Below are 53,450 nucleotides of genomic sequence, written 5' to 3'. Positions count from 1 at the left end.
CAGGGCGCCTGCGATGCGCTCCAGTTATCGATCGTTCCCACGCTCTGCGTGGGAATGCAGCCATCGACGCTCAGCGTCCGCTTTGGGCCATGACGCAGAGCGTCACCAGATGCATTCCCACGCGGAGCGTGGGAACGATCAGGGCGCCTGCGATGCGCTCCAGTTATCGATCGTTCCCACGCTCTGCGTGGGAACGCAGCCATCGACGCTCAGCGTCCGTTTTGAGGCGTGACGCAGAGCGTCACCAGATGCGTTCCCACGCGGAGCGTGGGAACGATCAGTGCGCCTGCGTGGGAACGATCAATGAGTCAAGCCAGGCTCTTGCTCACCACCTCGAACACATCACTGGACAGCGCGCCGGACGCCAGGATGCGCTCCAGCTCGGCTTTCATCAACGCCTGGCGGGCGCTGTCGTATTTGCGCCAGCGGGTCAGCGGCGCCAGTTGTCGCGAGGCGATCTGCGGGTTGAAGCCGTTGAGCTGGATGACCAGATCCGCCAGGAAGCGGTAACCCGAACCGTCGGCGGCGTGGAAGTTGATCAGGTTCTGCCCGGCGAACGCACCGATCAGCGCCCGCACCTTGTTCGGGTTCTTGATGTTGAACGCCGGGTGCTCCATCAGCGCCTTGACCCGCGCCAGGCCCCCCGGCAGCGGGCTGCCGGCCTGGACGCTGAACCATTGGTCCATGACCAGCGGGTTGCCCTTGAAGTTTTCCGCGAACACTTGCAGCGCCCGGGCCTTCTCGGTTTCGAACGGAGAATTGACCAGCACCGCCAGCGCCGTGAGGCGTTCGGTCATGTTGTCGGCGCTGTCGAACTGCTCCAGGGTGGCACTCAGCACCTCGGGCTTGTCCGTCAGCATCAGGTACGACAAGGCGATGTTCTGCAAGGCACGGCGGGCAAAATGCTCGGCTTCGGCCACATAAGGCGTGCGCTTCGACAGGTCGCGGTTGGCCTCGTAGCGCAACCACAAGGCTTCGAACAGGTTGTCGGCCAGTTGCTGGCGAGCGAACTCACGGGCGGCATGGATCGCCTCGACGTCGGCCACTTCGCTGATTTCCGTCAGATAGGCTTCGCTTGGCAGCGAGAGCATTTCCGCGACCATGGCCTGATCCAGGGACTCGTCCGACAGCACCGTGCGCAAGGCAGTTATCAGACGCGGGTCCAGCACCAGGCTCTCGCCCTTCTGATGCTGGGCAATCAGTTCCTGCAACACCTGCACCGACAATTGCTGGCCGGCATCCCAGCGGTTGAAGCCGTCGCTGTCGTGCTGCATCAGGAACATCAATTGGTCGCGGTCATACGGGAAGCTCAGCTTCACCGGCGCCGAGAAGCCTCGCAACAAGGACGGCAGCGGTTTTTCGGCGATGTCGACGAAGGTGAAGGTCTGTTCGGCTTCGGTCACCGAGATCACTCGGGACGTGCCGTTTGCCGCTGCCTCGCCGCTCAGGCGCAACGGGATCTCGGCGCCCTGGCTGTCCAGCAGGCCCAGCTCGACGGGAATCACGAACGGCAGTTTTTCCGCCTTGTCCGGGGTCGGCGGGCAGCTCTGGCGGAAGGTCAGGCTATAGGTCTTGGCGGCGGCATCGTAGGACTCGCTGACCGCCAGTCGTGGCGTACCGGCCTGGCTGTACCAGCGCTTGAACTGGGTCAGGTCGACGCCGTTGGCATCTTCCATGGCCTTGACGAAATCGTCGCAGGTCACGGCCTGGCCGTCGTGGCGCTGGAAATAGAGATCGCTGCCCTTGCGGAAGCCTTCAGGGCCCAACAGGGTGTGGATCATACCGACCACTTCCGAGCCCTTTTCGTACACGGTCAGGGTGTAGAAGTTGGAAATCTCGATGAAGCTGTCCGGGCGCACCGGATGGGCCATGGGGCCGGCATCTTCGGCGAACTGATGGGTACGCAGGTAGGCCACGTCCTGGATGCGCTTGACGGTGGCGGAATTCATGTCGGCCGAGAACCCGGCGTCGCGGAACACCGTGAAGCCTTCCTTGAGCGACAGCTGGAACCAGTCGCGGCAGGTCACGCGGTTGCCCGACCAGTTATGGAAATACTCGTGGGCGACGATGGCCTCGACCCGCTGGTGCGCGGCATCGGTAGCGGTTTCGGCACGGGCCAGCACCGCGCTGGAGTTGAAGATATTGAGGCCCTTGTTCTCCATGGCGCCCATGTTGAAGTCGTTGACCGCGACAATCATGAAGATGTCCAGGTCGTATTCGCGGCCATACACCTCCTCGTCCCAGCGCATGGACTTCTTCAGGCTGGTCATGGCGTGCTGGCATTTGTCGATGTTTTCCGGCTCGACATAGATGCGCAGCGCCACGGTGCGTTCGGTCATGGTGGTGAAGGTGTCTTCGACGCACCACAGGTCACCGGCCACCAGGGCGAACAGGTAGGCGGGTTTCTTGAACGGGTCTTCCCAGGTCACCCAATGCCGGCCGTCTTCGCCGGGACCACTGGCAATCGGGTTGCCGTTGGACAGCAGCACCGGATAGCTGTGCTGCTCGGCCACCACGGTGGTGGTGAACTTGCTCATGACGTCCGGGCGGTCGAGGTAGTAGGTAATCTTGCGGAAACCTTCGGCCTCGCACTGGGTGCAGAACATGCCGCCGGATTTGTACAGGCCCTCCAGGGCCGTATTGGTTTCCGGGTGGATCCGCACAGTGGTGTCGACCGTGAACGCCTGGGCCTTGGGCTGCAAGGTCAGGTGGCTGTCGTCCAACTGGTAATCGCCCGACGCCAGGTCGGTGTCGTCGAGCTTGATGGAGACCAGTTCCAGATGCTGCCCGTCGAGCACCAGCGGCGGCAGCCCGGCACCGCGCTCGGGGTTGCGACGCATCACCAGTTGCGCATGGACCAGGCTGTGGTCCTCGAACAACTCGAAGGTCAGGTGTGTCTCATCGATCAGGTACTCGGGGGCCTGATAGTCCTTCAGGTAGATCATCTTCGGTTGTTCGGTGCGCATGGGTCGAATCCTTCTACTGATGCACGGCGAGCTGGTAAGCCGTGTATTTACGAATGTTGATCACGCCGGTGTCGAAAATCAGGTACTGGCCCTTGATCCCCAGCAGCGTGCCTTCGGCAATCGGGTCCTTGTCCAGGTTGAAGCTGACGATCTTGGCCGGGTATTGCTCCACCGGGTAACGGATCTCCAGCGGTTCAACGTCCGCTATGGTCTGGATCGCCTGCAGGCCGAATCGTTCCTGCAAGCCCTGCAGTCCCTGGGCGCAACTTTCAAACAACGAATCGCGGATCCGCGGCAAGTCCACCGCGACCGCATCGCCCTTGAGCAAGGCGCGCCAGTTGGTCTTGTCCGCCACCTGGCTGCGGAACAGGTCTTCGACGAACCCCGACTGCTGACGCGTGGCCACCCGCAGGATCGGCAACGCCTGGCTCGCGCCCTGGTCCAGCCAGCGGGTCGGCAGTTGCGTGGCGCGGGTAATCCCGACCTTCACGCCCGAGGAGTTGGCCAGGTACACCACATGATCGGTCATGCAGAACTGCTCGCCCCACGCCGGCTCTCGGCAGGTGCCCGCGTCGAAATGGCAGCGCTCGGGGCTCATGATGCACACATCGCATTGCGCCAGCTTGGTCATGCAGGGGTAGCAATAACCCTGGCTGAAACTGGTCTTGGTCCGGCGCCCGCAGTGGCTGCAGTGGATCGCACCAAGAAACTCCAGGCGCACCGTGCTGCCGATCAACGGGTTGACCGGCACCTCGACATCGCCCAGGCGAAAGGCATATTGAACGGTCGGCCCGTCCAGGCGCGCCGACATCTTGCTGATTGCACCGCGGCCAATCTCGATCAATGGATGGCATCCGATTTGAACAGGATGTTCGGCACCTCGATCGACTTCGACTGGCACTCCTGCGGGCCCATGTAACCGGTGCGCTCTTCTTCGGGCAGGTTCTGGATTTCCCAGGCGATCATTGCCTGCAACGACAACTCGCGCTGTTCGGCGGTGAGCTTGTTGCCATCGGCCCATTTACCGATTTCCACGGCCAGCTTCAGGCTTTTGTAGATGTCCGGGGTGATGTTCTGGATCATTTCGTTGAACGAGGACATGGGGTCTCCGCGCGTTCGTTTAAGTGCCAATAATAAAAAAAGGTAAAGCTGACTATTGGGGCATTCGTATCATTGCCGGGGCATCTTACGGCGGGCGAAGAGCCCACCCAACAAGCCCGTGAAGCAGCCGACGAGCAGGCCGCCGACGTGGGCCCCGTTGGCGATTTCTCCGAAACCGATCATCGAGACCAGCCCGGACAGGCACAGCGCCAGCCACACCAGCATCATCACCAGGACCCCACGGGGCAAGTGATAAGTCGGGTTCGGCGACAGCAGTTGATAGATCCAGCAGTGTCCCAGCAGGCCGTACAACACACCGGACAAACCGCCGAACAGCGTCGCACCGCTGAACAAATACTGGACGAAATTGGACACGAAGCTGAACAGCAGCGTCAGCCCGAGCAGGTTGATACTGCCCTGGCGCGCTTCGATCCGTCGCCCCAGCTCCCAGTACCACATGCCATTCATGGCGATGTGCAGGAAACCGAAGTGAATCAGCATCGGTGTCACCAGGCGCCACCACTGCCCCGCCGCCAGGCTGTCGGCCAGGGGCGAGAACTGGATGTAGTCACCGACGACACGAAACTCCAGGAAGGTCAGCCACCGCAGGGCCTGGAGATTGTCCCCCAGCAAAGTCACGGCGCTGACAATCAGGCTCAGCAACAGCACCAGGGTGGTGACGGGGCTTCGGGTCAGTTGCTCGACGATCCCGGGCCGCCGCGAGCCAGTGCCCATGGTCGGGAGTTCCAACAGTTGCTCCGGATCGCCCACCGGAAAGCGCGCGTACAGGGAGCGCACATCTTCACCGATCTCGTCCGGCACCCAAAGCACCTGCTCGCCCGCTTCTTCGCTGACGCGATGGGGCACTTGCATGCGCTGCAACAGCTTGACGAAGCCGCTCAGGTCCACGGTCAAAGGCAGGCGCAACACCGCAACGAGGCTCATTTGACCATCTCCGGACGTTCCACATCGACCCAGACGAACTTGTGCGGGTCCAGATGGGTTTCCTGGTCCAGGCGATAGGCGGCCAACTTGCCGTAGAGCACTGCGCTGTAGTCCAGGCATGCCAGGTTCGCGCGGATCGGCGCGGGTTTGCCGCTGCGCCAGTAATGACCGACAAACAGCAGTGGCTCATCGGCGCCGTAGCGCAGCAGGTTGTTCTTTTCATCCGGGGACAGTGGCCTGCGTGCCACCGGCTCGGGCAAGGCATCGGGTTGGAACACGATGTCCCCGTAGGTTTTCGGATCGTCCTCCCAGAACTTGGTGCGGAAGAACGAACGGGTCAGGCCATCGCCCCCGGTCAGGGTCATGCCGTGGGGCAGGCGCATGTCGGTGCCACGCAGCAGGCGGTCGAACACCGTGCAGGCGAAACTGCCCGTCTGCGCCGAGGCCTGGAGAAAGTGTTCGTCGATCCGGGCGTCCGGGAACAGACCACGCAACGGTTCGATCAGGCCGGCGTCCCAGCAGGCGTGCACCACCCGGAAGCGACCGGCATCGATCAACAGCGGCAGTTCATAGAACCACTGGAGGAAATCGTGCCATTCGTCGGGGTACTGCTCGAACTGGGTCAGGGTTTCGTTGAGCAGGCGGGCATGGCGCGGCGTGTGTTCACGCACATACCGCTGGCCGCTGCCGGGCAGTGCCGGTGTGCTCCAGCCCAGGGCGTTGAACTCGTGGTTGCCCATGATGCACAACGCCTGGCCGGCCACGACCATGTCGCGGACGATATGCAACGCCTCGCGGATCCGCGGCCCACGGTCGATGATATCGCCCAGGAACACGGCCATGCGCGACGGATGGCGCCAGACCCCGCCCTGCTTGTGGTAACCGAGTCGGTCCAGCAGGTGTTCCAGGGTCAGGGCGCATCCGTGCACGTCACCGATCAGATCGTAACTGCGCGCAGGATCGAGCATCAGTCGCCTCTACCTCCCAATCGACTGCCCCAGCCGAGCTTGGTCCGGCAGACTTCGTAGTAATTGTGATCCAGCGGATGGATCAGGCGCAGCTTCTGCGCCTTCTTGCTGACGGTGATGGTGTCGCCCGGCGCGCAGGTGAAATGGTTCTGGCCATCGCAGGACACTTGCGGGTAGATCTGCATATCCTTGGACACGACGATTTTCAGCTCACTGTTGCCATCGACCACGATGGGTCGCCCAGACAAGGTATGGGGGTACATGGGCACAATCACAATAGCGTCGAGCTTGGGGTGCATGATCGGGCCACCGGCGGACAGCGCGTAGGCAGTGGAACCGGTGGGCGTGGCGACGATCAGGCCGTCAGCCTTCTGGCTGCAGACGAACTGGCCATCGATGTACAACTCGAATTCGATCATGCGCGTGGATTTGCCGGGGTGCAGCACCACGTCATTGAGGGCGTCGCCCTGGCCGATGGCCTCGGCGTGACGGCGAACCTCGGCTTGCAGCAGGAAGCGGTTTTCCACCAGGTAATGGCCGTCGAGCACCTCGGCCACTTTGGTTTCCAGCTCATCGGGGCGGATATCGGTGAGGAAACCGAGGCTGCCGCGGTTGATCCCCAGCACCGGAATGTTGTGCCGCGCCAGGGCTCGTGCGGCCCCCAGCAGGCTGCCGTCACCGCCAACCACGATCACCATGTCGCAGACTTCGCCGAGCATCTTGCGCGACGACGTCTGCAGGCCATGGCCCGGCAGCACTTCGGCGATGGTATCTTCGAGGATCACATGCAGGTGTCGCTCCAGGAGAAAACGTTTGAGGCGGCGAACGGTGTCCAGGACCTGCGAACTGCCCAGGCGACCGATGATGCCGATATTGCGAAATTGCTCCATGGGGCTCCTGCGAGGGTCTGCGGCGGGCGAAAAACCCGATTATGGGCGAAAGCGGCCCATAGACAAAATTCTTTAAGCCTTCTCTACAGGCTATGCTCGCAAAATGATCCTGTTTCCCGAATTGCTGGACCTGCCCCGCCGCTTGCGCCATCCCGAGGTGCGCGATCTTGCGTGGGTGATACTCGCCCCGCCGATGCTCATCGACACGCCCTGGCCCCAACGTCATCCCCTGACCGGCAGCGATTGGGTGCAACACCCCCACCGACTGGAACATTGGCTGCAGCAGCTGGACCGCGACAGCTACCCGCTGCTGCACTGGTTGTCCCAGGGACGAACCCAGCGCCTGGGCCTCTATTACGAACGGCTATGGCAATTTGCTGTGCAGCATGCGCCGGGCATCGAGCTGATCGCCGCGAACCTGCCGATCCGCCGCGAAGGCCAGACCCTGGGTGAACTCGACCTGCTGCTGCGCGATAAGGACGGCATCCATCACCTGGAACTGGCGATCAAGCTGTACCTCGGACCGCAACAGGGCGATGGCCGGGACACCGCGCAGTGGCTCGGCCCGGGCTGCCATGACCGGCTCGACCGTAAACTGACTCATCTGCGGGAGCACCAACTGCCGATCTCGGCGCGCCCGGAAAGCCGGGAAGCCCTGGGGGCACTGGGCATTGAACCGTCGGGGCTCGAGTTGTTTCGCTCCGAGCTCTGGCTGGGGGGCTACCTGCTCTATCCCTGGCCCGGACAGGCCGAACCGCCAAGCGGCGCGCATCCCAGGCACCTGCGGGGCAGTTGGCTGCGCCAACGGGACTGGCCGGCGTTCATTGCCCAGCGCCCGCCGGGCCGCTGGCAACCCCTGCCCCGCGCCGCCTGGCTGGCGCCGGCCCACTATCCGGCGGAGCAGACCTGGAGCATTGCTCAACTGGACGCTTGGCGAATGGCCCTGGACCCAATGGCGCCCGCACAACTGATGGTGCGCCTGAGTGAAAACGCCGAAGGTGAGTGGGAAGAGGCCGAGCGGGTGTTCCTGGTGGCGGATCTTTGGCCGGATGTGCCGGGCAATGGTTGAGTTTTGTGCTGCTGGGCGGCCCCCATCGCGAGCAGGCTCGCTCCCACAATGGATCTTCAGTGAACACAAGTTTTGTGTTTGTCATACTCCCCTGTGGGAGCGAGCCTGCTCGCGATAGCGTCGCTACGGTCTAGAAGGACAAACGCAACGCCAACGCCGCCAACGTCACCAGCAACACCGGCACCGTCAACACCACGCCAACCTTGAAGTAGTAGCCCCAGCCAATCCGGATATCCTTGCGCGCCAGCACATGCAGCCATAGCAGCGTTGCCAGGCTGCCGATCGGCGTGATCTTCGGCCCCAGGTCGCTGCCGATGACATTGGCGTAGACCATCGCTTCCTTCACCGCGCCAGTGGCATGACTGGCGTCAATGGACAAGGCACCGACCAGCACCGTCGGCAGGTTGTTCATGACCGACGAGAGCAACGCCGTCAACACCCCGGTGCCCATGGCCGCGCCCCACACGCCGTAACCGGCGAACACGTCGAGCCAGCGGGCCAGGGAGTCGGTCAGTCCGGCATTGCGCAAGCCGTAGACCACCAGGTACATGCCCAGGGAAAAGATCACGATCTGCCACGGCGCTTCCTTCATGGCTTTGCGGGTGGAGATCTTGTGACCGCGAGCGGCTACGGCCAGCAGCAACGCGGCGCAGACAGCCGAAATGGCACTGATGGGAATGCCCAGGGGCTCCAGGGCAAAGCACCCCAGTAACAGAATCACCAACACGGCCCAGCCGGCATAGAACGTCGCGGTGTCGTGGATGGCACTCGCCGGATCGTCCAGTTGATGCGGGTCGTAGTCACGGGGGATATCGCGGCGGAAAAACCACATCAGGATCGCCAGGCTGGCCGCCACGGCCACCAGGTTCACCGGCACCATCACCGCCGCGTAGCGGTTGAAGCCGATACCGAAGAAGTCCGCCGAGACGATATTCACCAGGTTCGACACCACCAGCGGCAGGCTCGCGGTGTCGGCAATGAAACCGGCCCCCATCACGAAAGCCAGGGTCGCCGCCGGGGAAAAGCGCAGGGCCAGCAGCATGGAAATCACGATGGGCGTGAGGATCAGCGCCGCGCCGTCATTGGCGAACAACGCCGACACCAGCGCACCGAGCAGCACCATGTAGGCGAACAGCTTGCGCCCACTGCCCCGCCCCCACCGGGCCACGTGCAGCGCCGCCCAGGCGAAAAAACCCGCTTCGTCCAGCAACAGGCTGATGATGATCAGCGCGACGAAGGTACCGGTGGCATTCCAGATGATATGCCACACCAGAGGGATGTCGCTGATCTGCACCACCCCGCTCAACAACGCCAGCAGCGCGCCGAACGTCGCGCTCCAGCCAACGCCGAGCCCTTTGGGCTGCCAGATCACCAGGGTAATGGTCAGGAGAAAAATCAATGACGCGACAAGCATGCGCTACAGCCTTGGAAGGAGGGATTGATAAGAAACGTCAGCAGCAACGCGCCACCGGACGATCGGCCATCGCCGCCAGGCGCTCGACATCCGCCGCCAGCCAGGCCGCATTGGCCGCCAGCGCCTGCTCCAGCAACGTGCGGATCCAGGCGGGCAATTGCGGATGTAGACGGTAGTAGACCCACTGTCCTTGCCGTCGGTCACTGAGCAGGTCGGCATGACGCAACTGCGCCAGGTGCCGGGAGATTTTCGGCTGGCTCAGGTCCAGGGCGGCGGTGAGTTCACAGACACACAACTCCCCCTCGCGGGCCAGCAGCAACGCAATGCGGGTTCGGGTGTCGTCGGCCAGGGCCTTGAAGACCTCGACGGGATTGTGGGGATTGGACATGACGGAAAAAAGTCTGGGGAAGCGAAGGACGAATATATGGAAGCCCGAATATTCAGTAAAGCGGCGATTGGGGTGACCGATGAACCCATGGCGAGAGAGCTTGCCCCCTCGCCATCGGGATTATCGCAGGGGCATCAGACCTTTTTATGCTGCTCGACCCACTGACCATAGGCATTGATGAATGTCTGCAGGAACGGCTTCACCGACTCCGACACATGACCCGCCTCATCGAACGCCGTGCCGGCATTGCTCAGGTAGCCTTCAGGTTGCTGCATGCACGGCACATTGAGGAACACTAGAGACTGGCGCAGATGGTGATTGGCGCCAAAACCGCCGATGGCGCCCGGCGATGCGCTGATCACTGCACCCGGTTTGCCGCTCAGGCAGCTCTGGCCATAGGGACGCGAACCGACGTCGATGGCGTTCTTCAACGGTGCCGGCACGGAACGGTTGTACTCCGGGGTGACGAACAGCAAGGCATCGGCTGCGCCTACCCGTTGGCGGAAGGTGCTGTAGGCAGCCGGGGGCGAGGCATCAATGTCTTCGTTGTAGAGCGGCAGGTCGCCTATCTCGACGATCTCCAGCTTCAGGTTGGCAGGCGCCAGGTCCGCCAGTGCCAGTGCCAACTTGCGATTGATCGACGCCTTGCGCAGGCTTCCCACTAAAACGGCCACTGTATAGACATTACTCATTGGATGTTCTCGGCTAGGGATCAAAGGGGACTCTATTTATAGATGATCGGGCGGATTATTGGACCAGCGGAAAGTCGAAAACCGGCCGCTTGGACTATTTTTTTCTTGTAGGAAAACTTACCGCGCATGGGCAAGGTCTACAGAACCGTAAATCGAGTGATCTATTTCCAGAGGTTCTAAGCAATGGCAGCAGTACTTGTCGGACAATTTCATGCGCGGGACGCCGAAGGTCGCGTCTATTCGGTGCATGAATTCCAGGAATCGACCCCGTCGCCGGACGGAAACGGCAAGGAGCCTGTCACCACTTACAAACTGGCCATCGGTGATCGGGTCAGCAAGCTCGATGAGGACAGGTTCCTGCTGGTACAGTCCGGCATTGAATTGGTGCGCGAACCCGAAACGCAAATAGCTTTATGACATAAGCAGAAGTCATGCCCGGACTTGGGTTAGGATTCAGCCATTCAATGGCTCTCCCGCCGCACACGGACTTCTTGCATGCGACTACGCCACATCGAAGTGATCCAGGCGCTGCTGCAGACCGGCCACCTGGGCACGGCGGCCGAATGGCTGCAATTGCCGGTCGCTGAAGTCGAGTCGACCCTGCGCGATGCCGAAGCTCAACTGGGCTTCATGTTGTTCGCCAGCGTGCGCGGACGCTTGCAGGCCACTCGGGAAGCCCTTGAACTGCGCGACGGCATCACCGGCGTGTATGACGCCCTTGAGCCGGTGCAGCGCTTGGCCAGCAGTTTGAAACACTACCAGGCGCCGCCCCTGCGGATCATCTGCACCCCGCCACTGGCCCAGCAATTATTGCCCCGCAGCATGGCTGCCCTGCGCCGCCGCTACCCGGATGCGCCATGCACGCTGCTGAGCCAGCCGACCCGTGAGATCGTCCGCAGCCTGCTGCTGCGCGACAGCGACCTGGGTCTGAGCCTGCACGACCCCGAGCACCCCGATATCCATTGCCAGATGATCGCCCAGGGCAAACTGCAATTGCTCGCGCCTCACGGCTGGCTGCAGCCACGACAAAAGTACATTTCGCTTCAGGATCTGGCGGGCCAGTCGTTGGTGGGGCTCGATGGCCAGGACCCGCTGAGCCCCGCATTCGACAACAAACTCGGAGCGCTGCGCCCGGCGCCGGTGATCCAGATCCGCGTCCAGACTCACCAGATGATGCGGGCCATGGTCGAGGCCGGCGAAGGCCTGGCCATCGTCGACCCCTTCACCGCCTCGGGCGCCAAGAATGGCGGGTTGGACGTATGCCCGGTGTCGCCCGCAATCCCCATCTGCCTCTACGCCCTGCACCTGACCGGTACGCCCCCGTCACCCACGCTTCAAGCGCTGCTGGAGCTGGTTACGGAACAAGCCGAGGCGTTGCTGAACCATTGACCGACATGCCCAACGGATCGTCGAACAACCGGTACCAGAACAACGCCACTTCGGCGGTATGCCGGTCGATCCCGCGATAGCGCAGCTGATCAATGCCGCCGAGCACATAACCGCAGCGCTCATAGAGCCGGCAAGCCCCGAGGTTGTTGTTCTGGGTTTCCAGCATGATCCCCGGCAGTTTTTTCTTGCGACTCCAGAATTGCGCCACGTCGAGCAAGGCCTTGGCCACTCCATGACGACGGGCCGGGGCATGCACCGCCAGTTCGTCGATGTGGGCAAAGCCGTTCCAGTTGGTACTGACCACCAGATGCCCTACCGGCTGGTCGTCCAGGTAGGCCATGAAGATTTCGCTGTCCGGCGCGTCGTGGAAGCTGCTGAACTCTTCCGGGTCGATGCCATAGCACTTCTGATAGGGGGCAATGGGCGTGACCAGCCATTGGCTCACGGGACGGCCGATCTGCGCGGTGCCATAGGCGCTGACTTCGAAACTGAAATCACTGCCCCATATATACGCAGCGAAGCCGTCATCGACGACCCGCACCGACAGGCCAGGGTGTTTGGGATTCATGACCGATTGCATACTGGTTAAAGTCCTCATTCCTTGAGCCAACCAACGGCACGTTGCAATCCATTGCCCTTGCCTCTCGAAACTGTGTACATCAAGCGGCTACCCATGGACTGCCGTTACCTCAGGTTAGAAGGTACTGGCGATTGTGGCGAGAAATGAACAATAAACAATGACCCCACCGTCCTGTGGGAGCGAGCCTGCTCGCGATAGCGGTGTGCCAGTCATCTCGTGAGTGACTGTTCGACCGCTATCGCGAGCAGGCCCGCTCCCACAGGAGGGCACTCGTCAATTCCTCACTGGCCGGCTTCAGCCAACTGCGTCCACAGGGCTGGAGCACCGGCGGACTTGGCGATGGCTTCCAGGCGCGCGACATGTTCGGCCAGGTCGGCTTCACTGGCACGAATGATCCGGGCGGGCCGACGGTCGGCGGGCAAGCGACGAATTTCGCTGGCCTGGGCACCCGAGCCTTCGCCGGTCCCATTGCCGTCCGACGCGTTACCGGCCAGGGACAGGCTGGTCTGGCCGCCGGTCATCGTCAGGTAGACGTCGGCAAGGATCTCGGAGTCGAGCAAGGCGCCGTGCAGTTCACGGCCGGAGTTATCGACGCCATAACGCTTGCACAAGGCGTCGAGGCTGTTGCGCTGCCCCGGGTGCCGCTCGCGAGCCATGAGCAGGGTGTCGAGAATGGTGCAATGCTGGCTGATATCGGCCCGGTCGTGCTGCCCCATCAAGGCGAATTCGTTGTTGATGAAGCCAACGTCGAACGCCGCGTTGTGAATGATCAGTTGCGCGCCCTGGATGAACTCGAAGAATTCATCGGCCACTTCGGCGAAACGCGGCTTGCCCACCAGGAATTCGTTAGTGATGCCGTGGACACCGATGGCGCCCTCGTCACTTTCGCGGTCCGGTTGCAGATAGACATGGAAATGGCGACCGGTCAGCCGCCGACCGATCAGCTCGACACAGCCGATCTCGATAATCCGGTGACCATCGGTCACCGGCATGCCGGTGGTTTCGGTATCCAGTACTACAGATCTGTTGGCCATCAGTGTTCAGCTCTCAACGGGCGTGCTTGCAAAGGCGGGGATGGTAACACGCTCAAGGAAAACTGCCGCAGTCAGAGCTGTGGGAGCAACGCTTGCCCGCGATGCAGTCGATGCGGTCTTTGGAGTAGAGGCGTCTGTTTCGCGAGCAAGCTTTGCTCCCACGGAGCCCCTCCCCGCAGGGGGCTTCGCTGAAGCATCAAGCCTGCTTGTAACCCCGCACCTCATCCACCCCACGGTTGGCCAACTGGTCGGCCCGTTCGTTGCCGTGGTGGCCGATGTGCCCGCGAACCCACTTCCAGGTCACGTTATGGCGGCTGACCTGCTCGTCCAGGAGCTTCCAGAGGTCGGCATTCTTCACCGGTTCCTTCGCGGCCGTCTTCCAGCCGCGCTTCTTCCAGTTGGCCATCCACTCGTTGATGCCTTTCATCACATATTGCGAGTCGGTCACCAGCAGTACATCGCAGGGGCGCTTGAGCTCTTCCAGGCCGCGGATGGCGCCCATCAGCTCCATGCGATTGTTGGTGGTATTGGCTTCGCCTCCCCAGAGTTCCTTCTCCACGCCCTTGAAGACCAACAGCGCGCCCCAGCCGCCCGGGCCGGGATTGCCCTTGCAGGCGCCGTCAGTGAAGAGTTCTACGCTATCGCTCATGCCCATCCATCCAGAAAAAATGCAAAGGCCTGCCGGTCGGGACCGCCAACCTCCAGGTTGCCCATGCCGGGCAGGCCATCAGAAACGGTTATGGCTCGATATGGCGACGATTGACCTTGGCCATCGGCAAGGGAATCAGCTTGCCCATCGGCTCGCGTCGCACCTGGCGCACCGGGCGCAGCCCGACTGCGATCTTGCGCGCCACCAGCAGATAGAAGCCGCCACCGGACAGTTGCCAGTCGCCGGCCCTGCGCTCCCACCCGGCCAGGCGGGCTTGCCACTTGGGCGACGCAAGCGGCGGACGATAGCACCCGAAGCGGCGTTTCTCCAGCGCGAAGCCCAGCAGGTTGAGCCAGTCGCCCACCCTGGATGCCGAGATGCAGCGGGCCTGGCGCAAGGCGTCATGGGCGAAAACGTGGCGCAGCCCCCAACTGCTCCAGGGATTGAGGCCGATGATCAACAGATGCCCACCCGGACGCACGCTGCTGGCGGCTTCACGCAGCAGGCCGTGGGGGGACAGGCAGAAATCCAGGCCGTGTTGCATCACCACCACATCGGCGGCGTGCTCGCTCAGCGGCCAGGCCTGCTCCTCGCAGACGATCTCCACCCCGGGCAGTGGCGCGCCCAGGCGCACATTGCGCTGGACCTGCGGTGCCGATGGCGGCGTCTGCGCGGACGGACCGTAATGCACCAGGTAACCGCCGAAGAAGCGACCCAGCTCGTCTTCGAGCATGCGCCGTTCCTCTTCCAGCAAAAATTGCCCGACGGGGCCGGACAGCCATTCACGGGCTGCGCTGATCAACGCCAGCCAGTCGGGATCAGCCTGAGCGAACGCTTCGTCAGTCATTGCATTCTCCAACGCGTCAGGAAGTTCTAAGATGCGCCTTTGTTTTCCGCTTGGCGAATTCCGCGATGATACAGATCAGTGCCCTGCCCGCCTTCACCGATAACTACATCTGGTTGTTACAGGATCACTCCAGCCGCCGCTGCGCCGTGGTCGATCCCGGTGACGCCGCGCCGGTCCAGGCCTGGCTCGATGCCCATCCGGACTGGGTCCTGAGCGACATTTTGATCACTCACCATCACCATGATCATGTCGGCGGCGTCCAGGCGCTGAAAAATGCGACGAACGCCACCGTGCACGGCCCCGCCAGCGAGAACATCCCGGCGCGGGACGTGGCCCTCAAGGACAACGACCAGATCGAAGTGCTCGGCCTGGACTTCGCTGTCTACGCCGTGCCCGGCCATACATTGGGGCATATCGCCTATTACCACCATGGCTTGTTGTTCTGCGGCGACACCCTGTTCGCCGCCGGTTGCGGACGGCTCTTCGAAGGCACGCCGGAACAGATGCACCACTCCCTCGGCCGCCTCGCCGCCCTGCCGGACGATACGCTGGTCTACTGCACCCATGAATACACCCTCAGCAACCTGAAGTTCGCCGCGGCGGTGGAGCCGGGCAACCCGGACATCGCCGCCCGCCTGGAAAAAGTCGGCCGGCAACGCAGCGGGGGCATCATGACCCTGCCCTCGACCCTGGCCCTGGAAAAACTCACCAATCCGTTCCTTCGCACCGCTGAAACATCCGTTAAACAAAAAGCAGACGAACGGAACGGCCAGCGAAACGGGACGCCGAGTGAGGTTTTTGCGGCCTTGAGGGCTTGGAAAGATAAGTTCTAAGGCCCCCATCGACTGATACAAAAATTCTGAATGGTTGACCTGTTGGGGTGCGCTTTCTAGAATCGGCCGACATTTTTGCCCGGAACTTACTTCCAGCCAATGTCGTCATCCATACGTAGGTCCGTCCCGTCAGCTACATTGACCCGCCTGGCTCAAGCCATCGCGGTGGCTGTGTCCGCCATCCTGGCGGGCTGCCAGAGCACGGGCCAGATGCCCCAGAACGACACAGCCAAGCCGAAGAACATGGCGGCCCGCGCCAAGCAGAAGCCGGTCTGGCTCAGCGAGAAGCCCAGCCCCCAGGTTCCCCAGGACATCTGGGAACGCATGCGCCAGGGCTTCCAGTTGCAGGAGACCGCTGGGGTCAACCCGCGTATCGAGCAACAGCGCCTTTGGTTCGCCAGCAACCCGTCGTTCCTCGAAGGTGCCGGTGAACGCGGCAGCCTGTACATGCACTACATCGTCGAGCGCCTCGAAGAACGCAACATGCCACTGGAGCTGGCGCTGCTGCCGGTGATCGAAAGCGCCTACAACCCCATGGCCTATTCCCGGGCCAATGCCGTGGGCCTGTGGCAGTTCATCCCGTCCACGGGGCGTTACTTCAACCTGCGCCAGACCCGCTTCTATGATGGCCGCCGCGACATCACCGCCTCCACCACGGCGGCCATGGATTACCTGACGCGCCTGCACGACATGTTCAACGGTGACTGGCTGCTGGCGCTGGCCGCCTACAACGCCGGCGAAGGCACGGTCAGCCGCGCCATCGAACGCAACGAAAAACTCGGCCTGCCCACCGACTACTGGAACCTGCCGCTGCCCGCCGAGACCCAGGCCTATGTGCCCAAGTTGCTGGCGCTGTCCCAGGTGGTGCTCGCCCCCGATGCCTATGGCGTGAACCTCAACCCGATCGCCAACGAGCCCTATTTCCAGGTCGTCGAGATCAACCAGCGCATGGACCTGTCCAAGGTCGCGGCGGTGGCCAACATCGACGAAGACGAGCTGTTCCAGCTCAACCCGGCCTTCAAGCAGCGCACCACCATCGATGGCCCGCAGCACCTGCTGGTGCCCACCTCCAAGGCCCAGTTGCTGACCGCCAGCCTGTCGACCATGCGCCCGGAAGAACTGATCAGCCAGCGCTCGCTCAAACCGGTTTTCGAAACCGCCGATGACAGCGAAGTGGAGGGAGTCAGGCGCAGCTACCGGGTCAAGCGCGGTGACAACCTGGCCCAGATCGCCAAGGCCAACAACGTCCAGACCAAGGACCTGCAACGCTGGAACAAGCTCAGCGGCAACAAGCTCAAGGTTGGCCAGACCCTGGTGATGCAGGATGCCAAGGCGACCAAGGCCACCGGCAAGCGCGTCAACACCGTGGTAGCCGCCAACAGCAAGGACCAGAAGAAGCAGCAGACCCAGTACAAGGTCCAGCAGGGCGACTCGCTGTACGTGGTAGCCAAGCGCTTCAATGTCGAAATGCAACACCTCAAGCGCTGGAACCCACGCATGGGCAAGGCCCTCAAGCCTGGGCAGATGCTGACGGTCTATTCCCCGCACTGACCTGTGGGAACCCCACAGACCTGTGAAGCAAAGCCCTGTGGGAGCAAAGCTTGCTCGCGATAGCAGTGCACCAGCCGACACAGTTGTCGACTGCCCCGCTATCGCGAGCAAGCTTTGCTCCCACAGGTTTGCGGCTTAACTGACTGGCATTCACCCCAGGCCGCCTTTTTCCTGCCGATACAAGCTGTTACTGTACAGGCCATAAAAGCCATAGCCGCCTGGATCGGATACCAGACTTGATACGTCCCCTCCTCCTGCTCCTGATCAGCCTGGCCCTGAGCTTCCCCGCCAGCGCAACCATCAGCGAAAGCCATGGCTACGCACAATTCGGCACGCTCAAGTACCCGGCCAGATTCACCCACTTCGACTGGGTCAATCCACAAGCGCCCAAGGGCGGTACCTTGCGGGTCATGGCGTTCGGCACCTTCGATACGCTCAACCCCTACACCTTCAAGGGCAGCAGTCCGGTCTCCACGCCCAATTTCCTGCAATACGGCATCAACGAGCTGAACGAGCCGCTGATGGTCGGCACGGGCCAGTACGCGCCCTCCGGCGATGAGCCCACGTCGAGCTATGGGCTGATCGCCCAGAGTGTGGAATACAACGAAAACCGTAGCTGGGTGGTCTTCAACCTGCGGCCCGAGGCGCGGTTTCACGATGGCGTGCCGATCACCGCCTATGATGTGGCGTTCTCCTACCGGACGCTGCTCAAGGAGGGCCACCCGCAATACCGCACCAGCCTGCAGGAAGTGCTGCGGGTCGATATCCTAAATCCGCTGAAAATCCGTTTTGTCTTCAAGCGCGCAGGCAATCCCTTGTTGATCCTGCGCCTGGGCGAGCTACCGGTGCTACCCCAGCATTACTGGGAGAACCGCGACTTCAAGGCCACCACGTTCGAGCCGCCCCTGGGCAGCGGCCCCTACCGCATCACCAAGGTGCAGCCTGGGCGCCAACTGGTGTTCGAGCGGGTCAAGGATTACTGGGGCAATGACCTGCCGGTCAATCGAGGCAAGTACAACTTCGACCGGATGGAGGTGGAGTTCTACCGCGATAGCGACGTGGCCTTCGAAGCCTTCAAGGCGGGCGAGTTCGACATCTACATCGAGCACCAGGCCAAGAACTGGGCCAACGGCTACGACTTTCCGGCGGTCAACCGCGGCGATGTGATCAAGGCGCAGATTCCCCACCAGATCCCGACCCAGACCCAGGGTCTGTTCATGAACACCCGACGCAGCACGTTTGCCGAGGTCAAGGTGCGTGAAGCCCTGGGGTTGATGTTCGACTTCGAATGGACCAACCGCACGCTGTTCAGCAACGCCTACAAGCGCACCCTCAGTTACTACCCCAACAGCGAATTCTCCGCCAGCGGCCTGCCGGTGGGGCACGAATGGCTGTTGCTCAAGCCGTACCGTGAACAATTGCCGCCGCGGCTGTTCACCGAGCCCTTCAGCCTGCCCCATACCGACGGCCGCGGCATTCCCCGGGAAACCCTGCGCAGGGCCCTCGGCTTGCTGAAGGAGGCCGGATGGACCCTCAACGGCCAGCGCCTGTTGAACGCCGACAGCAAGCCCCTGAGCTTCGAGATCCTGCTGGTGAACCCGAACCTGGAGCGCATCCTGCAGCCCTACATCGAGAACCTCACCAGCATCGGCATCCAGGCCCGCCTGCGCACGGTGGATCGTGCCCAGTACAAACAGCGCCTGGACCAATTCGACTTCGACATGGTCCTGCTGACCCTGAACCAGACGCTCAGCCCGGGTCTGGAGCAGTGGCAGTACTTCCACTCCAGCCAGGTCGGGGTCAAGGGCAGCAAGAACTACGCAGGGATCGCCAACCCCGTGGTCGACCACCTGCTGGAAAAGCTGCTCGCCGCCCAGACCCGCGACGAACAGGTCGCCGCCGGCAAAGCCCTCGACCGTGTGCTGTTGTGGCAACACTACTGCATTCCCAACTGGTATCTGAATTATCATCGCCTGGCCTACCGTAACCGGTTCGCCTTTGTCACCACGCCGCCCTACACCCTGGGCCTGAGCGCGTGGTGGCTGAAATCTTCGGAGAAAGATCAATGAAGCCTTTACGCGCCCTGCTCCTGCAGGCCGGCGGCCTGCTTTTCGCCGGGCTGGCCTGTGCCGCGCCGCAGCACGCCGTGACCTTGTACAACGAGCCGCCGAAATACCCGGCCGACTTCAAGCATTTCGACTATGTGAACCCGGACGCGCCCAAGGGCGGGATATTCCGCCAGGGTGGCTTTGGCGGTTTCGACAGCCTCAACCCGTTCATCAGCAAAGGCGTGCCGGCGGATGACATCGGCCTGATCTACGACACCCTGGCCAAGCAAGGCCTCGACGAACCCTTCACCGAGTACGGCCTGATCGCCGAAAAGATCGAGAAAGCCCCAGACAATGCCTGGGTGCGCTTCTACCTGCGCCCCGAAGCCCATTTCAACGACGGCCATCCGGTACGCGCCGAGGACGTGGTCTTCAGCTTCCAGACCCTGACCAAGGACGGCGCGCCGATGTTCCGCGGCTATTACAACGACGTCGCCGAAGTCATCGCCGAAGACCCGCTCAAGGTGCTGTTCAAGTTCAAGCACACGAATAACCGTGAGCTGCCGCTGATCCTCGGCCAACTGCCGGTTTTGCCCAAGCATTGGTGGGCGGATCGCGACTTCAACAAGGGCAACCTGGAAATCCCCCTGGGCAGCGGTCCCTACCGGGTCACCGAGGTGAAAGCCGGGCGCTCGGTCCGCTATGAACGGGTCAAGGACTATTGGGGCAAGGACCTGCCGGTCAATCGCGGCTTCTACAATTTCGATGTGCTGACCACCGACTACTACCGCGACAACACCGTCGCGGTCGAGGCCCTGAAAGCCGGGCAGTTCGATTTCTGGCTGGAAATGACCGCCAAGAACTGGGCCAACGCCTACAACATCCCGGCCGTCACCGAAGGGCGGCTGATCAAGGAGCAGATTCCCAACGGCAACCCCACCGGCATGCAGGGTTTTGTCTACAATCTCCGCCGCCCGGTGTTCCAGGACGTGCGGGTGCGCAAGGCCCTGAGCCTGCTGCTGGACTTCGAATGGACCAATAAACAGCTGTTCAACGGTGCCTATGCCCGCACCCGCAGCTATTTCGAGAACTCGGAAATGGCTGCCACCGGCCTGCCCGGCGAGGACGAACTGAAGATCCTCGAACCCCTGCGCGGCAAGATTCCCGAACAGGTCTTCACCGAAGCGTTCCAGCCCTCGATATGCGATGGCAGCGGCATGATCCGCGACCACCAGCGCCAAGCCTATCAATTGTTGCAGGAAGCCGGCTGGCGCATCGTCGACGACAAGATGGTCGATGCCCAGGGCAAACCGGTGGTGCTGGAGTTCCTGCTGGCCCAGACGGAGTTCGAACGGATACTGTTGCCGTTCAAGCGCAACCTGAGCGACCTGGGCATCGAGCTGGTGATCCGCCGAGTCGATGTGTCCCAGTACATCAACCGCGTGCGCTCCCGGGATTTCGACCTGGTGGTGGGCAGCTTCCCGCAGTCCAGCTCGCCGGGTAACGAACAGCGCGAGTTCTGGATGTCGGCCGCTGCCGACAAGCCCGGCAGCCGCAACACCATGGGCTTGAAGGATCCGGCCGTCGACCAGTTGGTGGAGCAACTGATCAACGCCGATTCGCGCAAGAGCCTGGTCGCCCACGCCCGGGCCCTGGATCGCGTGCTGCAATGGGGTTACTACGTGATTCCCAACTGGCACATCAAAACCTGGCGCGTAGCCTACTGGAATCACATCGGCCACCCGAAAGTCACGCCGACCTATGACATCGGCACGACCACCTGGTGGGTCAAGCCGGACACCAAGCCTGCCGATGAAGTAAAGCAAGTGATCGAACAACAGAACAACGCTGCCCCGGCGAGCGTGGAGTAACCCGATGCTGGCTTATATTTTCAGGCGGCTGCTGCTGATTATCCCAACGCTGTTCGGCATTCTGCTGATCAACTTCGTCATCATCCAGGCCGCGCCCGGCGGGCCGGTGGAGCAGATGATCGCCAAGCTCGAAGGCTTCGAAGGCGCCACCAGCCGCATCGCCGGTGGCGGCGCGGAAGTGTCGGTGGCCGGTTCTTCCTATCGCGGCGCCCAGGGCCTGGACCCGGCGCTGGTCAAGGAAATCGAGCGCATGTACGGCTTCGACAAGTCGGCGCCCGAACGCCTGTGGATCATGATCAAGAACTACGCCCACCTGGATTTCGGCGACAGTTTCTTCCGCGACGCCAAGGTCATCGACCTGATCAAGGAAAAGATGCCGGTGTCCATCTCCCTCGGGTTATGGAGCACGTTGATCATGTACCTGGTGTCCATCCCCCTGGGGATCGCCAAGGCCACGCGCCATGGCAGCCATTTTGACGTGTGGACCAGCTCGGCGATCATCATCGGCTATGCAATTCCGTCATTTCTGTTTGCCATCCTGCTGATCGTGGTGTTCGCCGGCGGCAGCTATTTCGACTGGTTCCCGTTGCGCGGGCTGACCTCGAACAATTTCGATCAATTGAGCTGGGGGGGGAAGATCCTCGACTATTTCTGGCACCTGGCCTTGCCAGTGACCGCCCTGGTGATCGGCAACTTCGCCACCATGACCCTGCTGACCAAGAACAGCTTCCTCGATGAGATCAACAAGCAGTACGTGGTCACCGCCAAGGCCAAGGGCCTGACCCGCAACCGGGTGCTCTACGGTCACGTGTTCCGCAACGCCATGCTGCTGGTGATCGCCGGATTCCCTTCGGCGTTCATCGGGATTTTCTTCACCGGCTCCCTGCTGGTGGAGGTGATCTTCTCCCTCGACGGCCTGGGGCTGATGAGTTTCGAAGCGGCCATCAACCGCGATTACCCGGTGGTCTTCGGTACCCTGTTCATCTTCACCCTGCTGGGGCTGGTGGTGAAACTGATCGGTGACCTGACCTACACCTTTGTCGATCCACGCATCGACTTCGAAAGCCGGGAGCATTGAGATGAACCTGTCCCCTCTCAATCGCCGTCGGTTCGAACTGTTCAAGGCGAACAAGCGTGGCTGGTGGTCGCTGTGGCTGTTCATGATCCTGTTCGTGCTCAGCCTGGGCGCCGAACTGATCGCCAACGACAAGCCCCTGGCGGTGCATTACGACGGCGGCTGGTACTTCCCGGCCCTCAAGCGCTACCCGGAAACCACCTTCGGCGGCGAATTCCCGCTGGAAGCCAATTACAAGAGCCCGTACATCCGCGAATTGCTGGCGGCCAAGGATGCCTGGGTGCTATGGGCACCGATTCCGTTCAGCTACCAGAGCATCAACTACGACCTGAAGGTCCCCGCCCCCGCCCCGCCCTCCGCGGTGAACTGGCTGGGCACCGACGACCAGGGCCGTGATGTGCTGGCCCGGGTCATCTATGGTTTCCGCATTTCGGTGCTGTTCGCCCTGACCCTGACACTGCTCAGCTCGATCGTCGGCGTCATCGCTGGCGCCTTGCAGGGGTTCTATGGCGGTTGGGTCGACCTGGCCGGCCAGCGGTTCCTGGAGATCTGGTCCGGTCTGCCGGTGCTTTACCTGCTGATCATCCTGGCCAGTTTCGTCCAGCCCAATTTCTGGTGGCTGCTGGGGATCATGTTGCTGTTCTCCTGGATGAGCCTGGTGGACGTGGTGCGCGCCGAGTTCCTGCGCGGGCGCAACCTCGAATACGTGCGCGCCGCCCGGGCCCTTGGCATGCAGAACGGCGCGATCATGTTCCGGCATATCCTGCCCAATGCCATGGTCTCGACCATGACCTTCATGCCGTTCATCCTCACCGGCGCCATCGGCACCCTCACCGCCCTGGACTTCCTCGGTTTCGGCCTGCCGGCCGGCGCGCCGTCCCTGGGCGAGCTGGTGGCCCAAGGCAAATCCAACCTCCAGGCGCCCTGGCTGGGCATCAGCGCGTTCGCGGTACTGGCGATCATGTTGAGCCTGCTGGTGTTCATCGGCGAGTCCGCTCGCGATGCCTTCGATCCGAGGAAGTGACATGAACCAGGACAATCTGATCGAAGTCCGCGACCTGGCGGTGGAATTCGTTGTCGGGCAACACCGCCAGCGCGTGGTCGAAGGCGTCAGTTTCGACATCAAGCGCGGCGAAACCCTGGCCCTGGTGGGGGAAAGCGGCTCGGGCAAGTCGGTGACCGCCCACTCGATCCTGCGGTTGCTGCCCTACCCGCTGGCCCACCATCCCACCGGCGCCATCCAGTACGCCGGGCAGAACATGCTGGGTTTGAAGGAAAAAATCATCCGCCACATCCGCGGCAACCGGATCGCGATGATCTTCCAGGAGCCGATGACGTCCCTCAATCCGCTGCACTCCATCGGCAAGCAGATCAATGAAGTGCTCGGCATCCACAAGGGCCTGACCGGCAAGGTCGCGACCCGTCGAACCCTGGAATTGCTGGAACTGGTGGGCATCCCCGAGCCGCACAAGCGCCTCAAGGCCCTGCCCCACGAACTGTCCGGCGGCCAGCGCCAACGGGTCATGATCGCCATGGCCCTGGCCAACGAGCCGGAACTGCTGATCGCCGACGAGCCGACCACCGCCCTGGACGTCACCGTCCAGCTGAAAATCCTCGATCTGCTCAAGGATCTGCAGGCACGATTGGGCATGTCGCTGCTGCTGATCAGCCACGATTTGAACCTGGTCAGAAGAATTGCGCACCGCGTATGTGTCATGCAGCGCGGTTGCATCGTCGAACAGGCATCGTGCGCAGAATTGTTCCGCGCGCCGCAGCATCCGTACACTCGGGAACTGCTGGCCGCCGAGCCCAGCGGCAACCCGGCGAGCAACGTGATGGGCCCGCCGTTGTTGCAGGTCGAGGACCTGAAAGTCTGGTTCCCGATCAAGAAAGGCCTGTTCAAGCGCACGGTGGACTACATCAAGGCCGTGGACGGCATTCGCTTCAGCCTGCCCCAGGGCCAGACCCTGGGCATCGTTGGCGAGAGCGGTTCCGGCAAGTCCACTCTGGGGCTGGCGATCCTGAGGTTGATCGGCAGCCAGGGCGGGATCCGCTTTGAAGGCAAGCAGCTGGACAGCTTGACGCAGCAGCAGGTGCGACCGCTGCGCCGGGAGATGCAAGTGGTGTTTCAGGACCCGTTTGGTAGCCTGAGCCCGCGGATGTCTGTGGGACAGATCGTCGGTGAAGGCCTGCGGATCCACAAGATCGGCACCGAAGCCGAACAGGAACAAGCGATAATCGCGGCATTGAAGGAGGTAGGCCTGGACCCGGAAACCCGGAACCGCTACCCCCATGAATTTTCCGGAGGGCAACGGCAGCGTATCGCCATTGCCCGGGCCCTGGTGCTCAAGCCGGCGTTGATTCTGCTGGATGAACCGACGTCTGCCCTGGACCGTACAGTGCAACGCCAGGTGGTGGAGCTGTTGCGGTCGCTGCAAACCAAGTACAACCTGACGTACCTGTTTATCAGCCATGATCTGGCTGTCGTCAAAGCGCTGAGCCACCAATTGATGGTGGTCAAGCATGGCCAAGTGGTCGAACAAGGTGACGCCCGCAGCATATTCGCTGCGCCGCAACACCCCTATACACAGCAGTTGCTGGAGGCCGCCTTCCTGGCCCCAACAGCTGCCGAATAACCTGAAAGAGGAGCAACACATGGGTTTTCTCGCCGGTAAGCGCGTACTGATCGTCGGTGTCGCCAGCAAGCTGTCCATCGCATCCGGCATCGCCGCCGCCATGCATCGCGAGGGCGCTGAACTTGCCTTCACTTATCAGAACGACAAACTCAAAGGTCGTGTCGAAGAGTTCGCCCAAGGCTGGGGTTCGAGCCCTGAGCTGTGCTTTCCGTGCGACGTGGCCAGCGATGAAGAAATCGCCAAGGTCTTCGAAGAACTGAGCAAGAAGTGGGACGGCCTGGACTGCATCGTGCACTCCGTGGGCTTCGCCCCGGGCGACCAGTTGGACGGCGACTTCACCGAAGCCACCACCCGTGAAGGCTTCCGCATCGCCCACGACATCAGCGCCTACAGCTTCGTCGCCCTGGCCAAGGCCGGCCGCGAAATGATGAAAGGCCGCAATGGCAGCCTGCTGACCCTGTCGTACCTGGGCGCCGAGCGCACCATGCCGAACTACAACGTCATGGGCATGGCCAAGGCCTCCCTGGAAGCCGGCGTGCGCTACCTGGCCGGCTCCCTGGGCCCGGACGGCACTCGCGTCAACTGCGTCTCGGCAGGTCCGATCCGCACCCTCGCCGCTTCCGGCATCAAGAACTTCCGCAAGATGCTGGCCGCCAACGAAGCGCAAACCCCGCTGCGTCGCAACGTCACCATCGAAGAAGTCGGCAACGCCGGCGCCTTCCTGTGCTCCGACCTGGCGTCGGGCATCAGCGGTGAAATCATGTACGTGGACGGCGGCTTCAACACCACCGCCATGGGCAACATCGAAGAGTAATCTTCCCCGCGCCTGAAAAACGCCGCTCGTCCTGGAAGGGACGAGCGGCGTTTTTCATTCCCGATGCCCCTGCCACGACTCTCCGGTGTGGGAGCGGGCTTGCTCGCGAAGACGTCGGCACAGCCAACGTCAATGCCAACTGACCCGCCGCTTTCGCGAGCAAGCCCGCTCCCACCTGGGTCCTGGGTCGGCCGCAAAATCTCCATCCACCGCCAATCCCCTGCTCGCGATGGCGGTTGATGGGCATCAGCACCGCTTGTCCTGTTTCTGCGCATACATGGCCGCGTCCGCGTCAGCCAGCAAGCTGTCGATCGATTCGTGGTGTTGTGGCCCGTACTCGACCTGCCCGACGCTGAAGCGGATGTCGTAGCCGCGCTGCTGCATCGCATTGCGCTCATCGAGGACTTCCCGGAGTCGCTCCATGATCGCCGAGATCTCGACATGGGAAGAGCCAGTGAGCAAGGCCACGAACTCATCACCGCCCAGACGACCAATCACGTCGCTTTCGCGAAAGGCGATGCGCAGTACGTCGGCGAAGGTTTTCAGCGCGCGATCACCCTCGGCATGCCCAAAGCGGTCGTTGATGGGTTTGAAATCGTTGAGGTCGAAGTACAGCAGCGTCGCCGGTCGCGACAGGCGCTCACAAACGTCCAGAGCATGTTGGGCCAGTGTCCTGAAGCCACGTCGATTGGACAGCAGGGTCAGTTCGTCCATGCTTGCCATCTGCACGGCGACCATTTCCTGCTCGGCCATCCGCGCCAGGTCGCGCAGCAGCTCGCGCTCTTCGTCATCGAGTTTGCGCGGACGGGTATCGATCAGGCATAGCGTCCCCAGCTTGCTGCCACCCTCCAGTCTCAACGGTTGCCCCGCATAGAAGCGAATGCCGGGGGCACCCGTGACCAACGGATTGTCTCGAAAGCGTTCGTCCTGCTCCGCGTCGCTAACCTCCATGATCTGATCCTGCAAGATCGCATGCCCACAGAAGGAAATCGCCCGCGGCGTTTCACTGATGCTCATGCCACTCTTGGATTTGAACCACTGCCGGTTGGTATCCACCAGGGACACCAGCGCGATGGGCACATCGAACAGGCGTCGAGCGAGGCGGGTCAATCGATCGAAGCGCTCTTCGGGTGCGGTATCGAGCAGCTTCAACGATTGCAGAGTCTTGAGACGGACGGCTTCGTCGTCAGGTTTACCTGGTTCGAGCATCGGTCACTCCGTTGTGGGTACTGGCTCAAGTCTAGCCCAGCTTCAACCGCTGACGAGCCGCATGACTGAATCAGACGGGCATTTGCCGACGAGGGCTTATACACTGCGACACAGGTTCAATAAGAGGCGCTGACCGATGAAGCCCATCCCCCAGGATTCCGCCCCCCGTTTCTGGCGCGATGCGGCCTTGCCCTTCATTGAAGCCAGGGCCATCGCGGATGGGCGCAAGGTCTGTTATTCACGGCATTCCCACGACCATTTCTCCATCGGGGCGATCACCGCCGGATGCAGCACCTACGTGCATGAGCAGTCGAATTTCAAAGTTGAAAGCGGCACCGTGGTGCTGATGAATCCAGGGGATGTCCACGCCTGCAACCCGATTGACGATCAGCCATGGTCATACGTGATGCTCTACGTCGACACCCTGTGGCTGAGGGACCTGCAACGGCGAATCGGCTTTGACGAGGAGCTGGATTTCCAGGGCTTTGCCACCACCCACAGCCGCGATGCCGAGCTGTTTGCCGCGTTGCAAGGGTTGTATGGGCAATTGGTGGATGAACGGCTCGCCCCCCCGTCCAAACAAGCCGCCGCCGAGGCGTTCTTCATCGATCTGCAACAGCGCCTCAACCCGGCGGGACGTCCGGACCGGGGCAGCCATCCCGGTTTGATGCGAGCGGCACAGTTCATCCATGACCATTGCGCCGAAGCCTTGAAGCTCGAAGACATCTGCAGCGCCGCGCAACTGTCGCCGTCCTACCTGAGCCGGGCTTTCAAGCGTCACTACGGGATGACGCCCCATGCCTTCCTGGTCAATCGCCGGATCCAGTTCGCCCGCCGGCAATTGCGCGAAGGCAAGCTGATCGCCGACGTCGCCCTGGACAGCGGATTCGCCGACCAGGCGCATTTCCAGCGAGCCTTCAAGCAGCACCTGGCGGCGACGCCAGGGCAGTATCGAGGCTGACACGGGCCATCGGGTGATCCCCTCGCCACAAAAAGCTTGCAGGTCAAAACACCCGTGACACCTCAAGGCAGCAACAGGTACATCGCGCTGGCTACCAGCAATCCCGCCATCGTCCGATTGAACCAGCGCATGGTCGCCGGATTGCCCAGCCAGTTGCGCAGGAAACTGCCCGCATACGCCCAGCACCCCACGGAAACGTAGCAGATCACCAGGTAGACGGCTGCGAATTGCCAGACCAGCCTCGCTTCACCATCGGCCACGAAGGCCCCCATTCCCGCGACACAGGCCAACCAGGCCTTGGGGTTGAGCCATTGCATCAGTGCCCCATGGAACATCGAGGGCGCGCGCCCTTCATTCGCACTTCCCAGGTGTCCGTTATCCCGGGCCAGCTTCCAGGCCATGAACAACAGGAACGCCACGCCGCCCAACTGCACCACTCGCGTGAGACCGGGCCAGCGCTGCAGGACTTCATGCAAACCCAGCCCCATCAACACCAGCAGCAGGACAAATCCCAGGGTTGCACCGGCCACATGGCGCAACGTCGCACGAAAGCCGTACCGGGCCCCGGAGCTCAGGGCTACGATATTGACCGGGCCTGGCGTGATGGAGGCGACAAGCGCAAACGCCGCCATGGAGAAAAACAGAGTCATCGCATACCTTCTTCAAGTTGGTGAGGTGGCGCACACAGTAAATCTGCGCAAGCCGCAGGTATTGAACAAAACTGCCCCATTGCAACCACGCGGTACCCGGTGATTTTTTTGTAAACTCTATGCGAATCCGGCCAGTGGAGCCGATACTGTGCGGCTATCTCAGTCAGGCGCGCCCTATGTCCTTTGCGGTATTGCGATTCATTGGCTTCATTCTCGGTATTTTCCTGATCACGCTGGCCGCGAGCATGGTGATTCCGCTCATCACACTGATGATCTATGGGCGAAACGATGACCTCTCGGCATTCTTATGGTCGAGCCTGATCACCTTCACCTGTGGCATCGTGCTGGTCGCTCGCGGACGGCCCGCACACACGCAGATGCGCCCTCGGGACATGTACCTGTTGACGACCGCCAGCTGGGTCGTCGTCTGCGTGTTCTGCGCACTGCCGTTGGTGTTCATCCAGCACATCAGCTACACCGACGCCTTTTTCGAGACGATGTCAGGCATCACCACCACCGGCTCGACCGTCCTGACCGGGCTGGACAACGCATCCCCCGGCCTGTTGATCTGGCGCTCGATGCTGCACTGGCTTGGCGGGATCGGCTTTATCGGCATGGCGGTAGCGGTCCTGCCGCTGCTTCGGGTCGGCGGCATGCGACTGTTCCAGACCGAGTCGTCGGACTGGTCGGAAAAAGTCACCCCGCGCTCCCACGTCGCAGCGAACTACATTCTGTGGATCTATATAGGATTGACCGCTCTGGCGACCCTGGCCTTGTGGCTGGCAGGCATGACGCCTTTCGAAGCGATCAATCATGCGATGTCCCTGATCTCCACGGGCGGTTTTTCCACGTCGGACGCATCCCTGGGGCACTGGCCTCAACCGGCGATCCATTGGGTATCTGTCGTCGTCATGATGGCCGGCTCGCTGCCATTTACCTTGTATGTCGCCACCTTGCGCGGCAACAGACGAGCCTTGTTCAAGGACCAGCAAGTCAGGGGTTTTGTCGGCTTCCTGGTCGTCACCTGGCTCGTGGTAGGAACCTGGCTGAGCCTGAACAGTGACTACACATGGTGGGATGCGGTCCGTATCGTGGCCGTCAACGTGACGTCCGTGGTCACCACCACGGGCGTTGCGCTGGGTGACTACACCCTATGGGGCAGTTTTGCCTTGTTGCTGTTCTTCTACCTGACGTTCGTCGGCGGCTGTTCCGGATCAACCGCCGGCGGCCTGAAGATCTTTCGCTTTCAGGTGGCCCGAGCCTTGCTGATGGGCAGCTTGAAACAACTGATTCATCCCCGGGCAGTGATCCAGAAAAAATACAACAACCATCCCATCGATGAAGAAATCGCCCGCTCGCTGCTGACGTTTTCATTTTTCTTCGCCATCACCATCGGCGCTATCGCCCTGGGGCTGGCACTGATCGGCCTGGACTGGACAACCGCCCTGACCGGCGCGGCCACCGCCGTGTGCAACGTGGGACCGGGGCTGGGGTCGATCATCGGGCCGGCGGGCAACTTCTCGACCTTGCCGGATGCCGCAAAATGGCTGTTGACCGTTGGCATGTTGCTGGGTCGCCTGGAGATTCTGACCGTCCTGGTGTTGTTCACACCGGTGTTCTGGAAGTACTGAGCCCTTCGCCCTGTTGCAAAGTACAAGGCAAGAAAAAGCCGCGACACCTCGATGGAGGCGTCGCGGCTTTTTTCAGACGATCAGCGGTCGTTCTTGATCGACGAACTGGTCGCGTTGGTCAGTCCCTTGGTGTTGTGGGTACCAGGCGTGCTGTCGGAAATAGCCGAAGCTTTGGTCAAGCCGCGGGTATCGCGGTCGTTGGCAATGCTCGAAGTGACCGACGCATGGCTCGTACGGTCAGTGCGAGTGGTCCCGGTGTGCTTGCCGCTCACGCCATGATCGCGGGTGCGTGTCGCGGTGCCGGTGTGATCGCTGCTCAGGCCTTTGCCGTGACCACTGGAGTCGCTGGATTTCCCACTGCCCTTGCCACCACCATTGCCGCCGCCATTACCACCTCCGTTGCCACCTCCATTACCACCGCCATTTCCACCCGCAGCAGCGTAGCTCGCGCCAATGGGCGACAGATCCGCCGGCAGCAAGGCAGAGGCCCCTAGCATCAGGGTGCAAACTGCGGCGGCAATTAATGACTTCTTATGTTTGGACATGTTGTCTCCGAAAGACAAAATCAACGGTTGAACCTTTGAGACTCAAAGGTTCATTTTTTGTTCGCGGTTGTCCGACCAACGACAGAGAATTCACTGTCGATTTTTCGGTGGAGCTGTACCGGAGGCAGCTCTATGCTCAGCCCCATGAACAGACAAGACTCGCTGCTCCCACCCCACGCCGAGATGGTCCGCGCCATGCTCGAACGAGACACCGCCTACGAGGGGGTGTTCTTCACCGCGGTCAAGACCACCGGCATTTTTTGTCGTCCCGCCTGCACGGCGCGCAAACCCAAACCGGAGAACGTGGAGTTCTTCGCCCATGCCGACGACGCCCTGTCGGCCGGCTACCGCGCCTGCCTGCGCTGCAAGCCCCTGGACGCTGCCGCCATCGCACCGGACTGGATCCAGGCGCTGCTCAAGGCCGTGGACGCCGAACCCGATCTGCGCTGGACGGACGCCTTGCTGCTGGAACAAGGCATCGAACCGTTGAAACTGCGGCGCTGGTTCAAGCAGCATTTCGGCATGACCTTTCACGCCTACCTGCGCACCCGACGCCTGGGCATCGCCCTGGGGGGGATCAAGGAGGGCAATTCCATCGACAATGCGGCGTTCGATTCGGGCTACGAATCCCTGAGCGGATTTCGCGATGCTTTCGTGAAGTCTTTCCACATCACCCCCGGCCGTGCCGCTCAAAGCGAACCCCTGCTGTTCACGCGCCTGACCACCCCATTGGGGCCGATGCTGGCCATGGCCGAACGACGCGGACTGGTGCTGCTGGAGTTTCTCGACCGTCCGGCCCTGACCCGGGAAATCGAAGAACTGCAACAGCGCTACGGCTACACCGTCGCGCCGGGGCACAACGCACACTTGCAGCAGATCGAAACCGAACTGACGGATTATTTCGCCGGCAACCTCACAACCTTCAATGTCCCGTTGCACATGCCCGGCAGTGCATTTGCCATCCGGGTCTGGGCCGAACTGCAAAAAATCCCTTATGGCGAGACTCGCAGCTACGGCGCCATCGCCACCGTCCTCGGCAACCCTGGCGCCAGCCGCGCCGTAGGATTGGCCAATGGTCAGAATCGCCTGGCCATCGTTGTACCGTGCCATCGGGTGATCGGTGCGGACGGCTCCTTGACCGGCTATGGTGGTGGGCAACCGCGCAAGGCCTTCCTGCTGCGACTGGAAAAAGCCGCTGTGCAAGTTTCCCTGCCCCTGGCGTTCTGACCATCCCGAGGACACAGACCCGATGCCCGTGCCGTACCACGATGCCAGTGTCTTTCTTGCCAACCTCGATGAAGAGTGGCGGCGTCACGTCGAAACAACCGGCCCCTGCCTGCTGCAACCCAAGCCGGCCCGCGATCCCTACGAAGTCCTGGTGCGGGCCATCGCCTACCAGCAGTTGCACGCCAAGGCCGGCGATGCGATCTTCGGTCGACTGCTGGCGTTGTTTCCGACGCAGCCATTCCCAAGGCCGGAGCAGATTCTGGCGACCGACTTCGAGCAGTTGCGGGGTTGCGGTTTTTCCGCCAGCAAGATCGCAACCATCCAGGGCATCGCACAGGCAGCCCTGGACGGTGTGGTGCCGGATTACCCGACAGCGTTGGCGATGGACGACGAAGCCTTGATCGAGCGCCTGGTCACCCTGCGCGGCGTCGGTCGCTGGACCGTGGAGATGTTGCTGATCTACAGCCTGGAGCGACCGGACATCCTGCCAGTGGACGACTTCGGTGTGCGCGAAGGCTATCGGCGTCTGAAGGGCCTCGAACGACAGCCCGGTCGCAAGCAGATGATCGATATCGGCCTGGCCTGGAGCCCCTATCGGACGGTGGCGGCGTGGTACCTGTGGCGGGTGCCGGTGCCTGCCCGTGGGACCGCGTGATCGTTCTTCGCGAGCAAGCCCGCTCCCACAGGGGATCGCATTTCAATGTGGGAGCGAGCCTGCTCGCGATGGCGTCAGACCTGTCGAAACGCTGACCGTCTACGCTATCCCAGGTCATTCCAGCCCCATCGGAGGCTCCCATGCAGCTCGAAGGTTCCTGCCATTGCGGCGAGGTGTCATTCAGCCTGACCTGTGCCCACCCCTACCCTTACCAGCGCTGCTACTGCTCGATCTGTCGCAAGACCCAGGGCGGCGGCGGTTTCGCGATCAACCTGGGCGGCGATGCCCGCAGCCTCAAGGTGCGCGGTCGCCGGCACATATCGATTTATCATGCGCGGCTCAAGAACGAAGGCGATAAACGCGCCCACCGCAGCAGTGCCGAACGGCATTTCTGCTCCCTTTGCGGTTCGGGTTTGTGGTTGTTCAGCCCCGAATGGCCGGAATTGATCCACCCTTTCGCCTCAGCTATCGATACGCCGCTGCCGGTTCCGCCAGAGCGCACCCATCTGATGCTCGGCTCCAAGGCCCCCTGGGTGGAAATCGAAGCGTATCCGGGCGACCAGCGGTTCGAGGTCTACCCCGAGGAATCGATTGCCCAGTGGCATGAGCGCCTGGGGTTGAAGGCTTAAGGCCCCCATCGCGAGCAGGCTCGCTCCCACATGGAAACGCATTCCCCCTGTGGGAGCGAGCCTGCTCGCGATGGCGTCAGTACCGACAACGCTGTACTACAGCGCCGGCACACCACTGTGAAAACGAAACTCCACATCCGGCGACTCGATCAGGTCCCGCTCGGCCTCACGCACCTTGTCGATCACCTGGGCGATGTCCTTGGCATCACCGTACTGGTAGGCCAGTTTCAGATAGCCCTGGAAATGCCGGGCCTCGCTTTTCAGCAGGCCGAAATAGAACTTGCCCAGCTCTTCGTCCAGATGCGGCACCAGCGCCTCGAAACGCTCGCAACTACGGGCTTCGATGAACGCACCGACCACCAGGGTATCCACCAGCTTGACTGGCTCGTGGCTGCGCACCACTTTGCGCAGACCCGAGGCGTAACGCCCGGCGGAGAGCTGACGCAAGCCGACCTTGCGCTTTTTCATCAGGCGCATGACTTGCTCGTGGTGCACCAGCTCTTCCCTGGCCAGGCGCGACATCATGTTGATCAGATCGACATGGGAATGGTACTTGGCGATCAGGCTCAGGGCGGTGCTGGCGGCCTTGAACTCGCAGTTCTTGTGGTCGATCAGCAACGTTTCCTGATCGGCCAGCGCAGCCTGGACCCAGGCATCGGGAGTGCGGCAGCCAAGGAATTCGTGGATTTCGGGAAGGATCATGGGGCTCACGGGCAAAAGGTAGTCGAGCGAAGGGCGCCGATTATACCGGCCTGCCCCCAGACCACCAGCCACCCCTGTTGATATGCATCAAGTCGACGACTCACCGGCAAGAACTATAGTTGAGCAACATCATGCCTTTTTCATTGCTGGAGACGCCGATCATGCAAGCCATCCGCAGCATCCTGGTGGTCATCGAACCCGAACACTCGGAAAGCCTGGCGCTCAAACGCGCCAAGTTGATCGCCGGTGTGACCCAGGCCCATCTGCACCTGCTGGTCTGCGACAAAAAACATGACCATGCCGGCATGCTCAGCGTATTGAAAGCCGCGCTGCTGGCGGACGGCTACAGCGTCACCACGGAACAGGCCTGGAACGAAAGCCTCCACGACACCATCATCGATGTACAACAGGCCGAAGGGTGTGGCCTGGTGATCAAGCAGCATTTCCCGGACAGCCCGCTGAAAAAAGCCCTGCTCACCCCGGCGGACTGGAAACTGCTGCGCCACTGCCCAACCCCGGTGCTACTGGTGAAAACCGCGGGCTCCTGGAAAGACAAGGTGATTCTTGCCGCCGTTGACGTGGGCAATACCGACGATGAACACCGGCACCTGCACAACACCATTATCGATCATGGCTATGACATTGCCCTCCTGGCCAAGGCGCACCTGCACGTAATCAGCGCCCATCCGTCGCCGATGCTGTCGTCCGCCGACCCGACGTTCCAGCTCAAGGAAACCATACAGGCCCGTTATCACGAACAATGCCGGGCGTTCCAGGCCGAATTCGACATCGACGACCAACATCTGCACATCGAGGAAGGCCCGGCGGATGTGTTGATCCCCTATATGGCGCGCAAGCTCGAGGCCGCCGTGACAGTCATTGGCACCGTGGCCCGCTCCGGGCTGTCAGGGGTGCTGATCGGCAATACTGCCGAAGCGGTGCTCGATACCCTGGAAAGCGATGTGCTGGTGCTCAAGCCCCAGGAAGTGGAGGATCACTTGGTGGAGTTGGCGGTCAAGAGCTGAAACACCACCCTTGTGGGAACTACCTTTGTGGCGAGGGGATTTATCCCCGCTGGGGTGCGCAGCAGCCCTGAAACCAGCCGCCTCGCTGTGTCAGACAGATTGAGCTCACAGTGATGGGGCTGCTACGCAGCCCAGCGGGGATAAATCCCCTCGCCACAAAGAATGTCAGCGGGCCACAAAGGAGCACAGTCTCAACCGCCAAACGCGTCCTTCAGGAACCCCGGCGCGATGTAGCGTTGGTAATGGGCTTCGGACAGCAGGAAAAACTCCCGATCGATGGCGTCCCGCAGGTCCGGCAGTTCCCAGTCGCGGAATTCCGGTAGCAGCACCATGCCGTAGGCTTCGAGGTTGTTGATCACCCGGGCGCCCCGGGCGATCAACTGATAGGCCCAGCAATATTCCGACTGGTGCGCGACGAAGCGGATCTGGCGCGCCACCAGTTGCTCGCGCAGCAGCCCGGGGTCGAACACCTCGAGTTTCGCCACCATGACTTGCACCAGCAACTGCTCCAGGCGCATCCACACCGCGCGTTTCTCGTCTTCGCTGTAGCCGTTCCAGTGAATCACCTCGTGGTGGAAGCGCTTGCAGCCACGGCACACCAGGTCACCGTAGACAGTGGAGCAAAGGCCGACGCAGGGGGTCTTGATGAGCTGGTTGGGCATAACGGAACGCACACGCAAAAGCAGGACAGGCCGGCATGTTAGCCCTTTGTCTAAGATTGATCACCCCTCAAACTTCCCGGCCCAACTTACCTTTAATTTTTTTTTCCCGTAGAATCAGCCAGCCTTTTAAGGCGCCAATGTCCGTTAGAAGCTGTTTTCAAAGCGTCACGAGCACAGTCGTTCCTTCAGAACGGTGTTGGCGAAGGGTCTTTCCAGCGGGGAAAGCCCAACGCCAACCCTCATCAGCTCCCCGTTCTGCAGGCGTAAAACTTTGAAAGCAGCTTCTGTGAGGAACCCCGGAAACCCTGGCGTGGTGGCTCAAAAAGCCCCCGACGCGCATGGGTACCGCGGGTTTCTGGATGAGCGTCCCGGACACCCATTTGGGACCACTGATGAGGGTAATACTGTGCTTGAAGCCTACCGCAAACATATCGAAGAGCGTGCAGCACTGGGTATCGTTCCCCAGCCGCTCAACGCCGAACAAACCGCAGGCCTGGTCGAGCTGCTGAAGAATCCCCCGGCTGGCGAAGAAGCTTTCCTCGTTGACCTGATCACCAACCGCGTTCCGCCTGGAGTCGACGAAGCCGCCTACGTCAAGGCCGGTTTCCTCTCCGCCCTGGCCAAGGGCGAAGTCCAATCCCCTCTGCTGGACAAGAAACGCGCCGTTGAACTGCTCGGCACCATGCAGGGCGGCTACAACATTGTGACCCTGGTGGAACTGCTGGACAGCGCCGAGCTGGCGCCAGTGGCCGCCGAAGAACTCAAGCACACCCTGCTGATGTTCGATGCCTTCCACGATGTGGCTGAAAAAGCCAAGAACGGCAACGTCCACGCCAAGGCCGTGCTGCAATCCTGGGCCGACGGCGAGTGGTTCAAGAAGCGTCCGGTGCTGGCCGACAAGATCAGCCTGCGGGTGTTCAAGGTTCCTGGCGAAACCAACACCGACGACCTGTCCCCTGCCCCGGACGCCTGGTCGCGCCCTGACATCCCGCTGCACGCCCTGGCCATGCTGAAAATGGCCCGTGACGGCATCGTTCCGGACGAGCAAGGCAAGACCGGCCCGATGAAGCAGATCGAAGAAATGCGCGGCCAGGGGTTCCCGATCGCCTACGTCGGTGACGTGGTCGGTACTGGTTCCTCGCGTAAATCCGCCACCAACTCGGTGCTGTGGTTCTTCGGCGACGACATTCCTTACGTGCCGAACAAGCGTGCCGGTGGTTTCTGCTTCGGCAGCAAGATCGCCCCGATCTTCTACAACACCATGGAAGACGCCGGCGCCCTGCCGATCGAATTCGACGTGTCGAACATGAACATGGGCGACGTGATCGACCTGTACCCGCACGCCGGCAAGGTCTGCAAGCACGGTACCGACGAAGTCATCACCACCTTCGAAATGAAGACCCCGGTCCTGTTGGACGAAGTCCGCGCCGGCGGCCGTATTCCGCTGATCATCGGCCGTGGCCTGACCGAGAAGGCCCGTGCCGAGCTGGGCCTGCCACCGTTCGACCTGTTCAAGAAGCCTGAAGCCCCTGCCGCCAGCACCAAGGGTTTCACCCTGGCGCAGAAAATGGTCGGCAAGGCGTGCGGCGTAGCCGGTGTGCGTCCTGGCACCTACTGCGAACCGAAGATGACCACCGTGGGTTCCCAGGACACCACCGGTCCAATGACCCGTGACGAGTTGAAAGACCTGGCCTGCCTGGGCTTCTCCGCTGACCTGGTGATGCAGTCATTCTGCCACACCGCGGCGTATCCAAAGCCGATCGACGTGACCACCCACCACACCCTGCCTGACTTCATCATGACCCGTGGCGGCGTTTCCCTGCGTCCGGGCGACGGCATCATCCACTCGTGGCTGAACCGCATGCTGCTGCCAGACACCGTCGGTACCGGTGGTGACTCCCACACCCGTTTCCCGATGGGCATCTCGTTCCCGGCCGGTTCCGGCCTGGTGGCGTTCGCCGCTGCCACCGGCGTCATGCCGCTGGACATGCCGGAATCGATCCTGGTGCGCTTCAAAGGCAAGATGAAACCTGGCATCACCCTGCGTGACCTGGTCCATGCCATTCCTTACTTCGCGATCCAGAACGGCCTGCTGACTGTCGAGAAGAAAGGCAAGAAAAACGCCTTCTCCGGCCGCATCCTGGAAATCGAAGGCCTGGAAGGCCTGACGCTGGAACAGGCTTTCGAGCTGTCCGACGCATCGGCCGAACGTTCGGCTGCCGGTTGCACCATCAAGCTGTCGAAAGAGTCGATCACCGAGTACCTGCAGTCCAACATCACCCTGCTGCGCTGGATGATCGGCGAAGGCTACGGTGATGCCCGTACCCTGGAACGTCGTGCCCAAGCGATGGAAGCCTGGATCGCCAACCCTGAGCTGATGGAAGCCGATGCCGACGCCGAATACGCTGAAGTCATCGAAATCGATCTGGCCAACATCAACGAGCCTGTGCTCTGCGCCCCGAACGACCCGGACGACGCCCGTCTGCTCTCCAGCGTAGCTGGCGAGAAGATCGACGAAGTGTTCATCGGCTCGTGCATGACCAACATCGGTCACTTCCGCGCTGCCGGCAAGTTGCTGGACCAGGTCAAGGGCCAGCTGCCAACCCGTCTGTGGCTCTCGCCGCCGACCAAGATGGACGCTCACCAGCTCACCGAAGAAGGCTACTACGGCATCTACGGCAAGGCCGGTGCACGGATGGAAATGCCAGGCTGCTCGCTGTGCATGGGTAACCAGGCACGCGTCGAGCCGAACAGCACCGTGGTGTCGACCTCGACCCGTAACTTCCCGAACCGTCTGGGCGACGGCGCGAATGTCTACCTGGCTTCGGCCGAGCTGGCATCCGTTGCATCGATCCTGGGTCGCCTGCCGACCGTCGAGGAGTACATGGAATACGCCGGCAAGATCGACAGCATGGCAGCGGACGTGTACCGCTACCTGAGCTTCGACCAGATCGCCGAGTTCCGTGAAGCGGCTGCAAACGCCAACATCCCGGTCGTTCAAGCCTAAGGCTTCGACGCTCGACTGAAAACGCCGCCCTTCTTGCGAGGGGCGGCGTTTTTTTTATGCCTGGGCTTTTGATGCAAGCCGGGCTGCCGCTATCGCGAGCAGGCTCGCTCCCACAGGGGATCGCATTTCAAATGTGGGAGCGGGCTTGCTCGCGAAGGCTGCGTGTCAGCCAACATCATGGTGACTGATACAACGCTTTCGCGAGCAAGCCCGCTCCCACAGAGGATCTGGGGTGAACACAATTTCCGAGGACACCACAGGCCTGTGGGAGCCGAGCTTGCTCGCGATGGCGGCGGCACATCCAGCATCACCGCAACTGACCCACCGCATTCGCGAGCAAGCCCGCTCCTACAGGGGATTTGGGGTGTCAAGCCGTAAGGGAATAGACCAGTGCAGTAATCGCCACCAGTCCCACAGATACCACGAAGACGTTGGACGCCTGACCACGATAGCGGGCCATGGCCGGGACCTTGCGGATGGCGTACATCGGCATCAGAAACAGGATGGCCGCGATCACCGGGCCGCCCAGGGTTTCGATCATGCCGAGGATGCTCGGGTTGAGCGTGGCAACGATCCAGCACACCAGCAACATGAACACTGCCGTCAGGCGGTCCAGGGTCTTGGCTGCCGGGCGACGGCCGCTCTTGACGATCAGGCCCTTGAGGCCTTCACTGGCGCCGATGTAGTGCCCCAGGAACGACTTGGAAATCGCCACGAAGGCAATCAACGGCGCCGCAAACGCGATGGTCGGGTTGCTGAAATGGTTGGCCAGGTACGACAGGATCGACAGGTTCTGCGCCTTCGCTTCGGCCAGTTGCGCCGGCGACAGGGTCAGCACGCAGCTGAACACGAAGAACAGCACCATCACCACCATCAACACATGGGCGCGGGACAGGATCTGCGCGCTGCGCTGCTCGGCACCCTCCCCATAGCGGCGTTTCTGGTCCACCGCGAACGCCGAGATGATCGGCGAGTGGTTGAACGAGAACACCATCACCGGAATCGCCAGCCACAGGGTATGCAGCAGCGCCGAAGGGGCCGGCAGCGTGGACGCGGTGCTCAAGATGCCGCCGCTCCAATGTGGGATCAGGAACACCGCCAGGAACAGCAGTGCAACGATAAACGGGTAGACCATCAGGCTCATGGCCTTGACGATCGCCTGCTCGCCACACCGTACCACCGCCAGCAGGCCCAGGATCAGCACCAGGGACAGCACGGCACGGGGGGGCGGCTGGATATGCAGTTGATGCTCCAGGAAGCTGCCCACCGTGTTGGTCAGCGCCACGCTATAGATCAGCAGGATCGGGAAGATCGCAAAGAAATACAGCAAGGTGATCAGCGCGCCGGCCTTGATGCCGAAATGCTCTTCCACCACCTCGGTGATGTCCGCCCCGGCGCGACCGGACAGCACGAAACGGGTCAGGCCCCGGTGCGCGTAGAACGTCATGGGAAATGCCAGCAATGCCAGGATCAGCAAGGGCCAGAAGCCGCCCAGGCCAGCATTGATCGGTAGAAACAACGTACCGGCACCGATGGCGGTACCAAACAGGCCCAGCATCCAGGTCGTGTCCTGGCGACTCCATTGGCTGAGGGTGGCTGGGGCTGTCGATTCAAAGCGTTCTTCGACGCTATTGGCCTGATCATTCATCCGGTCGGATCTCCGCTTTCCGGTCATATGCACCCGGCCGGGACGAGTCGGAAAACCCCGACAGGCAGCGCCCTGGCCGAAACAGGGGCGCGATTGTCCGGGATTAGCGAGCAGAAGCAAAGACTTAGCTGAGGAGCGGTGGTGAATGGCAAAAAATGCCAGGGCATGAGGTATCGCCGCTTTGCACCAGCTCCTACACTCACAAACAGAATCCACAAGACCTGTGGGAGCGAGCCTGCTCGCGATGGCGACCTGTCAGCCAACCTGGCGTCGACTGACTCGCCGCCATCGCGAGCAGGCTCGCTCCCACAGGGTATTCGTCAGTACGATTTGCCCACAGGAGCCCAGCATGACCGCAACCGTCCTGGTACTGGTTGAAACCGTCAATGACTACTTGCCGATCCTCGAACGCCAGGGTTATCACCTGGAACTGGCACCCACGCCGGCCGAGCGCAAAGCGGCGATTTTCGAGCATGGCGAGCGGTTCAATGCGGTGCTGACCCGCGGCCCCCTGGGTCTGACAGCCGACGAGATGGCGGCCCTGCCCAACCTGCAGATCATCTGCGTGATCGGCGCCGGCTACGAGCAGGTGGACCTTCAGGCTGCCCGGAACCGCGGCATCGTGGTCACCAACGGTGCCGGGGTCAACGCGTCCTCGGTGGCCGACCACGCCATGGCGCTATTGCTGGCGCTGGTGCGCGACATCCCCCGGGCCGACGCCTGTGTACGCCGCGGGGAATGGACGAAGGTCATGCGCCCTTCCCTGGCTGGCAAACGGTTGGGCGTGCTGGGCCTTGGCGCGGTGGGCATGGCGATTGCCAAACGCGCGGCCCTCGGCTTCGACATGAGCGTCAGCTACCACAGCCGGCGGGTACGCGAAGATGTGCCCTACACCTTCTGCGCCACGCCCACGGAACTGGCCCGGGTATCAGACTTCCTGATCGTGGCCACCCCCGGGGGACTCGACACCCGGCGCTTGATCAGCAAGCAGGCCCTCGATGCCCTGGGCCCCAAGGGGTTCCTGGTGAATATCGCCCGGGCCAGCGTGGTCGCCACCGACGAACTGATCAGCGCCCTGGAGCATCGACGCATCGCCGGAGCGGCCCTGGACGTATTCGATCACGAGCCCGAAGTGCCCGACGCCCTGAAGCTCCTGCCCAACGTGGTCCTGACGCCCCACGTCGCCGGCCTGTCGCCGGAAGCGACCCGAGGCACGGTGGAACTGGTGGGCCAGAACCTGAATGCATTCTTTTCCGGTAAACCCGTGCTGACACCGGTGCCGATGCCGGAGCCGAGTTGATTACAAAGCTGTAGAACTGACACCGAACCTGTGGCGAGGGGATTTATCCCCGCTGGGCTGTGCAGCAGCCCCAATACAATTTATCTGATGCACCGAGGTGTTAGGATTTAGGGCCGCTTTGCAGCCCAGCGGGGATAAATCCCCTCGCCACAAAAGCCGTTCATCTGAGCCAGCCATAGCACAACACGATCAGAGAACCCCCAACAACGTCCACAACCGTCGGGACTCGGCATCGGCGCTGATCAGTTCCCCCAGCAGCTCGCTCAACGGTTTGTTGCCCCACTCCACGCCCCGCCGGATCAGGTAAGGCACCGGGCTGTGGGGTTCGGTGCGCGACAGGTAGCCGGCGATGACCAGCAACTGCCGGTAGGCCTCTTCACGGCTGGCGGGCTCCTGGAAGACCTGGGCCGGCGCTGTACCCGCCTGGGCCTGGGCAGTCGATGGCGCGCCCGCGGGTGAGGCTTGCGCCGGCACGACAGTGGGCTGTTGTGGATGCATCGCGATGAACTCCTCTACCAGTGCCAGCAAGGCCTGTATCACGTCCTGCAGGGATTTGTAGCCGGGGGCCAGGTTGCCCAGGTAAGCGTCGCTCCAGGCTTCGAGCCGTTGCAGGTGCTGCTGGCTCAACATGAGGCTGCCCTGGCGATGCAGCCAGAACGACAACGGTGTGCCGCGAATCAGTTCGTCGAGCTTTTTCTGGTCGCTGCGCGCCGCTTCCGCCGAGGCCTTGGCGTTCTTGCTGTCGTTGGCCTGCACTTGCTGACGCCGCAAGCGCTGCCAGTCGTCCAGGCAGAAGCCGTCGAAGGCCGAGTCGCGGCCATTGAACAGCGGCACCCGCGTCAACAGCACCTCGCTATAGCGCCGGGCCAGCCATTCCAGCGGGATGACGCGCCATGACTGGTCGCCTTCTTCAGCCAGGGGATGCAACTGCTCTGGGTAGCGTTCACACAGGCCCGCCACCAGCGCCAGGCTGCCCGGCAAGCCCCCCAGGCCGGACAGGTGCAACCAGGCCTCCCCCAGCCAGGCGCTGATCATCAGGTCCTTGCTGCGTTCGAGCAGCAGCGCGGTGGCGAGTTTTTCCAGTTCCGGCCATTGGGCGCGCTTGATCTGGGACTGCCACACCCCGGTGGGCAGGCTGGTGTCGTCTTCCCGGCGTAACTCCCGCAGTTGATCGTATTCCAGCTCGTAGCGCAGGTCCTGGCCGCAGGGCGACTCGGCGCTGATCGGCTCGAGCAACTGGCTGATCAGCTCGGGCAAGGGGGAGATAGGTACGCTCACAGGCCCTCCTCACGGGTGGCGATGGCGGGGCTCGACGAGGTCGCCATGAAAGGTGAACGGGGTGCCTGGGTCGGCAGCGGCGGTATCGACAGCGGCAGCTTCGAACCCTGGCTCATCAATGACAGGCGCAGGAACATCAAGGTTTGTTGCGTTGTGCGGGCCTGGAGCTGGGCCTGGGCCGGACTCTGGGCTGGAATCTGGCCCGTTACCGGCAGTTGCAGGGTCAGCGGGAAATCGGTGTAGTCGACATTCGGCTGGCGTTGCACCGACACCAGCGAACGCATCAGGCGCAACAAGGACCACGGCCCCTGGTATTCCCAACCGGCCTCCAGGTCGCGCACCACCAGGTTCGGCTGCAGCGGGTCATTGGCCGGTCGCTGGTAACCGTTGCGGGCCCAGCGCAAGGTCAGCCGCACGGGCTGCCCGACCATCCAGCGCAGGTTCTGCTGGGCGTCACCGGGGTAGTTGATCTGTTGATTGCCGGCGTTCAGCCCCCAGGCGATTACCTGGTCGGCGCCGCGCTCCTCGTCGCGGTCGGTACGCCAGCGCACGTCCATTTCCACGCCGAGAATGCCGCTCTTGTCCCGCACGAACAGCGGCCCCAACCAGGTACCGGCCTGCTTCAACCGGTTCAGAAAGTCCTCGGCAGCCAGGCGCTCCGGGGTCTGGCTCAGTGCCAGCCCGGCCTGGGCCAGGGGCAGGCGTGTATCGATCAGCTCCAGCAAGCGCTGCACCCGCGCCGGGTCGGCGTCACTGGCCCGCAGGTCCTGGGAAAACGGAAAGCGCCCGGCCAGGTATTGGTTGAAGTAATTGGCCACATCGTTCCAGGCCGTCGCCGCCTGGTTCTGTTGCAGGTACAGGCACCGTTGCAGGGCCCCCTGCTGCAAGCTGACGGCACGCTGGGCCAGATCACCACGGCCGCCGGACAGGTTGGAGGTCTGCAGGATCTGCGCGCAGGAAGAGGTGTCCATCTGGTTGAAATCCCGGCTCACCAGTTGTTCCAACTGCGCCGCGGAACTGGCCGGGTTCTGGCTCTTGTACTTGAGCAACTCATCGTTGATGGCCATGAACCGCGACACCCGGTCGTGCTCCAGGGCCGAGAGATCGTCCTGCTGGACGATCAACCATTCCAGGGCCGGCATGCGCTGCTCGGCGATCTGCACCATGGCGTCGAACTGCTGGTTCAGGCTCAGTTTCAGACCTTGTGGATCGCTGGCCCCGTAGAGCTGCAAACCGAAATTCTTCGAGCCGTCCCAGCGCTGGACATCGGCCCGCTGGCTGAACAGGGGCTGGGCTTCGATTTCGTCCAGGCCACTCTTGATCTGCGCCAGGGCGCGACGGTTGAGCAGGCGCTGGAACCGCGTCGCCAGGTCGGCCCGGTGCACATCCATGAAAGCCTTTTGCAGCGCGACGGCCTGGGTGGTCTGGACATTGAAGCCCATGCCCGGCAACTGCTCCTCGCTTTCATCCAGGCTCAGCCACATGGCCCGGGCCGCGGCCCCTTCAGCCGTCTGGATCAGAGCATCACGGTAGTCCGGCGGGATGCGCGGCAGTTCCTCGTTGGCGTAGCTCTTGTAGCTGGCGAAATAGTTCAGGGCAACGCTGAAATCGTCGCTGCCGTCGCCCTGCCCCTTGGCATCGGCGCTGCCGCCAGAGGAGTCCTTCTGCAGGGCCAACGCCACGAAGTCACGCTTGAACAAGGCTTTCACCGCGTCATCCAGGGCCGTGACATGCTCCTGCAACACCAACAAGCCACTGCCCTGCTGGACCAGCAGGTTGTCCCGGGAGCCGGTCTGGACGATCCACTGGTCGCGAAAGCTCTGTTGCAGCTTCGCCGCCTGGCTCTCCAGGTCCTGGGCAAGCTCCGGCCCCAGCAAGGTGCTGTGGCTGACTTTGTCCATCATCTGGGTGTAACCGGGCACCAGGTCCTGTCCCTTGCCCCGGCCCCAAGCCGCGTTGGTCAGGTTGACCAGGGTCTGCAGATCGTCGACCAGGGCCATCAGGTCTTCCAGCTCGCTCAGCGAGTTGCCGCTCCCCGCCTCCAACCGTTGCAGGTGCAGCTTGAGGTAACCGGCCTGGCGCACGAAGTTGTCCGCCAGGAAGTAATGATCGAGCCAACGCTGCATCAGCCCGGTGAAGTTATCGCCGATCACCGTGCGTGCAGCGTTCAGGTCCAGCCCTTGCAGGTCCTGTTGCGAGCCCATGCCTTGTGCATCGAACAGCACCCGGTTGTAGAACCGCGCCCGGCTCAGCGTGCCGGCGTTGAGACTCAGCGACAAGGCGTTATTGCTCAGTTGCACCAGCTCATCCAGCGGTGCCTTGGGGTTGCTCACCGCCTGGCTGAACATCTGGTTCTGCTGTTCGAGGCGCACGGCGCGCTCCACCAGATCCTTGGCCTTCACGTAGCTCTGCCATTGCGCCGGGTCTTCGCTTTCCACGTTGCCCCGCCGCTCGGTGTTGCGGATGGCCTTGAGCTGCTCCAGGTCTGCCGCCAGCAGGTCGCGCAGGGGTAACACCCAGTGATGCCGGGCGGTCAGGCGCAAGCCTTGCTCCAACTGAGTGTCCACAGAGGAGAACCACGAGGTGGGAAAAACTACCGCAACGTAGCGCCAACGCGGAGCTTTCTCCAGCATGTTCCAATAGGTCTGCACGTTGTAGCGGGTCGGTTCCAGCTGCGGTTGGTCAGGGTCGACCACCAGGTAGTTCTTATGCGTGCGCAAGATCAACTGCGACAACCCCTCGGCCTCTTCCACCGAGTCGTGCCAGACCCAGAGCATGCCCCCCAACCAGACCAGGCCGACCACCAGCGCGACCACGCCCGCCAGTCGATGCCAACGCAGGCGCAAACGCAACAGGCGCGGCACGGGCTGGGCCAGGCCGCGTTCGGCAACGAAACGCCGCGCCCACAGTTGCCGGGCGAACACCGTCTGGCGCAGGACCTTGTCGCTGGCGGCAAACCCATCCCCGGTGACGGTCGGCGCCTGACTCGCAGTGAAGTACACGCCGCGAAAGCGCGGCGCCTCGCCCTGGGCATTACCCTGGAACACCGGTTCCAGGAGGATCTGCAAGGCCCGCCGCAACCCTTCGAAGCGCTCCGGCAGCCCATACAGATCGCCGCTTAACTGCCCCGAAAGCGCGCCGATTTCGATGATCGACTGCGCCAGCGCGGCGTTGACCTGATCCAGCGCCTGGTCGCTCCAGTGCGACTGCCAGGCCGCGTCGGGTGAGTACGGCGACGACCAGCCCAGCGTCGATTCCCGGGCCTCGGCGGGCAGCGCGCTGACCAGTTCCTGGAACCCGGGCAACTCTTCCATCCCGGTAATCACCACGTACACCGGCAGACTCAGGCCGAATCGCTGCAGCAGGTCGATGAAGCAGCGGCGAACCTTGAGGCTCAGCTCGGTGGTGTGCTCGATATCGTCGAGCCTGCTGAACGGCACAGTCCAGATCACCGCGTCCATCGGCCGGCGGCTGCGCAGCCGCAGGATCAGTCCCAACAGCCGCCACCAGTTGCCCCGTTGCCGGTTCATGCCTTCATCGGGCAGGAACAGCGCCTGGGGCACCACCAGTACCGCCCCCTCGGCATCCGACCACCAGCGTCCGAACCACGCGGCCTTGTCCGTTGGCTGCAAATGCCACTGGGTGCACAACTGGGCCCCGTCGGTCTCGTTGCCGAGCATCAACAGCCAGGGGATCTGGTAGCGGTCCCGGGTGCCTTGCTCCTGCTCCATGTGACGGACCGCCCCATAGAAACTGCGAATCGCCGCGCCGCCCTGGGTTCGCAGCCACCAGATCAGCGCCGCGATCACCAACACCACGACGATGACCAGCACCACCAGGGCGACGATGCTCACGGGGCTCATGAGTCCTGCTCCTGGACCACCGACTCGTTCAACTGCAACACCGGCTCGAGTTCCGAGCGGATGTCACGCCAGAACACCTGTCCCAGCCCGGTCAGCAGCAACACCATCGCCAGGATCGCCAGCCCCAGGCGCAACCCGTCGGGCAGCGATGTCTGCGCCGGCATGCGTACCGGCGGGGCTGCCGCCGACATCGCCAGGCGCTGGCTGACGTCGACATAGTCCGGCTCATGCTGCCAGGCGAACGTGAACAGCGCCGCGCGCCATTTTTCATGCTGGATCTGGCCGGGCTCGCCGCGCAGGCGCCCCTGGAACCCGAGGATCAGGCATTGCAGGTACACGTTCGCCAGGTCCCGGGTGCCGGGCATCTGCTCATCCAGCAGTTTCTTGATGGCCGCGGGCAGCCGTTCGCCAGCCTGACGGCTGGAATACATGCGTGATTCAAGGGGATGCTGCTGCCAGGCCAGTTGTCCCGGCCAAGGGGTGAACAGCAAGGTTTCGTCCACCAGGGCGACGAAGGCATAGACCAGCGCCTTGACCTGCTCGGTCGCCGAGTCGCCGACAGTGGCAAAGGCCACCCGCCACAAGCGTTGGGCACTACGTCCGGAAAACTCCACCACCCGGCTGATCAGGGCCGCGGAGTCGTTGTCCTTGGGCAAATCCTGCCATTCCTGGAACCACCTCAGCCAGACCTGACGAAACGCGCTGCTCAGCGGCGCCTCGTGCAGACTCCGGACCGCCCCGCCACTTCCGTCAGGCATACGACTCCCCTTTTGCGATCAGGCACTTTCACCGACTTGCGCGACAAACAACACCACTTGCCACGGGCTGCTGGCCTGGGTCGACGCCGGCGCCACGATGTGCAAGGGCAGTTGCCCGTCGAACCACTGCCCGCTGGCGGCCACCACAAACAACCGGGTGTCGTCGCCCACGCTATAGGCCACCTGCTCGTTGCGGCTCATGGCTTGGTGCGGCAGACCGCTCATGCGCTGCCGGCTCAACAGTGGGACATGTGGCGCGGACGCGATGATCGCGCCGCGCAACCAATCGGCGGCGGCTTGCTCGCTGGCGCCGTTGGGCATGCGCAGGCCGATCACCAGGCGTTGGCTCGGCTGGTCGTCGGGCAACTGGATGGAGAACACCTGCTCATTGCGCTCGAAAGCCAGGCTGCGATAACCGGCGCGGACCAGTTCCAGGGTGGTGTCGAGCCAGTCGAGCAGCGGTTCGTAACCGCGCTGCAACTCGAGGAAATCCAGCGGCGCAAACGCCGGCACGCCGGCCAACGGATCGAGGGCCGACCAGGCGCCGGCCAGTCCCAGCAACAAACCGTACAGCGCCTGGGGGGTCGCCACCCGCGTGTTCAGGCTGCCTTCGACTTCCGGCAGGCGCGCCCACAAGGCGGTCATCTGCCGACGGATCTCCAGCGCATCGTCCTGGTTGCCGGCTGCCTGGGCCTGGCGCAAGCGACCGGCGAGGAACAGGCACTTTTCCCGGGCCCGGGCACACAGCCCGGCCACTCGCCGACCGAGCACCGACTCGGGCAACAGCACCGGCGTGGGTGGTGTATAGGGCATCCGCAGAAAGCCGCCGCCCTCCTTGCGAATGCGCAACAGCGGCAGGCAGATCGAATCGGCCTTGCTCAGTTGCGTGCAAAGCCGCGGGTTCGGACGCCAGACGGTGATGGATTCGGGGAACTCGCCACTGGTGAGGTCCGGCAGCGCATCGCCGACCACCGATTGCAGGCGCCCCTTGAGCGGCAGCAATTGCCCGGCGCGCCAGAGAGGGCTGATCGCCAGGTACACGGTGACGGTGGCATCGTCGGTCTTGTTGACCGCCTCGGTGATGTCCAGCTCCAGGGTCGGCCCGACGCCGGCCTGAAGATTGACCGGCAAGCCGTCCGGCAAGGTGCCCTGCAATTGCAGCAGCCGGACCTGGCCGGCGCTAAGGGCCGAAGGGTCGACCTCCAGTTGACTGACACCCCAGAACCAGGGATTGCAGGCTGCCGCGACATGGGCGGCCAGGGCCTCGGCACGCAACCCTTGCAGTTGAAAATGTTGGGGCAACAGTTGCATGCCCTCATGCCAGCACACCGCGTCAGGTAACAGACTCATACGACTCCCTTCGACATCCCAGTGTCGCCGCACAAGGCGGCCCGCGGTCATTCAAGGCTGACTGGCATTGAGCTGGCCATCATCGACGAGGCTCATCTCACGACTGTCGAACTTCAGCCAGGCCTTGCGCTGATCGTCCAACCGGAGCCGGTGGGCTCCGGGAGTGTTATAGCTGGCGAAGACCAAAAGTCCAGCGGCGCGCCGGCCCTCCAGCGGAAAGGGTTGGCGGTCGATGAACTGCCCCGGAACCAGCTCCAGCCCCCACACCGACATGAGTTGACGATAGTCGCGCTGGAACTGTTCGCGCTCGGCGAACCACTGGCGGGCGGTGATCGCCGACAGTTGCTTGAGCAGGTCGGGATCATTCACCGCGATGAAATCCACGGCGATGGGCGTGTCGTCGTTGGCGCCGGACGCGACGTCGAGGGTCAGGCTGTCCAGGTCGACGCTGGGCGCAAAGAACGAGCAACCGCTGAGCGCCAGGCTGAAAAAAAATCCATAAAAAAACACACGCAAAATGAATCTTCCTTTTCGTCGCGGTCAAAAATTGTTTTTGCTTGCATTTTTATAGACCTGTTCTAGCGTCTTGGATAGTTCGACCTGCACGGTCGAATGGACCAGGTTCGTCAAGGGAATGACAGGTTTTCTGCCCTCCCTTTGCAACCTGCGGATCAGCAAGGGAATGCGATGAGCGGGCCTCCCGATGCATTGCTCCCCACATGCATCGGAGTCGGCCGCCATGGCAGAAAGTACCCAGCACAAGCTCGACAGAGTCCGTCCTCCCCGCGTCCAGATCACCTACGACGTGGAAATCGGCAATGCCATCGAAAAGAAAGAATTGCCACTGGTCGTCGGCATTCTGGCCGACCTCTCGGGCAAGCCATTGGACCCACTGCCCAAGCTCAACGAGCGGCGCTTCACGGAAATCGATCGCGACAATTTCAACGAGGTGCTCGCCTCCATCGCTCCCCGCGCCACGCTCCAGGTGAACAACACCCTCAGCGGCGACGACAGCAAGCTCAACATCGAACTCAACTTCCACCACATCGATGACTTCGACCCGGTCAAGGTCGTGGAGCAGGTCACGCCGTTGCGCCGCCTGTTCGAAGCCCGTCAACGCCTGCGCGACCTGCTGACCAAGCTCGACGGCAACGATGACCTGGACAAATTGCTGCGCGACGTGATCGTCAACACCGAAGGCCTGCAAGAGATCAAGTCGGCCCGGCCCCAGGACGCACCGCAAGAGCTGCCAACCGTGGCCGCCAACGATGATCCGGCCCCGGCCGAACCACAGGCCTGATCGTGCTCATCACTCAAGGGAGATAAAGCCATGCCTGCTTCATCCAGCGCTCAAACCAGCGAGAGCACGACCCAGACCTTGTCCCTGCTGGACAAGATCATCGCCGAAGGCCGTATGGCCCATGACGACAGCCAACAGGACTACGCCCGCGACATGCTGGCCGAATTCGCCACCCAGGTCCTCGACGAAGGCATGGCCATCGACAAGGACACCGTGGCGATGATCAACGACCGCATCAGCCAGATCGACCAACTGATCAGCGCCCAGCTCAACGAAGTGCTGCACCACCCCGACCTGCAGAAACTCGAAGCGTCCTGGCGCGGCCTGCACCTGTTGGTACAGAACACCGAAACCAGCACCCGGCTCAAACTGCGCCTGCTCAATGTCACCCAGAAAGAGCTGCAGAACGATCTGGAAAAAGCCGTCGAATTCGACCAGAGCGCGCTGTTCAAGAAAATCTACGAGGAAGAATACGGCACCTTCGGCGGCCATCCGTTCAGCCTGTTGGTGGGCGACTACACGTTCGGCCGGCACCCGCAGGACATCGGTCTGCTGGAGAAACTCTCGAACGTCGCCGCCGCGGCCCACGCCCCGTTCATTGCCGCCGCCAGCCCACGCCTGTTCGACATGACCAGCTTCACCGAACTGGCAGTGCCTCGGGATCTGTCGAAGATTTTCGAGAGCCAGGAGCTGATCAAGTGGCGCTCGTTCCGTGAAAGCGAAGACTCGCGCTACGTGTCCCTGGTACTGCCGCACTTCCTCCTGCGCCTGCCCTACGGCCCGGACACCCGGCCGGTGGAAGGCATCAACTACGTCGAAGACGTCAACGGCACCGACCACAGCAAGTACCTGTGGGGCAACGCGGCCTGGGCGCTGTCGCAACGCATCACCGAAGCCTTCGCCAAATATGGCTGGTGCGCGGCGATTCGCGGTGCCGAGGGTGGCGGTGCGGTGGAAGGCCTGCCGGCCCATACCTTCCGGACCAGTTCCGGCGACCTGTCGCTCAAGTGCCCGACCGAAGTGGCGATCACCGACCGCCGCGAAAAAGAACTCAACGACCTGGGGTTCATCGCCCTGTGCCACAAGAAAAACAGCGACATCGCGGTGTTCTTCGGCGGCCAGACCACCAACCGGGCCAAGGTCTACAACACCAACGAGGCCAACGCCAACGCACGGATCTCGGCGATGTTGCCCTACGTGCTCGCGGCCTCGCGTTTCGCCCACTACCTGAAGGTGATCATGCGCGACAAGGTCGGCAGCTTCATGACCCGCGACAACGTGCAGACCTACCTCAACAACTGGATCGCCGACTATGTGCTGATCAACGACAACGCACCCCAGGAGATCAAGGCGCAGTACCCGTTGCGCGAGGCCCGGGTGGACGTGACGGAAGTGGCTGGCAAGCCCGGGGCCTACAACGCCACGGTGTTCCTGCGACCACACTTCCAGCTTGAGGAATTGACCGCCTCGATCCGCCTGGTGGCGACCCTGCCGCCACCGGTTGCTGCCTGACCGCTGAAACCTGAGGCGAGGATGCTCGTTGTGGCGAGGGGATTTATCGAAACGTCGCACCGCCCCGCTGGGGCGCGAAGCGGCCCCAAATCCCGGCAACTCGGTCTATTCGAGAGATTGAGCTGACTGTTCAAGGGGCTGCTACGCAGCCCAGCGGGGATAAATCCCCTCGCCACAGGGGTTCGGCGTTCGTTTTTTAGCGGTATTGGGTACCCCCACTTGTCTTCTTCTGGAGTTCCACACCATGGATGCAATCATTCTCGACCTCGGCGGCGACATCAAGGGCGATAGCCTGCTGGAGGGTTTCACGGACAAGATCGAGGTCATGTCCTACAGCCACAACGTGGCGATGCAAGTCACCAACGACGTCAGCAACTCGGAGCGCACCTCCGGTCGACCGCACATCGGTGAGTTCACCCTGACCAAGTTCATCGACAGCTCCACCCCTTCCCTCAACGAATATTGCTGCGCCGGCAAACCGATCCCGCAAGCCGTCATCACCATTGGCCGCAACGCCGCCGAAGGCAGCGGCAAGATCATGCCCTTCATCGTCTACACCCTGACCAATGTCGTGCTGTCCAACGTCAGTGTCAGTGGCGGTACGGGCGGCAAACCGGTGGAAACCCTGTCGCTGAACTTCACCAAGATCAAATGGGAGCTCACCGCCCAGAAAGACGACGGCACCAAGGAAGGCACGGCGGGTACCACCTGGGACCTGGCGGCCAACAAGATGACCAAGTAAGGACGCTGCCGCCATGGCTGGCTTCGGGCTGCGCCCGCCACTGTTCGAACGCCTGGCCAGCCAGGGGGATGAACAGGGCCGGGTATTCGATCGGCAGGCGCTGCAGGACTCGGTCCACGCCGAACTGCAGCGCCTGTTCAACACCCGGCGCGGCCCTCGGGCGCTGACCGAACCGCCGAGCATCCTGGATTACGGCATTGCCGATTGGACCGCGTTGCAACAGCAGCGCAGCGATGACCGGCGCCTGCTGACCAGGGAGATCCATCAGGCCATCAGTCATTTCGAACCTCGCCTGCAACTGGGCGAGGTCCAGGTCGTCCCGGTACCGGGCCACCCACAACAACTGGGCATACGGCTGTCGGGGGTGCTCCGCGGCGACCCGCACGCCTGGCCCGTGGCATTTGTCATCGAGCACGCCGGCGACGGTCTTGAGGTGCGACATGAGCGACTCGATTGACCCGCAACTGTTGGATTACTACCAGCGCGAGCTGACTTGGCTGCGCCATGCCGGAAGTCTGTTCGCCGAACGCTATCCCAAGGTCGCCCGGCGCCTGGAGCTGTCCCCCGGCGAATGCCCGGACCCGCACGTCGAGCGGCTCCTGGAAGGCTTCGCACTGCTGGCCGCCCGGCTGCAACGCCGGCTGGACGACGACTACGCCGAATTCAGCGATGCCCTGCTCGAACAGCTTTATCCCCTGGCCATGCGCCCGTTGCCTTCGTGCGCAATCGTGCAGTTCGAGCCCGACCCGAGCAAAGGCAACCTCGACGATGGCTACCCCCTGCCCCGGGACACGCCCCTGTTCGTCACCACGGACAAGGGCCAGAGCATTCACTTTCGCACCACCGCCGCCGTGCACCTGTGGCCGCTGGAAATCAGCGAGGCCGTGCTGCTGGGCAGTGATGAAGCCCAGGCACTGACCGGCGTGGTCCAGGCGCGTTCGGCCTTGCGCCTGAACCTGCAGTGCCTGGGCGAGCGCCAATGGTCGACGCTGGGGATCGACTACTTGCGGGTGCACCTGGCGGCGTCGCCGATGAT

General features: G+C 62.4%; 48 protein-coding genes (1 of these 48 only partly in view). 24 read left to right on the top strand and 24 right to left on the bottom strand.

Going from position 1 to position 53,450, the window contains the following annotated elements; all coding sequences use genetic code 11:
• Positions 1-308 precede the first annotated feature (308 nt).
• The 6 genes from pepN to ACODTO_RS15850 form a co-directional block, all read right to left on the bottom strand.
• Entirely contained in the window at positions 309-2,966 is a 2,658-nt protein-coding gene (gene pepN, locus ACODTO_RS15875; protein WP_139648435.1) for an aminopeptidase N, read from the bottom strand.
• A gap of 13 nt (positions 2,967-2,979) precedes the next feature.
• Positions 2,980-3,810: a DUF2797 domain-containing protein gene (locus ACODTO_RS15870; protein WP_024776981.1), complete on the bottom strand. Its 831-nt coding sequence runs from the start codon at positions 3,808-3,810 to the stop codon at positions 2,980-2,982.
• Positions 3,807-4,067: a YeaC family protein gene (locus ACODTO_RS15865; RefSeq protein WP_041024166.1), complete on the bottom strand. Its 261-nt coding sequence runs from the start codon at positions 4,065-4,067 to the stop codon at positions 3,807-3,809. Before ACODTO_RS15865 ends, ACODTO_RS15870 begins: the two co-directional genes overlap by 4 nt.
• Positions 4,068-4,136: 69 nt before the next feature.
• Positions 4,137-5,012 (bottom strand): rhomboid family intramembrane serine protease, encoded by an 876-nt coding sequence (locus tag ACODTO_RS15860; RefSeq protein ID WP_175385700.1) that lies wholly within the window; start codon positions 5,010-5,012, stop codon positions 4,137-4,139.
• Positions 5,009-5,983, bottom strand: a complete 975-nt coding sequence (locus tag ACODTO_RS15855) for a metallophosphoesterase (protein ID WP_373682516.1) — start codon at positions 5,981-5,983, stop codon at positions 5,009-5,011. The genes ACODTO_RS15860 and ACODTO_RS15855 overlap by 4 nt, the downstream gene beginning before the upstream one ends.
• On the bottom strand, positions 5,980-6,870 hold the full coding sequence (locus tag ACODTO_RS15850) for an NAD(+) kinase (RefSeq protein WP_024776985.1): 891 nt from the start codon (positions 6,868-6,870) through the stop codon (positions 5,980-5,982). The genes ACODTO_RS15855 and ACODTO_RS15850 overlap by 4 nt, the downstream gene beginning before the upstream one ends.
• 103 nt (positions 6,871-6,973) lie before the next feature.
• Here ACODTO_RS15850 and ACODTO_RS15845 point away from each other — a divergent pair, with 103 nt between their 5' ends.
• A complete protein-coding gene (locus ACODTO_RS15845; RefSeq protein WP_175385699.1) occupies positions 6,974-7,939 on the top strand; it encodes a DUF1853 family protein in 966 nt (321 codons plus the stop codon).
• Positions 7,940-8,069: 130 nt separating this feature from the next.
• Here the strand turns inward: ACODTO_RS15845 and ACODTO_RS15840 are convergent, their stop codons facing one another.
• The 3 genes from ACODTO_RS15840 to ACODTO_RS15830 all read right to left on the bottom strand — a co-directional run bounded on the left by ACODTO_RS15840 (position 8,070) and on the right by ACODTO_RS15830 (position 10,433).
• Positions 8,070-9,353, bottom strand: a complete 1,284-nt coding sequence (locus tag ACODTO_RS15840) for an arsenic transporter (protein WP_139648427.1) — start codon at positions 9,351-9,353, stop codon at positions 8,070-8,072.
• A gap of 37 nt (positions 9,354-9,390) precedes the next feature.
• Entirely contained in the window at positions 9,391-9,741 is a 351-nt protein-coding gene (locus ACODTO_RS15835; RefSeq protein WP_139648425.1) for a metalloregulator ArsR/SmtB family transcription factor, read from the bottom strand.
• A gap of 134 nt (positions 9,742-9,875) precedes the next feature.
• Entirely contained in the window at positions 9,876-10,433 is a 558-nt protein-coding gene (locus ACODTO_RS15830; RefSeq protein ID WP_139648423.1) for an NADPH-dependent FMN reductase, read from the bottom strand.
• 183 nt (positions 10,434-10,616) lie between these two features.
• Between ACODTO_RS15830 and ACODTO_RS15825 the strand changes: the two genes are divergently transcribed.
• Complete coding sequence (locus tag ACODTO_RS15825) at positions 10,617-10,850, top strand: hypothetical protein (RefSeq protein WP_024776992.1); 234 nt, start codon at positions 10,617-10,619, stop codon at positions 10,848-10,850.
• Positions 10,851-10,928: 78 nt separating this feature from the next.
• Positions 10,929-11,822 carry a LysR family transcriptional regulator gene (locus ACODTO_RS15820; RefSeq protein WP_489106700.1) on the top strand — a complete coding sequence of 298 codons (894 nt, stop codon included), beginning with the start codon at positions 10,929-10,931 and terminating at the stop codon, positions 11,820-11,822.
• Here ACODTO_RS15820 and ACODTO_RS15815 read toward each other — a convergent pair.
• The 4 genes from ACODTO_RS15815 to ACODTO_RS15800 all read right to left on the bottom strand — a co-directional run bounded on the left by ACODTO_RS15815 (position 11,788) and on the right by ACODTO_RS15800 (position 14,932).
• Positions 11,788-12,402 (bottom strand): GNAT family N-acetyltransferase, encoded by a 615-nt coding sequence (locus ACODTO_RS15815; protein ID WP_139648419.1) that lies wholly within the window; start codon positions 12,400-12,402, stop codon positions 11,788-11,790. The two genes, ACODTO_RS15820 and ACODTO_RS15815, sit on opposite strands and share 35 nt — an antisense overlap.
• Positions 12,403-12,683: 281 nt before the next feature.
• Positions 12,684-13,436: a DNA polymerase III subunit epsilon gene (dnaQ, locus tag ACODTO_RS15810; RefSeq protein ID WP_139648417.1), complete on the bottom strand. Its 753-nt coding sequence runs from the start codon at positions 13,434-13,436 to the stop codon at positions 12,684-12,686.
• A gap of 196 nt (positions 13,437-13,632) precedes the next feature.
• Positions 13,633-14,085, bottom strand: a complete 453-nt coding sequence (gene rnhA, locus ACODTO_RS15805) for a ribonuclease HI (protein WP_024776996.1) — start codon at positions 14,083-14,085, stop codon at positions 13,633-13,635.
• 88 nt (positions 14,086-14,173) lie between these two features.
• The gene (locus ACODTO_RS15800; RefSeq protein ID WP_175363698.1) at positions 14,174-14,932 is read right to left on the bottom strand and encodes a class I SAM-dependent methyltransferase; all 759 of its coding nucleotides are present in this window, start codon (positions 14,930-14,932) and stop codon (positions 14,174-14,176) included.
• Positions 14,933-14,997: 65 nt separating this feature from the next.
• Between ACODTO_RS15800 and gloB the strand changes: the two genes are divergently transcribed.
• The 8 genes from gloB (at position 14,998) to fabI (ending at position 25,760) form a co-directional block, all read left to right on the top strand.
• The gene (gene gloB / locus ACODTO_RS15795) at positions 14,998-15,765 is read left to right on the top strand and encodes a hydroxyacylglutathione hydrolase (RefSeq protein ID WP_175363697.1); all 768 of its coding nucleotides are present in this window, start codon (positions 14,998-15,000) and stop codon (positions 15,763-15,765) included.
• 99 nt (positions 15,766-15,864) lie between these two features.
• Complete coding sequence (locus tag ACODTO_RS15790) at positions 15,865-17,316, top strand: transglycosylase SLT domain-containing protein (RefSeq protein ID WP_175363696.1); 1,452 nt, start codon at positions 15,865-15,867, stop codon at positions 17,314-17,316.
• 236 nt (positions 17,317-17,552) lie between these two features.
• Positions 17,553-19,385 carry an extracellular solute-binding protein gene (locus ACODTO_RS15785; protein WP_139648411.1) on the top strand — a complete coding sequence of 611 codons (1,833 nt, stop codon included), beginning with the start codon at positions 17,553-17,555 and terminating at the stop codon, positions 19,383-19,385.
• Positions 19,382-21,235 (top strand): extracellular solute-binding protein, encoded by a 1,854-nt coding sequence (locus ACODTO_RS15780; protein ID WP_175363695.1) that lies wholly within the window; start codon positions 19,382-19,384, stop codon positions 21,233-21,235. Before ACODTO_RS15785 ends, ACODTO_RS15780 begins: the two co-directional genes overlap by 4 nt.
• 4 nt (positions 21,236-21,239) lie before the next feature.
• Positions 21,240-22,313, top strand: coding sequence for a microcin C ABC transporter permease YejB (locus ACODTO_RS15775; RefSeq protein WP_047700952.1), 1,074 nt, complete (start codon positions 21,240-21,242; stop codon positions 22,311-22,313).
• Between the two features lies 1 nt (position 22,314).
• Positions 22,315-23,334: an ABC transporter permease gene (locus tag ACODTO_RS15770; RefSeq protein WP_139648408.1), complete on the top strand. Its 1,020-nt coding sequence runs from the start codon at positions 22,315-22,317 to the stop codon at positions 23,332-23,334.
• Between the two features lies 1 nt (position 23,335).
• Positions 23,336-24,946 (top strand): ABC transporter ATP-binding protein, encoded by a 1,611-nt coding sequence (locus ACODTO_RS15765; protein ID WP_464709174.1) that lies wholly within the window; start codon positions 23,336-23,338, stop codon positions 24,944-24,946.
• Positions 24,947-24,965: 19 nt separating this feature from the next.
• On the top strand, positions 24,966-25,760 hold the full coding sequence (fabI, locus tag ACODTO_RS15760) for an enoyl-ACP reductase FabI (RefSeq protein ID WP_003202751.1): 795 nt from the start codon (positions 24,966-24,968) through the stop codon (positions 25,758-25,760).
• 246 nt (positions 25,761-26,006) lie between these two features.
• Here the strand turns inward: fabI and ACODTO_RS15755 are convergent, their stop codons facing one another.
• A complete protein-coding gene (locus tag ACODTO_RS15755) occupies positions 26,007-26,969 on the bottom strand; it encodes a GGDEF domain-containing protein (RefSeq protein WP_489106699.1) in 963 nt (320 codons plus the stop codon).
• A 136-nt stretch (positions 26,970-27,105) separates the two neighbouring features.
• Here ACODTO_RS15755 and ACODTO_RS15750 point away from each other — a divergent pair, with 136 nt between their 5' ends.
• Positions 27,106-27,930, top strand: a complete 825-nt coding sequence (locus ACODTO_RS15750; protein ID WP_139648402.1) for a helix-turn-helix transcriptional regulator — start codon at positions 27,106-27,108, stop codon at positions 27,928-27,930.
• Between the two features lie 62 nt (positions 27,931-27,992).
• Here ACODTO_RS15750 and ACODTO_RS15745 read toward each other — a convergent pair whose 3' ends face one another.
• Positions 27,993-28,580: a LysE family translocator gene (locus ACODTO_RS15745; RefSeq protein WP_139648400.1), complete on the bottom strand. Its 588-nt coding sequence runs from the start codon at positions 28,578-28,580 to the stop codon at positions 27,993-27,995.
• A 176-nt stretch (positions 28,581-28,756) separates the two neighbouring features.
• Here ACODTO_RS15745 and ACODTO_RS15740 point away from each other — a divergent pair, with 176 nt between their 5' ends.
• Positions 28,757-30,211, top strand: coding sequence for a TrkH family potassium uptake protein (locus ACODTO_RS15740; protein ID WP_139648398.1), 1,455 nt, complete (start codon positions 28,757-28,759; stop codon positions 30,209-30,211).
• A gap of 80 nt (positions 30,212-30,291) precedes the next feature.
• Here the strand turns inward: ACODTO_RS15740 and ACODTO_RS15735 are convergent, their stop codons facing one another.
• A complete protein-coding gene (locus tag ACODTO_RS15735) occupies positions 30,292-30,756 on the bottom strand; it encodes a hypothetical protein (protein ID WP_139648396.1) in 465 nt (154 codons plus the stop codon).
• Between the two features lie 144 nt (positions 30,757-30,900).
• Between ACODTO_RS15735 and ACODTO_RS15730 the strand changes: the two genes are divergently transcribed.
• The 3 genes from ACODTO_RS15730 to ACODTO_RS15720 all read left to right on the top strand — a co-directional run bounded on the left by ACODTO_RS15730 (position 30,901) and on the right by ACODTO_RS15720 (position 33,267).
• The gene (locus ACODTO_RS15730; RefSeq protein ID WP_175385692.1) at positions 30,901-31,983 is read left to right on the top strand and encodes a bifunctional transcriptional activator/DNA repair enzyme AdaA; all 1,083 of its coding nucleotides are present in this window, start codon (positions 30,901-30,903) and stop codon (positions 31,981-31,983) included.
• Between the two features lie 22 nt (positions 31,984-32,005).
• A complete protein-coding gene (locus ACODTO_RS15725) occupies positions 32,006-32,638 on the top strand; it encodes a DNA-3-methyladenine glycosylase family protein (RefSeq protein ID WP_139648393.1) in 633 nt (210 codons plus the stop codon).
• 140 nt (positions 32,639-32,778) lie between these two features.
• Positions 32,779-33,267, top strand: coding sequence for a GFA family protein (locus ACODTO_RS15720; protein ID WP_489106698.1), 489 nt, complete (start codon positions 32,779-32,781; stop codon positions 33,265-33,267).
• 96 nt (positions 33,268-33,363) lie between these two features.
• Here ACODTO_RS15720 and ACODTO_RS15715 read toward each other — a convergent pair whose 3' ends face one another.
• Positions 33,364-33,969 carry a MiaE family protein gene (locus tag ACODTO_RS15715; RefSeq protein WP_047700941.1) on the bottom strand — a complete coding sequence of 202 codons (606 nt, stop codon included), beginning with the start codon at positions 33,967-33,969 and terminating at the stop codon, positions 33,364-33,366.
• A gap of 161 nt (positions 33,970-34,130) precedes the next feature.
• Here ACODTO_RS15715 and ACODTO_RS15710 point away from each other — a divergent pair, with 161 nt between their 5' ends.
• Complete coding sequence (locus ACODTO_RS15710; RefSeq protein ID WP_139648389.1) at positions 34,131-34,994, top strand: universal stress protein; 864 nt, start codon at positions 34,131-34,133, stop codon at positions 34,992-34,994.
• 191 nt (positions 34,995-35,185) lie between these two features.
• On the opposite strand, the gene ACODTO_RS15705 is transcribed toward ACODTO_RS15710, so the two are convergent.
• On the bottom strand, positions 35,186-35,656 hold the full coding sequence (locus ACODTO_RS15705) for a DUF1289 domain-containing protein (RefSeq protein WP_139648387.1): 471 nt from the start codon (positions 35,654-35,656) through the stop codon (positions 35,186-35,188).
• Between the two features lie 406 nt (positions 35,657-36,062).
• Here ACODTO_RS15705 and acnB point away from each other — a divergent pair, with 406 nt between their 5' ends.
• On the top strand, positions 36,063-38,663 hold the full coding sequence (gene acnB, locus ACODTO_RS15700; RefSeq protein WP_139648385.1) for a bifunctional aconitate hydratase 2/2-methylisocitrate dehydratase: 2,601 nt from the start codon (positions 36,063-36,065) through the stop codon (positions 38,661-38,663).
• A gap of 367 nt (positions 38,664-39,030) precedes the next feature.
• On the opposite strand, the gene ACODTO_RS15695 is transcribed toward acnB, so the two are convergent.
• A complete protein-coding gene (locus tag ACODTO_RS15695; RefSeq protein ID WP_139648383.1) occupies positions 39,031-40,311 on the bottom strand; it encodes a serine/threonine transporter in 1,281 nt (426 codons plus the stop codon).
• Between the two features lie 349 nt (positions 40,312-40,660).
• On the opposite strand from ACODTO_RS15695, the gene ACODTO_RS15690 reads away from it, so the two are divergent.
• Positions 40,661-41,611, top strand: a complete 951-nt coding sequence (locus ACODTO_RS15690) for a 2-hydroxyacid dehydrogenase (protein ID WP_489106697.1) — start codon at positions 40,661-40,663, stop codon at positions 41,609-41,611.
• Between the two features lie 189 nt (positions 41,612-41,800).
• Here ACODTO_RS15690 and tssA read toward each other — a convergent pair whose 3' ends face one another.
• From tssA to ACODTO_RS15665, 5 genes are read right to left on the bottom strand one after another with little or no spacing between them, the layout of a single operon-like run.
• A complete protein-coding gene (tssA, locus tag ACODTO_RS15685; RefSeq protein WP_489106696.1) occupies positions 41,801-42,889 on the bottom strand; it encodes a type VI secretion system protein TssA in 1,089 nt (362 codons plus the stop codon).
• Positions 42,886-46,752, bottom strand: a complete 3,867-nt coding sequence (locus tag ACODTO_RS15680) for a type VI secretion system protein (RefSeq protein ID WP_489106695.1) — start codon at positions 46,750-46,752, stop codon at positions 42,886-42,888. The genes tssA and ACODTO_RS15680 overlap by 4 nt, the downstream gene beginning before the upstream one ends.
• Entirely contained in the window at positions 46,749-47,510 is a 762-nt protein-coding gene (locus ACODTO_RS15675) for a DotU family type IV/VI secretion system protein (protein WP_489106694.1), read from the bottom strand. Before ACODTO_RS15675 ends, ACODTO_RS15680 begins: the two co-directional genes overlap by 4 nt.
• Positions 47,511-47,528: 18 nt before the next feature.
• A complete protein-coding gene (tssK, locus tag ACODTO_RS15670; protein WP_175363678.1) occupies positions 47,529-48,860 on the bottom strand; it encodes a type VI secretion system baseplate subunit TssK in 1,332 nt (443 codons plus the stop codon).
• A 51-nt stretch (positions 48,861-48,911) separates the two neighbouring features.
• Positions 48,912-49,376 (bottom strand): type VI secretion protein, encoded by a 465-nt coding sequence (locus ACODTO_RS15665; protein WP_139648371.1) that lies wholly within the window; start codon positions 49,374-49,376, stop codon positions 48,912-48,914.
• Between the two features lie 223 nt (positions 49,377-49,599).
• Here ACODTO_RS15665 and tssB point away from each other — a divergent pair, with 223 nt between their 5' ends.
• From tssB to tssF, 5 genes are all read left to right on the top strand, one after another.
• On the top strand, positions 49,600-50,160 hold the full coding sequence (gene tssB / locus ACODTO_RS15660; RefSeq protein WP_139648367.1) for a type VI secretion system contractile sheath small subunit: 561 nt from the start codon (positions 49,600-49,602) through the stop codon (positions 50,158-50,160).
• A 30-nt stretch (positions 50,161-50,190) separates the two neighbouring features.
• The gene (gene tssC / locus ACODTO_RS15655) at positions 50,191-51,672 is read left to right on the top strand and encodes a type VI secretion system contractile sheath large subunit (RefSeq protein WP_024776583.1); all 1,482 of its coding nucleotides are present in this window, start codon (positions 50,191-50,193) and stop codon (positions 51,670-51,672) included.
• A gap of 244 nt (positions 51,673-51,916) precedes the next feature.
• Positions 51,917-52,414 carry an Hcp family type VI secretion system effector gene (locus ACODTO_RS15650; protein ID WP_024776584.1) on the top strand — a complete coding sequence of 166 codons (498 nt, stop codon included), beginning with the start codon at positions 51,917-51,919 and terminating at the stop codon, positions 52,412-52,414.
• A 13-nt stretch (positions 52,415-52,427) separates the two neighbouring features.
• The gene (gene tssE / locus ACODTO_RS15645) at positions 52,428-52,871 is read left to right on the top strand and encodes a type VI secretion system baseplate subunit TssE (RefSeq protein ID WP_464709183.1); all 444 of its coding nucleotides are present in this window, start codon (positions 52,428-52,430) and stop codon (positions 52,869-52,871) included.
• Positions 52,855-53,450 carry the 5' end (the start) of a type VI secretion system baseplate subunit TssF gene (gene tssF / locus ACODTO_RS15640; RefSeq protein WP_489106693.1) on the top strand. The gene runs 1,195 nt beyond the window's last position, so the window shows 596 of its 1,791 coding nt (coding positions 1-596); it begins with the start codon at positions 52,855-52,857; the stop codon falls past the right edge of the window. The genes tssE and tssF overlap by 17 nt, the downstream gene beginning before the upstream one ends.

Source organism: Pseudomonas sp. FG13, assembly GCF_057809755.1.
The sequence above is the reverse complement of the archived record's forward strand: the minus strand, read 5'-3'. Positions and strand labels throughout refer to the sequence as shown.

Bases quoted from the DNA above. Each gene is read 5' to 3' on its own strand.
- pepN (WP_139648435.1), bottom strand. From the start codon at position 2,966: ATGCGCACCGAACAACCGAAGATGATCTACCTGAAGGACTATCAGGCC.
- ACODTO_RS15865 (WP_041024166.1), bottom strand. From the start codon at position 4,067: ATGTCCTCGTTCAACGAAATGATCCAGAACATCACCCCGGACATCTAC.
- ACODTO_RS15860 (WP_175385700.1), bottom strand. From the start codon at position 5,012: ATGAGCCTCGTTGCGGTGTTGCGCCTGCCTTTGACCGTGGACCTGAGC.
- ACODTO_RS15850 (WP_024776985.1), bottom strand. From the start codon at position 6,870: ATGGAGCAATTTCGCAATATCGGCATCATCGGTCGCCTGGGCAGTTCG.
- ACODTO_RS15845 (WP_175385699.1), top strand. From the start codon at position 6,974: ATGATCCTGTTTCCCGAATTGCTGGACCTGCCCCGCCGCTTGCGCCAT.
- ACODTO_RS15840 (WP_139648427.1), bottom strand. From the start codon at position 9,353: ATGCTTGTCGCGTCATTGATTTTTCTCCTGACCATTACCCTGGTGATC.
- ACODTO_RS15835 (WP_139648425.1), bottom strand. From the start codon at position 9,741: ATGTCCAATCCCCACAATCCCGTCGAGGTCTTCAAGGCCCTGGCCGAC.
- ACODTO_RS15830 (WP_139648423.1), bottom strand. From the start codon at position 10,433: ATGAGTAATGTCTATACAGTGGCCGTTTTAGTGGGAAGCCTGCGCAAG.
- ACODTO_RS15825 (WP_024776992.1), top strand. From the start codon at position 10,617: ATGGCAGCAGTACTTGTCGGACAATTTCATGCGCGGGACGCCGAAGGT.
- ACODTO_RS15820 (WP_489106700.1), top strand. From the start codon at position 10,929: ATGCGACTACGCCACATCGAAGTGATCCAGGCGCTGCTGCAGACCGGC.
- ACODTO_RS15815 (WP_139648419.1), bottom strand. From the start codon at position 12,402: ATGCAATCGGTCATGAATCCCAAACACCCTGGCCTGTCGGTGCGGGTC.
- dnaQ (WP_139648417.1), bottom strand. From the start codon at position 13,436: ATGGCCAACAGATCTGTAGTACTGGATACCGAAACCACCGGCATGCCG.
- rnhA (WP_024776996.1), bottom strand. From the start codon at position 14,085: ATGAGCGATAGCGTAGAACTCTTCACTGACGGCGCCTGCAAGGGCAAT.
- ACODTO_RS15800 (WP_175363698.1), bottom strand. From the start codon at position 14,932: ATGACTGACGAAGCGTTCGCTCAGGCTGATCCCGACTGGCTGGCGTTG.
- gloB (WP_175363697.1), top strand. From the start codon at position 14,998: ATGATACAGATCAGTGCCCTGCCCGCCTTCACCGATAACTACATCTGG.
- ACODTO_RS15790 (WP_175363696.1), top strand. From the start codon at position 15,865: ATGTCGTCATCCATACGTAGGTCCGTCCCGTCAGCTACATTGACCCGC.
- ACODTO_RS15780 (WP_175363695.1), top strand. From the start codon at position 19,382: ATGAAGCCTTTACGCGCCCTGCTCCTGCAGGCCGGCGGCCTGCTTTTC.
- ACODTO_RS15775 (WP_047700952.1), top strand. From the start codon at position 21,240: ATGCTGGCTTATATTTTCAGGCGGCTGCTGCTGATTATCCCAACGCTG.
- ACODTO_RS15770 (WP_139648408.1), top strand. From the start codon at position 22,315: ATGAACCTGTCCCCTCTCAATCGCCGTCGGTTCGAACTGTTCAAGGCG.
- ACODTO_RS15765 (WP_464709174.1), top strand. From the start codon at position 23,336: ATGAACCAGGACAATCTGATCGAAGTCCGCGACCTGGCGGTGGAATTC.
- fabI (WP_003202751.1), top strand. From the start codon at position 24,966: ATGGGTTTTCTCGCCGGTAAGCGCGTACTGATCGTCGGTGTCGCCAGC.
- ACODTO_RS15755 (WP_489106699.1), bottom strand. From the start codon at position 26,969: ATGCTCGAACCAGGTAAACCTGACGACGAAGCCGTCCGTCTCAAGACT.
- ACODTO_RS15750 (WP_139648402.1), top strand. From the start codon at position 27,106: ATGAAGCCCATCCCCCAGGATTCCGCCCCCCGTTTCTGGCGCGATGCG.
- ACODTO_RS15745 (WP_139648400.1), bottom strand. From the start codon at position 28,580: ATGACTCTGTTTTTCTCCATGGCGGCGTTTGCGCTTGTCGCCTCCATC.
- ACODTO_RS15740 (WP_139648398.1), top strand. From the start codon at position 28,757: ATGTCCTTTGCGGTATTGCGATTCATTGGCTTCATTCTCGGTATTTTC.
- ACODTO_RS15735 (WP_139648396.1), bottom strand. From the start codon at position 30,756: ATGTCCAAACATAAGAAGTCATTAATTGCCGCCGCAGTTTGCACCCTG.
- ACODTO_RS15730 (WP_175385692.1), top strand. From the start codon at position 30,901: ATGAACAGACAAGACTCGCTGCTCCCACCCCACGCCGAGATGGTCCGC.
- ACODTO_RS15725 (WP_139648393.1), top strand. From the start codon at position 32,006: ATGCCCGTGCCGTACCACGATGCCAGTGTCTTTCTTGCCAACCTCGAT.
- ACODTO_RS15720 (WP_489106698.1), top strand. From the start codon at position 32,779: ATGCAGCTCGAAGGTTCCTGCCATTGCGGCGAGGTGTCATTCAGCCTG.
- ACODTO_RS15715 (WP_047700941.1), bottom strand. From the start codon at position 33,969: ATGATCCTTCCCGAAATCCACGAATTCCTTGGCTGCCGCACTCCCGAT.
- ACODTO_RS15710 (WP_139648389.1), top strand. From the start codon at position 34,131: ATGCAAGCCATCCGCAGCATCCTGGTGGTCATCGAACCCGAACACTCG.
- ACODTO_RS15705 (WP_139648387.1), bottom strand. From the start codon at position 35,656: ATGCCCAACCAGCTCATCAAGACCCCCTGCGTCGGCCTTTGCTCCACT.
- ACODTO_RS15695 (WP_139648383.1), bottom strand. From the start codon at position 40,311: ATGAATGATCAGGCCAATAGCGTCGAAGAACGCTTTGAATCGACAGCC.
- ACODTO_RS15690 (WP_489106697.1), top strand. From the start codon at position 40,661: ATGACCGCAACCGTCCTGGTACTGGTTGAAACCGTCAATGACTACTTG.
- ACODTO_RS15680 (WP_489106695.1), bottom strand. From the start codon at position 46,752: ATGAGCCCCGTGAGCATCGTCGCCCTGGTGGTGCTGGTCATCGTCGTG.
- ACODTO_RS15675 (WP_489106694.1), bottom strand. From the start codon at position 47,510: ATGCCTGACGGAAGTGGCGGGGCGGTCCGGAGTCTGCACGAGGCGCCG.
- tssK (WP_175363678.1), bottom strand. From the start codon at position 48,860: ATGAGTCTGTTACCTGACGCGGTGTGCTGGCATGAGGGCATGCAACTG.
- tssB (WP_139648367.1), top strand. From the start codon at position 49,600: ATGGCAGAAAGTACCCAGCACAAGCTCGACAGAGTCCGTCCTCCCCGC.
- tssC (WP_024776583.1), top strand. From the start codon at position 50,191: ATGCCTGCTTCATCCAGCGCTCAAACCAGCGAGAGCACGACCCAGACC.
- ACODTO_RS15650 (WP_024776584.1), top strand. From the start codon at position 51,917: ATGGATGCAATCATTCTCGACCTCGGCGGCGACATCAAGGGCGATAGC.
- tssE (WP_464709183.1), top strand. From the start codon at position 52,428: ATGGCTGGCTTCGGGCTGCGCCCGCCACTGTTCGAACGCCTGGCCAGC.